Genomic DNA, 56,317 nt, shown 5'->3' with positions numbered 1-56,317 from the left:
CACCGAGATCTCGTCGCGGATGCCTTCCAGCACCTCGCGCACGCTGCGGCCATCGCCGTGGCTGGCGTGCAGCTCGAAGTCGAACAGCGAGAACTCCAGCTGGCGCAGCATCATCAGGCCGGACTGGAAGTTCTTGGCCGCCAGCATCTTGTCCAGCAACTCCTGGGGCAGCGGCTCGCCGGTCTCGTAGTGACCGGAGATCAGCGCCAGGCCCTCGGGCTCCCAGCACCAGTTCTCCATGAACTGGCTGGGCAGCTCCACCGCATCCCAGGCCACGCCGTTGATGCCGGAGACGCTGGCGTGCTCGACACGGGTCAGCAGGTGGTGCAGGCCGTGGCCGAATTCGTGGAAGAGGGTGGTCACCTCGTCATGGGTCAGCAGCGCCGGCTTGCCGGGGCTGGCTGGGGTGAAGTTGCACACCAGGTAGGCCACCGGATCGATCAGCCGGCCCTGGGCATCGCGGCGCTTGTCGCGGGCACCGTCCATCCAGGCGCCACCGCGCTTGTTGGCGCGGGCATAGAGATCGAAATAGAAGCGACCGATGGAAGTGCCGTTTTCCTTGATCTCGAACAGGCGCACGTCCGGGTGCCACTTCTCGAAGTCGCGCAACTCGGCGATCTCGATGCCATAGAGCTTCTGCACGGTGGCGAACAGGCCGGACAGCACCTTGTCCACCGGGAACCAGGCACGGACCTCTTCCTGGGACAGCGAATAGCGCTGCTGGCGCAGCTTCTCGGCAAAGTAGCCGGTGTCCCAGCTCTGCAGGTCCTGCACGCCCTGTTCGGCGGCGAAGGCGCGTAGCTCGTCCAGGTCGCGCTGGGCGAAGGGCTTGGAACGCACGGCGAGGTCGCGCAGGAAACCCAGCACCTGGTCGCTGCTCTCGGCCATCTTGGTGGCCAGCGACAGCTCGGCGTAGTTGGCGTAGCCCAGCAGGCGCGCCAGCTCCTGACGCAGGTCGAGCAATTCTTCCATCACCGGGCCGTTGTCGAACTGGCCGGCGTTGGGGCCCTGTTCGGAGGCACGGGTGGCATAGGCGGCATAGACCTCTTCGCGCAGGGCGCGATCGTCGGCGTAGGTCATCACCGCGTAGTAGCTGGGGAATTCCAGAGTCACCAGCCAGCCGTCCAACTCCTTGGCCTGGGCGGCGGCGGCGAGTTGCGCCTTGGCCGACTCGGGCAGGCCGGCGAGGGCGGCTTCGTCGGTGAGGTGCTTGGTCCAGGCTTGCGTCGCGTCGAGCAGCTGGTTGGAGAACTTGCTGCCCAGCTCGGACTTGCGCGCCTGGATGGCGGCATAGCGCTGCTGCTCGGCCGGCGGCAGATCGATGCCGGACAGGCGGAAGTCGCGCAGCGCATGTTCCAGGGTGGTCTTCTGGCCAACGTCGAAGCCCTTGGCTTCCTCGCTTTCGGCCAGGCGGCTGTAGGCCTGGAAGAGGTCCTTGTTCTGGCCGATCTCGGTGGAATAGGCCGACAGCTTGGGCAGGCAGGCCTCGTAGGCGGCGCGCAGCTCGGCGCTGTTGCACACGGCATTGAGGTGGCCGATGGGGCTCCAGGCCTGGCCCAGGCGATCATTCAGCTCGTCCATCGCCAGCACCAGGCCGGCCCAGGTGGGGTGCTCCTTCTGGGTCTCCAGCAGTTTGGCCAGGGCGGCACGGTTCTCGGCCAGGATGGTGTCGATGGCCGGCTCGACGTGCTCGGGCTTGATGGCGGAAAAGGGCGGCAGGTCGTAGGACTGAAGCAGCGGATTGCTGGCGCTCACGGCGTTCCCCTCGGGGCGATGGCTTTGACAGGTATATATGGAGCCCATCCTAATAGGTCTCAAGACCCTTCCGACGAGAAAAGGTATCTATCGTGACCATAAGGACCTTCCAGGGTAAGACCCCGCAACTGGGCGAACGCGTCTTCGTCGACGCCACCGCCGTGGTGATCGGCGAGGTCGAGCTCGGCGCGGACAGCTCGGTATGGCCGCTGACGGTGATCCGCGGCGACATGCATCTCATCCGCATCGGCGCCCGCACCAGCATCCAGGACGGCAGCGTGCTGCACATCACCCACGCCGGACCCTTCAATCCGGAGGGCTATCCCTTGCTGATCGGCAGCGACGTCACCGTCGGCCACCAGGTGACCCTGCACGGCTGCACGATTGGCGACCGGGTACTGGTGGGCATGGGCAGCATCGTCATGGATGGCGCGGTGGTGGAAGACGAGGTGGTGATCGGCGCCGGCAGCCTGGTCCCGCCGGGCAAGCGGCTGGAAGGCGGCCACCTCTACGTCGGCCGCCCGGTCAAGCAGATCCGCCCGCTGGAGGAAAAGGAACGCGCCTTCTTCAGCTACAGCGCCGGCAACTACGTGAAGCTCAAGGACCAGCACCGGGCCGAGGGGTATGGGGAGGAGGGGGCGTAACAGGCGCCTATTGCCGTACCCATTGGGCTTCGGCGAGGGAGCTGCCTCAACCCAACCTACAACGCGGCTCCCGTAGGTTGGCGCTGAGCGCAGCGAAGCCCAACAGCATCGCGGACCTAGCGCCGTAGCGTGGAAAACGGTGCAGCCTTTTCCACGGGTGACCTCGTTGCGCAGGGCACGCCCTCACCCCAACCCTCTCCCAAGGGGAGAGGGGGCTAGCAGAGCAGGTAGCCATCTCCCGAGCCGTAGCCTGGAAAACGGCGCAGCCTTTTCCACGCGTGACTTCGTTGCGCGGCGCGCGCCCTCACCCCAACCTTCTCCTAAGGGGAGAGAGGCTATCCGAGCGGATGGTCACTTCCCGCATCTCCGACCCGATCGCGATCAACTGTTATACCCAGCACATGGCGCGATAGCGCCGTACTACGCGGCCTCCGTAGGTTGGCGCTGAGCGCAGCGAAGCCCAACAGCGTTGCGGACCTAGCCCAGCTGCCGGCGCAATTCCGCCAGCACCGGCGCGCTGTCCGGACGGACGCCGCGCCAGAGTTCGAAGGCCTCGGCGGCCTGTTCCACCAGCATCCCCAGGCCGTCGAGGCTGTGGAAGGCACCCTCGTCCAGGGCCCAGCGATTGAAGGGGGTGAGGTCCTTGCCGTACATCATGTCGTAGGTCACCGTCTGGGGACCGATCACCGCCTCCGACAGCGGCGGGCGACTGCCGCCGAGGCTGGCGGAGGTACCGTTGATGATGACGTCGAAGGACTCGCGCAGGGTGGAGAAAGCCGCCACCTCGATGGTGCCCAGCTCGGCGAATTCCCGCGCCAGTTGCAGCGCCTTGAGTTCGGTCCGGTTGGCCAGCACCAGCTGGCCCGGGTTGCAGGCCAGCAGCGGCTCCAGGACGCCACGCACCGCACCGCCGGCGCCCAGCACCAGGACGCGCCGGCCGGTCAGCTGCAGGCCGGCGTTGACGGTGAGATCCCGCACCAGGCCGGCGCCGTCGGTGTTGTCGCCAAGCAGGCGGCCGTTGGCCTGGCGCTTCAGGGTATTCACCGCCCCGGCACGACGCGCGCGGGGGGTGAGTTCGTCGCATAGCTGGTAGGCCTCTTCCTTGAAGGGCACCGTGACGTTGGCGCCCAGCCCGCTCTGGAAGAAGCTGCGTGCGCTTTCGCTGAAGCCGTCCAGCGGTGCCAGCAGCGGTCCGTAGTGCAGTCGCTGGCCGGTCTGGTCGGCGAACAGGCTGTGGATCAGCGGCGACTTGCTGTGGGCGATGGGGTTGCCGAAGACGGCATAGCGATCCATGGGGCTATCCTGCGGACGAGGGTTCGAGCGCGAGCCAGTCGCGGTCGGTGAGGAAGAAATCGGTCAGCCGCGCCTCGGGCGAGCCCGGTTCGGGTTTCCAGTCGTAGCCCCAGCGCACCTGCGGCGGCAGCGACATGAGGATGGACTCGGTACGCCCGCCGGATTGCAGACCGAACAGGGTACCGCGGTCGTAGACCAGGTTGAATTCCGCGTAGCGGCCCCGGCGATAGGCCTGGAATTCCCGTTCGGCTTCACGGTACGGCTGGTCACGGCGGCGCTGGACGATGGGCAGGTAGGCGTCGACGAAGGCATCGCCGATGGCGCGCTGGAAGGCGAAGCAGGTGTCGAAGTCCCAGTCGTTCAGGTCGTCGAAGAACAGCCCGCCGATGCCGCGCGGCTCGCCGCGGTGCTTGAGGTGGAAATAGCGGTCGCACCAGGCCTTGTAGCGCGGATAGACGTCGGCGCCGAAGGGCGCACAGGCGTCATGGCAGACCTGGTGCCAGTGCACGCAGTCGGCCTCGTTGCCGTAATAGGGGGTCAGGTCCAGGCCGCCGCCGAACCACCAGACCGGCGCCTCGCCGGGCTTCTCGGCGAGGAAGAAGCGCACGTTGGCGTGGGCGGTGGGGATGTGCGGATTGCGCGGGTGCATGACCAGCGAGACGCCCATGGCCTCGAAGCTGCGCCCGGCCAGCTCCGGCCGGTGGGCACTGGCGGAGGGCGGCAGGCTGTCGCCGTGGACGTGGGAGAAATTCACGCCGCCCTTTTCCAGCACGGCGCCCTCGGCGATCACCCGGGTACGGCCACCGCCGCCGGTCGGCCGGGTCCAGGCGTCTTCGACGAAGTGCGCGGCGCCATCCTCGGCTTCCAGTGCGGCGCAGATGCGCTCCTGCAGAGCGAGCAGATAGGCCTTGACGGCCTCCAGGGAGGGATTCATCGCAAGGATTTCCACAACAGGCGGGGAGGGTGGAGAGCATAACACCCGCATCCGACCGGTTGACGCGGCCCGCGGTTGCGGCTTGGATGGAGGATCACGCCAACCAGGAAACCGAAAACATGGCCCAGCGCATCCAGTTCAGCCGCACCGGTGGTCCCGACGTACTCGAGCTCGTGGATTTCGAACCCGCCGCGCCCGGTCCCGACGAGGTGCGGGTGCGCAACCGGGCCATCGGCCTCAATTTCATCGAGACCTACTACCGCAGCGGCCTCTATCCGCCGCCGTCGCTGCCGTCGGGCCTGGGCACCGAAGGCGCCGGGGTGGTGGAGGCGGTGGGTAGCGCCGTGCAGCGCTTCAAGGCGGGCGACCGGGTGGCCTACGCCACCGGCCCGCTGGGCGCCTATGGCGAGGTCCATGTCCTGCCCGAGCGCCACCTGGTGCACCTGCCGGAGACGATTTCCTTCGAACAGGGCGCCGCGGTCATGCTCAAGGGGCTGACCGTGCAATACCTGTTGCGCCAGACCTATCCACTGCAGGCCGGCGATACCGTGCTGTTCCATGCCGCGGCCGGGGGTGTCGGTTCCCTGGCCTGCCAGTGGGCCAAGGCCCTGGGCGTGCGCCTGATCGGCACCGCCGGCTCGCCGGAAAAGCTGGAGAAGGCCAAGGCGCTGGGCGCCTGGGCGGTGATCGACTACCGCCAGGAAGACGTCCCGGCACGGGTGCGTGAGCTGACCGACGGCGCCAAGGTACCGGTGGTCTACGACGGCGTCGGCAAGGACACCTGGGAGATGTCGCTGGACTGCCTGGCCCCGCGCGGCCTGCTGGTCAGCTTCGGCAATGCCTCCGGCGCGGTCACCGGGGTCAACCTGGGCATCCTCTCGCAGAAGGGCTCGCTCTACGTGACCCGTCCGACCCTGGCCACCTACGCCGCCTCGCCCGAGGCCCTGCAGGACATGGCCGACCAGTTGTTCGAGCTGATCACCGACGGCCGCATCCAGGTGGACATCGGCCGGCGCTATCCGCTGGCCGAGGTGCAGGACGCGCATCGGGCACTGTCGGGTCGCGAGACCAGCGGCTCGACGATCCTGCTGCCCTGAGGGGCGGCGTCTGGCCCGCTGCCTCGGCGAAATCGTGACGGCCATTAAGTTTCCTCAAGCAAGGCGGCACGACGAGGGTAAACGCCGGTCTATCTCGGACAGCCGAGGCCTTATGGGCCCGGCGTCCTTCCAAGAATCGGCCGGATCGCTGCCCTCGCCATGCCTATTTCCAGCCCCCTCGCCAGCCTGCTCGACACCGCCACCCACACGGCGCTGATCACCCTGACCGCCGAGGGGCGGATCGGGCAGTGGTGTCCGGCCGTCGCGCGGCTGCTCGGCTGGACGCCGCAGGACAAGCTCGGCGAATCCATCGTCGGCCTGCTGGTACCCGAACCTCCCGCCGACCAGTGGCTGGCCGCGCTGGAGCGCTGTCAGACCCAGGGCTTGCGGCACCGCGATGGTCAGCTGGTGCGCCTCGACCTGCACCTGGTTCCCTTGCGCCGCGGCGAGGTCGCGGTGGGCTGGTTGTTGCACGTCTGGCAGGCGCCCGCGACCCGGACGCGCTTCGCCGCCCGGCGCAGCGCCGAGCGGGACCTGCCCCAGCGCCTGCAGGCGCTGGGCGAATGGTCGCGCCGGCTGAGCGGCACGACCGACCTCGGCGCCTTGCGCCTGTGCGCCACCCAGGCCCTGCGCGACCTCGCCAACGATCCCCAGGCGCGGGTGCTGGGGGCTACCGACGGCGGCGATCCGGCCGCCGCTGCGTCCCTCATCCCCCTCGGCCCGCCGGCCCAGCCACTGGGCTATCTGCAGCTGAGCGCGCCGGCTGGCGATGCCGACACCCGCCTGCTACTGGAGCCCTTGGCCCTGCTGCTCGGCACGCTGCTGGAGCGCCAGCGCCAGCGCGATCAGCTGCAGCACCTCGAACAGCGCCTGTCGCTGGAACAGGGCCTGCTGGCCAGCGTGCTGCAACAGGCGCCGCTGGGAATCTCCATCACCGAAGCGGGCAGCGAGAAGGCGGTGATGCTCAATGACCGCGTCGACGTCCTGCTGGGCAAGTGCCCGGAAGGGGAGACCCTGGACGAGCGCTACCAGGCCATCGGCGCCCTGCACGCCAATGGCCAGCCCTATGCGGTGGACGACTATCCCACGGTCCGGGTGCTGCGCAGTGGCCAGGCGGTGCCTCCCGAGCTGATGCGCTACCGTCGTCCCGACGGCAGCATCCGGCTGCTGGAGGTGTCCAGCGCGCCGGTGCGCTCCGCCCGGGGCGAGGTCATCGCCTCGGTCACCCTGTTCGACGACGTCCAGCAACGGGTGGACGCCGAGAATGCCCTGCGCGAGCACAGCGCACGCCTGGCCAGCCTGATCAACCAGGCCGCCGTCGGTATCTGCCAGACCGACGCCTGCGGCCGTATCCTGCTCGCCAACCGCCGCTATTGCGAATTGCTCGGCCGCAACGAGGTCGGGGTGCTGGAGCAGAGTCTGCAGGCCCAGACCCATGCCGACGACCGGGCGGCGCTGGAACGCAGCCTGGCGACCCTGCGCGACCGGGGTGACAGCTTCAAGCTGGACCAGCGCTTCCTGCGGCCCGACGGTTCGGTGGTCTGGGTCAGCCTGCACGGGTCACCGCTGCAATCGGAACTCGGCCAGGAGCTGTCGGTGAGCCTGGTGGTGGTCGACCTCACCCAGCGCAAGCAGGCCGAGGCGGCGCTGCACCTGTCCAACCAGCGTTTTCGCAACGCCGTGGAAGCGGTCCAGGGGGTGGTCTGGACCACCAACGCCCAGGGCCATCTGCTGGGCGAACAGCCCGCCTGGAGTGCCCTCACCGGCCAGAGCTGCGCCCAATACCAGCGGGAGGGCTGGGCCGACGCCCTGCATCCCGAGGATGCGTCGCGCTCCCTGCGCCGCTGGCGCCTGGCCGTGCAGCAGCAGGTGAATTTCCACGACGAACATCGGCTGCGCTGCCGCGACGGCCAGTGGCGCACCTTCAGCGTGCGGGCCCTGCCGATCCGCGAGAACGGCGTGGTCTGCGAATGGGTCGGGGTCCACACCGACGTCAGCGAGATCCGCATGGCCGAGCATCGCCTGCGGCGGCTGGCCGAGCTGCTCGAACAGCGCGTGCACGAACGCACCGTCGAGCGCGACCGCATGTGGCGGGTGGCCGACGACCTGCTCGGGGTGATCCAGGGCCAGCGCTGGCTCAGCCGCAACCCGGCCTGGAGCCGCACCCTGGGCTGGGACGACGAGGAATTGCGCCATCAGCCGCCCACCTCGCTGGAACACCCCGAGGATCTCCCGGTATTTCCCCGCCTGGCCGCGCTGCGCCATGGTGAGGTTATCAGCGACCTGCCCGGGCGCCTGCGTACCCGCAGCGGCCAGTGGCGCCACATGATGTGGAAGGCCACCGCCGATCACGATGGCCGCATCTATGTGTTCGGCCGCGACATCACCGTCGAGCACGAGGCCGCCCTCGCCCTGCAAAACGCCGAAGCGGCGCTGCGCCAGGCGCAGAAGATGGAAGCCATCGGCCATCTCACCGGCGGCATCGCCCATGACTTCAACAATCTGCTCACCGGTATCAGCGGCTCGCTGGAATTGCTCCGCCGGCGCCTGGACCAGGGTCGCCATGACAACCTGCAACGCTACCTGGATACCGCCGAGCAGTCCGCCACCCGCGCCGCCGCCCTGACCCATCGGCTGCTGGCCTTCGCCCGCCGGCAGACCCTTGACCCGCGCCCGGTGGACGTGAACGAGTTGATCCTGTCGCTGGAAGAACTGTTCCAGCGCACCCTCGGCGAGCGGATCACCCTGCGCAGTCGTCTCGGCCCCCAGCTACCCCCGGCCCGTACCGACACCAACCAGCTGGAGAACGCCCTGCTGAACCTGGTGATCAACGCCCGCGACGCCATGCCCGACGGCGGCCGCCTGACCCTGGAAACCGGTCTCGATCGCCTCACCGACCTGGCCGCCGAACACGAATTGCCACCCGGCGACTACGTCCGCCTGACCATCGCCGATACCGGCAGCGGCATGCCGGCCGAGGTAGTGGATCGCGCCTTCGATCCCTTCTTCACCACCAAGCCCATCGGCCAGGGCACCGGCCTGGGCCTGTCGATGCTCTATGGCTTCATCAAGCAGTCGGGTGGCCATGTCACCCTGGAAAGCGCACCGGGCACGGGGACGAGGGTCAGCCTGTGGCTACCCTGCGCCCAGCCCGAATCGCCCGCCACGGCCACGGCGCCTCAGGCGGCCATCGCCCAGAGCCGCGGCGAACGGCTGCTGCTGGTGGAAGACGATGTCTCGGTACGGCTGCTGCTGCGCGAGATGCTCACCGAGCTGGGCTATCGCGTGCGCACCGCCGCCAGCGCCTCGGCGGCGCTGACCCTGGTCGAAGGCGACCTGCCCTGTGATCTGCTGATCACCGACCTCGGCCTGCCGGATCTCGATGGCGCCGAGCTGGCGGAGCGCCTGCGCGAGCGCTGGCCGGGGCTGCCGGTGCTGTTCGTCAGCGGCCACGCCGAGCGCCCGACCCCTAACGGCGAGCCCTCGCTGGCCAAGCCGTTCCAGATCGATGCGCTGGCGCGGCTACTGCGCCAGTTGCTGGACTGAGATCAGGGACGAAACACCTTGCCGGTCACCAGGTCGCGGATCACGCTGGGATTCTTGCGCCCGCCCAGTTCGCCCGTGAGGATGCCGTCCAGGCCGCCCGGGAAGTATTGCTGGACCCTCAGCCGTGTCCGCGCGGCCGGCCGGCCGGCCGGGTTGGCCGAGGTGGAGATCAGCGGGCCGGTGAGGGCGCAGAGCTCACCCACCAGCGGATGCTCGGACACCCGCAGCGCTACGGTGGCGTGGGCGCCGGTGACCCAGCCGGGCAGGCGGTTGTGGTGGGGTACCAGCCAGGTATTCGGGCCTGGCCAGGTGCTGGCCAGCTTGGCCAGGGCCTCTTCCGGCAGGTCGTGGAGCAGGAAGTCGAACTGGCGGATGTTGTCGGCGACCAGGATCAGGCCCTTTTCCATCGGCCGCCGCTTGAGCGTCAGCAGGCGATAGACCGCGGCCTGGTCCCAGGGATCGCAGCCCAGGCCCCAGACGGCCTCGGTGGGATAGGCCAGCACGCCCCCCTCGCGTACGATCCGCGCCGCCTGTCGCACCTGCCAGCTGTTGTGCATCGCCTTGCCTCCGGTAAATCCCTGAAGTCTACCCGAGCCGGTGGCCGATGCCAGTCGTCCACTCCTACCCGAGACGACTCCAGCTGCCCTGCCGCGCGGCCACCCGGCCCTCCAGCTCCAGGTCGGTCAGGCGCGCCAGCACCTCGGGCAGCGGCTGGCCGCTGAGCTGGGCCAATTCCTCGCTGTTGAGCGGACCGGCAGCCAGATGCCGCAGCAAGGGATCGTCTTCCCCGGGAGCGAAGGCGGGCGGCGCCGGCAGGCTACGCCAGCCCTGCAGGGCTTCGAGGATGTGCTCCACGCTCTCCACCAGCTGGGCGCCCTCACGGATCAGCTGGTGACAGCCCCGGGCGCCCGGATGATGGATGGAGCCGGGGAGGGCGAACACCTCGCGACCCTGCTCGGCGGCCAGCCGGGCGGTGATCAGCGAGCCGCTGGACGGGCTGGCCTCCACCACCAGGGTACCCAGGCTGAGGCCGCTGATGATCCGGTTGCGCCGCGGGAAGTTGGCCGCCTGGGGCGTGCAGTCCAGCGGCAACTCGGAGACCAGCGCCCCGCCTTCCGCGAGCAGGCGCCGGGCCAGGCCCAGGTGGCGCCGGGGATAGAGGTGCAGCAAGCCGGTGCCCAGCACGGCGACCGTGCCGCAGCCGGCATCCAGCGCGCCCTGGTGCGCCGCGCCATCGATACCCAGCGCCAGGCCGCTGGTCACGCAGAAACCGGCCGCCGCCAGGCTGTGGGCGAAGCGCCGGGCATTGTCCAGGCCCTGGGCGCTGGCCTGGCGGCTGCCGACCAGGGCCAGCTGGGGCCGCTCGAGCAACTCGGCCCGGCCTTCGACGAAGAGCAGCGGGGGCGGATCGGCGATCTCGGCCAGCAGGGCCGGATAGCGGTCGTCACCCAGGCAGAGCAGGTAGCGCTCGGGCCCATCCAGCCAGGCCAGGGCCCGGGCAGCGCGCTCGCGGGTCTCGGCGCTGCGCCGGGCATCGGCGGCCACCGCCGGCAGTCGCAGCGCGCGCCAGGCGGACGCGGGCGCACTCAGCGCCGCGGCGGCGCTGCCAAAGGCATCCAGCAACAGGCGCTGGCGTTGGCCGCCGATTTCCGGCAGGGCATGCAGGCGGAGCCGAGCTTCCTGCTCGGCGGGAGAGAGGCTGGCCATGACGATCGTCCTTGCGCGTGGCCGGTCGCCATCCTGGCGACCTGGGAGGGGAGGTTAGGGGTTGCGCACCTTGTCCATGATCGCCAGCTGGCGGGTAGCGGTCAGGATCAGGCCGTAGCTGATCTTGTCGTAGGTGCGAAAGACCATCAGCAGCCCGGCGCGCTCGTCGGGGATCTTCACCAGCTCGCCGGTGATGCGATCGCGCACCGTCTCGCCGGTCTTGTACACCGCCAGCACATTGCCTTCGGTCAGGCCGTCGCGGGCGCCCTTGTTGAGGGTGACCACGTCGAACTGGCCAACCTGGGTGATACCCCGGGGCACGTCGAGGATCAGGCCGTTGAGGTCCCGGGCCGGCGCGCTGGGCATGAAGGTGGAATTCACCAGCCGCTCCTCGGTGGGGAACAGCCGGTCGCCCAGGCGGACCTCCTGGGTGGTGCGGGTCAGGCGCAGGGTAGCGATGTCGCCTTCCTGGGCGACCAGGTCGGCGCTGCCGATGAAGTCGCCATTGATGCCGAGGAAGGCGCCGGTCTTGGGATCGACGTAGGTCTTGCCCTGACGATAGATCCCGAAGGCCGAGACGCCCGGCTGCAGCTTGCCGCGCACATAGATGCGATCGCCGGCGCCGCTCACCACGCGCTCGGCGTTGCCGGCCACCACATAGGGCGCCGCCTGGAACTGTTCGGCCGAATCGATGGCGCGGTTCTGCAGCAGGAAGCTGTTGACCGCCTCCAGCGGAATGGCCGGGATGGCCTCGGCGATGGGCGTGCTGCGCACCGTGGGCGACAGCTTGACCGTGCCGCGCGAGGCGCCGCGGTTGAGCTGCAGCCGCGGCCGGCCATCGACGTAGCTCAGCACCAGGGTGTCGCCGGGATAGATGAGGTGGGGATTCTTGATCTGCGGATTGGCCTGCCAGATCTCCGGCCATTCCCAGGGCTTGCTGAGGAATTTGGCGGAGATGTCCCAGAGGGTATCGCCGCGGACCACCGTGTAGCTTTCCGGGTGATCCTGGCGCAGGGTGACCGCCGCGTACGCCGACTGCAGGGCGCCCGCTGCGACCAGCAGCAGGGCGAACAAAGATTTCCTCATGCGCCGAATCCCTTTACACTCTTAGCCTTGAAGAACCGTCTTCACGCGAACGTCGGGGGAGTCGCCCCAAGTCGTGCCCTGATCGCCACGTTCGTCGGCACCAGGCAGCGCAGGCGCTCATCCCCGTCGACCGACCTCATCCACCCTCCGGAGCTGCTCCGCGTCGGGTGGATACAACGCTGCGGCATCTTAGCAGCGCCCCTTGACTGTATTCCACAAGTGCCCTCAACGCCATGGCGATCCTAGACATCCTCGAATTTCCCGATCCCCGCCTGCGCACCGTCGCCAAGCCCATCGACACGGTCGACGACGCCCTGCGCCAGACCATCGACGACATGTTCGAGACCATGTACGAGGCGCCCGGCATCGGCCTGGCGGCCACCCAGGTCAATGTCCACCGGCGCCTGGTGGTGATCGACGTCAGTGAAGACAAGAGCGAGCCGCTGGTCTTCATCAACCCGGAAGCCGAGCCGCTCACCCAGGAATTGGGCGAGTACCAGGAAGGCTGCCTGTCGATCCCCGGCTTCTACGAGAAGGTCTGCCGCCCCGAGCGGGTCCGGGTGAAAGCCCTGGATCGCGACGGCCAGCCCTTCGAACTGGAGTGCGACGGCCTGCTGGCGGTGTGCATCCAGCACGAGATCGATCACCTCGACGGCAAGCTGTTCGTCGACTATCTGTCGCCGCTCAAGCGCGATCGCATCAAGAAGAAACTCGAAAAGCAGCAGCGCCACAAGGCCTGATCGCCCTGGCGGACGGCATGACCGGCGTCCGCCGCTCGCCCTTTCCGCCAGGTCCGCCATGTCCAGATCCCTTCGCCTCGTCTTCGCCGGAACCCCGGAATTCGCCGCCGTGCACCTGCAGGCGCTGATCAGCGCCGGCTATCCCATCGCCGCCGTCTATACCCAGCCGGATCGCCCCGCCGGGCGTGGCCAGAAGCTGGCCATGAGTCCGGTCAAGCAGCTGGCGCTGGCCCATGGCATCCCCGTCGAACAGCCGCCGACCCTGCGCGATCCCGCGGCCCAGGCCACCCTGGCGGCGCTGGAGCCCGACCTGCTGGTGGTCGTCGCCTACGGGCTGATCCTGCCCCAGGCGGTGCTGGACATCCCGCGCCTGGGTTGCATCAACAGCCACGCCTCGCTGCTGCCGCGCTGGCGCGGCGCGGCGCCCATCCAGCGCGCCCTGGAGGCCGGCGATGCCGAATCCGGGGTCACCGTGATGCGCATGGAAGCCGGCCTGGATACCGGGCCGATGCTGAGCAAGGTGACGACGGCGCTCGGCGCCGAGGACACCGGCGGCAGCCTGCACGACCGCCTGGCCGCGCTGGGCGCCGCCGCGGTCGTCGAGGCCCTGCCTGGTCTGGCCGATGGCAGCCTGGTGGGCGAAGTCCAGGACGATGACCTGGCCACCTACGCCCACAAGCTGAACAAGGACGAGGCCCGGCTGGACTGGGAACGTCCCGCCGTGGAGCTGGAGCGGCGCATCCGCGCCTTCGATCCCTGGCCGTTGTGCCACACCGCCCTGGCCGGCGAACCGCTCAAGGTCTGGGCCGCCGAACTGGCCGACGGGCAGGGCATCCCGGGCATGGTGCTGGATGCCGATCGCTCCGGCCTGCTGGTGGCCTGCGGCGAGGGCGCGCTGCGCCTGACCCGGCTGCAGCTGCCGGGTGGCAAGCCGCTGGGCTTCGCCGATCTCTACAACGCCCGCCGCGAGCGCTTCAACCCTGGCCAGGTGTTGGGCCTATGAATCCCCGGCTGGCGGCAACCCGCGCCCTGGCGGCGGTACTCGCCGGCCGCGCTTCCCTGGGCAGCAGCCTGCCCGAGCAACTGGCCAAGGTGGAGCCGCGCGACCGCGCCCTGGCCCAGGACCTGGCCTTCGGTACCGCGCGCTGGCAACCGCGGCTGTCGCTGCTGGCGGACAAGCTGCTGCAGAAGCCCTTCAAGGCCGGCGACCGGGATCTCGAAGCCCTGCTGCTGATCGGTCTCTACCAGCTGTTCTACACCCGCATCCCGGCCCATGCCGCCATCGGCGAAACGGTGGACTGCGTCGACAAGCTGAAGAAATCCTCGGCCAAGGGCCTGCTCAACGCCGTGCTGCGCCGCGCCCAGCGTGAATACGACAGCCTGCTGCCGGCCCTGGAACATGACCCGGCGGCGCGCCTGGCCCACCCGCGCTGGCTGCAGAAGGCGCTCAAGGCCCGCTGGCCGGAACACTGGGAAGCCATCGCCAGCGCCAACAACCTGCACCCGCCGCTGATCCTCCGGGTCAATCGGCGCCAGGGTAGTCGCGACGCCTACCTGGCCGACCTGGCCGCCGCCGGCATCGCGGCGGTGCCCTGTACCTTCAGCGCCGACGGCATCCGCCTGTTGCAGCCCCAGGACGTCACCGCCCTGCCGGGCTTCGCCACGGGGCGCCTGAGCGTGCAGGACGAAGCCGCCCAACTGGCCGCCGAGCTGCTGGAGCTGGCGCCCGGGCAACGGGTGCTGGATGCCTGTGCGGCGCCCGGCGGCAAGACCTGTCACCTGCTGGAACGGGAACCGGGCCTGGCCAAGGTGGTGGCGCTGGACGCCGACGCCGGCCGGCTGCAGCGGGTCGAGCAGAATCTCGCCCGCCTGGGTCTTGCGGCCCGTACCCTGGCCGCCGATGGCCGCGCCGTGGCCGACTGGTGGGACGGCACGCCCTTCCAGCGCATCCTGCTCGACGCCCCCTGCAGCGCCACCGGGGTGATCCGTCGCCATCCGGACATCAAGCTGACCCGCCAGGCCGCCGACATCCCGCCCCTGGTGCAGCTACAGGGCGAATTGCTCGACGCCCTCTGGCCGACGCTGGAAGTAGGCGGCATCCTGCTCTACGCCACCTGCTCGGTACTGCCGGAAGAGAACAGCGACAACCTGGCCGCCTTCCTCGCCCGCACGCCGGGTGCCCGCGAACTGGACATCCCCGCGCCCTGGGGAATCGCCCAGCCCCATGGCCGCCAGTTGCTGCCCCAGGCGGAAGGCCACGACGGCTTCTATTACGGCAAGCTGATCAAGATCGCTAAGTAGGAGGCCTCGCCATGCTCGAATCCCTCGAGAAGCTGCTCGCCCGCGGCCAGGACAACGCCCTGCTGAGATTCGGCCTGGGCAAGGGCTACCTGGACGCCGGCGAGCCAGCGCGCGCCGTCGAGCACCTGGCGCGCTGCGTGGAATTCGATCCGGCCTATTCGGCGGCCTGGAAGCTGTTGGGCAAGGCCCATGAAGGCAGTGGCGACCTGGCCAGCGCCGCGGCGGCCTGGACGCAAGGCCTGCAGGCCGCGCAAGCCAAGGGCGACAAGCAGGCGGAAAAGGAGATGACGGTGTTCCTCAAGCGGCTGGCGCGCCGCGCTCAGTCGTGATCGCGCAGGAACTTAAGGCCGGCGCCCTCGCCATCGGTACGCATGACCTCCATGTTCACCTTGGGCGCCTCCATCGGCAGGTCGAGCACCTGGCCGATCACCCGGGTGCCGCGCGGTAGCCGGCTCAACTCGGGATGCACCACATAGACGCCGCCGTCGGAGAGATCGCGCGTCTCGCCGACGATCTCGCCCTCCGGATAGGAGATCCACAGCCGGCACTTGAGCGGGGTACGGGTATGGTGGCGCTGATCGCGCGAATTCATCGCCTGACTCCCTGGATAGGCGCTCCTTGCAGTCCCCGCAGCTTCCGGCAAAGCCGGGCGCCTGTCAGCCGCGCGCCGACCGAACGGTCTAGGGAATCAGCCGAGCGATCCGGCGCGCACGGCCTTGCGCAGCCGGTCTGCCCGGGCAGGCCCCGGGCGCGGCTGGGCGTCTAGTACCACTTTTCCTCGCCTTCCGGGCGATTCTTGAATCTCTTCATGCTCCACATGTACTGGGTCGGATAGCGCCGTACATAGCCGGCCAGCACCTCGCTCATGGCCGCCACCGAGACCTCCGGGTCCGGGTCGTACATGGCCGGCGGCGCGGCTTCCAGGATCACCTTGTAGCCGCTGCCGTCCTCCAGGCGCACCGCATGGAAGAACACTCCCCGGGCCTTGCCGCGGGCCAGCAGCGAGGGGACGAACTTGCTGGTCAGGGCGGTGGTACCGAGGAAGGGCACGAACAGCCCGGCGCTGCGGCTCGGCTCGGGATCGGCGGGAATGCCCACCGCGCCGCCACGACGGACTTCCTTGATCACGCTGATGATGCCTTCCGGGGTGGACGGTGCCACCCGGTTGCCCAGCTGCACCCGCTGGCGCTTGAGCAAGTCATCCACCGCCTTCAGCTTGGGCGGCCGGTAGAAGATGATCGGCTTGGCATGGGAGCAGTAGAAGTGATTGAGCAACTCCCAGTTGCCGAGATGGCTGGTGATGCCCACCACGCCATCGCCGGAGGCCAGGGCTTCCTGCAAGACGTCCATGCCCTCCACCTCGCGCACCAGGCGCAGCGAGCGCTGCGGCGACCAGATCCAGGCGCAGGCGCTTTCGGTCAGGGTCTTGCCGATACCGCGCAGGCACTCGCGCGACAGCCGCTCCAGGCCGGCGGCATCGAGTTCGGGAAAACAGTGGGCGAGATTGATGCGGGTGACGGTGCTGGCGCGGGTCGGCAGCTTCCACATGCACCAGCCAATGAAGCCACCCAGGCGCTGCACCAGCGGCCAGGGCAGCAGGGCGAAAAGGCGCAGGAAGGCGATCATCAGCGCGCCTTTGAATCTTTCCAAAAGAGGGCTCCTGTCTGAATGCGCCGACAGTTTACCGTCTACGAGCCCCGGAAACGTTAAGAAAGCGTAAGGTTCAGCTTAACCGGCTGCTATACATTCAGGGATTCATGCAGCCCTGCCGACGGACGGGCCAGGTCGGCGTACCGGTCGCAGTCGAGGGTGTGGTCCATCACCAGTCCCATGGCCTGCATGAAGGCATAGCAGATGGTCGGGCCGACGAAGGTGAAGCCCGCCTTCTTGAGCGCCTTGCTCATGGCCTCGGCCTCCGGCGTGATCGCCGGGACGTCGCTGCGATCACGGAAGGCATTGATGCGCGGCGTGCCACCGACGAAGGACCACAGCCAGCCGGAGGGATCTTCGAGCCGGAGCCAGGCCTGGGCATTCTGCCGGGCGGCGCGCAGCTTGGCGCCATTACGGATGATGCCCGGGTCCTGCATGAGATCTTCGATCTCCGCCTCGGTGAGCTGGGCCAGGCGCCGGGGATCGAAGCCATGCAGCACCTCGCGATAGCGTTCGCGCTTCTTGAGGATGGTGATCCACGACAGGCCCGCCTGGAAGCCTTCCAGCAGCAGGAATTCGAAGAGCACCGCCGGATCGCGCTGGGGCACGCCCCATTCGCGGTCGTGATAGTCGATGTACAGCGGATCGGCGGTGCACCAGTAGCAACGCGGCATGGCGAAGACTCGGTCGAGAAGGAAAGGCCTCACCTTAGCGCAACTGGCGGGCGGAGGAGAGGCGTCCACCGGCCTCATCGGCGGCCACTCCTACAGCGGGTGAGGCTTTTGTAGGAGCGGCCGCCTCGGCGGACCGCCCTGGCCGCGATTGAGCGCGATAAGGACAGACCCTAGGTTGGGTCGAGACGGCGCTATCGTCGAAGCCCGACATCGCCGGCGCCCCGAGACACTGTTGGGCTTCGCTACGCTCAACCCAACCTACGCGGGCCCAGAGTTGCGATAACGGAAGCAAGCACTTTCCCGCCGGGCAGCCCTAAGCCCCCATGCGGTCACCACCGGCTTTCGGCTATACTCCCCGGCTTTTCGTCGCAGCCGAACGGGTATTTTTCGTGAGCCAGTCCAAGCCCACCGTGCGCACCTTCCAAGACTTGATCCTGGCCTTGCAGCAATACTGGGCCGAGCAGGGCTGCGTGGTACTCCAGCCCTATGATATGGAAGTCGGCGCCGGTACCTTCCACACCGCCACCTTCCTGCGCGCCATCGGTCCCGAGACCTGGAACGCCGCCTACGTGCAGCCCAGCCGCCGCCCCACCGACGGCCGCTACGGCGAGAACCCCAATCGCCTGCAGCACTACTACCAGTTCCAGGTGGTGTTGAAGCCCAACCCGGACAACTTCCAGGAGCTCTACCTGGGCTCCCTGGCGGCCATCGGCCTGGATCCGCTGGTGCACGACGTGCGCTTCGTCGAGGACAACTGGGAATCGCCGACCCTGGGCGCCTGGGGCCTGGGCTGGGAAGTCTGGCTCAACGGCATGGAAGTCACCCAGTTCACCTACTTCCAGCAGGCCGGCGGCCTCGAGTGCTACCCGGTGACCGGCGAGATCACCTATGGCCTGGAACGCCTGGCCATGTACCTGCAGGGCGTGGACTCGGTCTACGGCCTGATCTGGGCCGACGGCCCCTTCGGCACCGTGACCTACGGCGACGTCTTCCACCAGAACGAGGTGGAGCAGAGCACCTACAACTTCGAGCACGCCAACGTGCCCAAGCTGTTCGAGCTGTTCGACTTCTACGAATCCGAGGCCAATCGCCTGATCGCCCTGGACCTGCCGCTGCCCACCTACGAGATGGTGCTCAAGGCCTCCCACACCTTCAACCTGCTGGACGCCCGCCGCGCCATCTCGGTGACCGAGCGCCAGCGCTACATCCTGCGCGTACGCACCCTGGCGCGTAGCGTCGCCCAGGGCTACTTCAAGGCCCGGGCCCGCCTGGGCTTCCCGCTGGCCACCCCCGCGCTGCGTGACGAGGCCCTGGGTCGCGACGATGTCCAGGCGCTGCTCAAGGAGGGCGAATGATGAGCGATTCCCTGGATTTCCTGGTCGAGCTGGGTACCGAAGAACTGCCCCCCAAGGCGCTCAAGACCCTGGGCGATAGCTTCCTCGCCGGCATCGAGAAGGGCCTCAAGCAGGCCGGCCTCGGCTATGCCAGTGCCCGCGCCTATGCCGCGCCGCGCCGCCTGGCGGTGCTGGTCGAAGCCCTGCAGACCCAGCAGCCCGAGCGTAGCGTCAACCTGGACGGCCCGCCGGTGCAGGCCGCCTTTGGTGCCGACGGCCAGCCGACCCAGGCGGCCCTGGGCTTCGCCCGCAAATGCGGCGTCGACATCAGCGCCATCGACCGCAGCGGTCCCAAGCTGAGATTCTCCCAGAGCATCCCCGGTCAGCCGGCGGCCAGCCTGCTGCCTGGCATCGTCGAAGCCTCCCTGGCCGAGTTGCCGATTCCCAAGCGCATGCGCTGGGCCGCCCGCCGCGAGGAATTCGTCCGCCCGACCCAGTGGCTGGTGATGCTGCTGGGTGACGAGGTCATCGACTGCGAGATCCTCACCCGCCGCGCCGGCCGTGAGTCCCGCGGCCACCGCTTCCATCATCCCGCTACCGTGCGCATCAGCGCCCCGGCCCACTACGCCGCCGACCTGCGCGCCGCCCATGTGCTGGCCGACTTCGCCGAGCGCCGCCAGCTCATCGAATCCCGCGTGGCCGAACTGGCCGCGGCGGAGCAGGGCAGCGCGGTGGTACCGCCGGCCCTGCTGGACGAGGTGACCGCCCTGGTGGAATGGCCGGTGCCCCTGGTCTGCGCCTTCGAGGAACGCTTCCTCGAGGTGCCCCAGGAAGCCCTCATCACCACCATGCAGGACAACCAGAAGTACTTCTGCCTGCTGGATGCCCAGGGCAAGCTGCTGCCGCGCTTCATCACCGTGGCCAACCTGGAGAGCAAGGATCCGGCGCAGATCGTCAGCGGCAACGAGAAGGTGGTCCGCCCGCGTCTCACCGACGCCGAGTTCTTCTTCAAGCAGGACCAGAAGCATCCGCTGGAAAGCTTCAACGAGCGCCTGAAGAACGTGGTGTTCCAGGCGCAGCTCGGTACCGTCTACGACAAGGCCCAGCGCGTCGCCGCCCTGGCCGCCTTCATCGCCGAGCGCATCGGCGGTGACGCCGAGCGCGCCCACCGCGCCGGCGTCCTCGCCAAGTGCGACCTGGCCACCGAGATGGTCGGCGAATTCCCCGAGATGCAGGGTATCGCCGGCTACTACTACGCCAAGAAGGGCGGCGAAGCCGAGGACGTGGCCCTGGCGCTCAACGAGCAGTACATGCCGCGCGGCGCCGGCGCCGAACTGCCGCAGACCCTGACCGGGGCCGCCGTGGCCCTGGCCGACAAGCTCGACACCCTGGTCGGCATCTTCGGCATCGGCATGCTGCCCACCGGCAGCAAGGACCCCTTCGCCCTGCGCCGCCAGGCCTTGGGCGTGCTGCGCATCCTCATCGAGAAGGGCCTGGAGCTGGACCTGCCGGCCGCCGTGGCCTTCGCCATCGCCGGCTACGGCGAGCGGGTCAAGGCCGCTGGGCTACAGGAACAGGTACTGGACTTCGTCTTCGATCGCCTGCGGGCGCGTTACGAAGACGAAGGTATCGACACCGCCGCCTACCTGGCCGTGCGTGCCCTGCGTCCGGCCTCGGCACTGGACTTCGACCAGCGCGTCCAGGCCGTGCAGGCCTTCCGCCGCCTGCCCGAGGCCGAAGCCCTGGCCGCCGCCAACAAGCGCGTTTCCAACCTGCTCGGCAAGTTCGAGGGCCAGGTCGCCACCCAGGCCAATGCCGCGCTGTTCGAGACCGACGCCGAGCGCACCCTGGCCGCGGCCATCGCCGACGCCGAGCGCGATGCCGCGCCCCTGGCCGCCGCCCGCCGTTATCGCGAAGCCCTGGAGCGCCTGGCCAGCCTGCGCGCACCGGTGGATGCCTTCTTCGACGAGGTCTTGGTCAACGCCGAAGACGAACGCGTCCGCGCCAATCGCTATGCACTGCTCGCCCACCTGCGGGGCCTGTTCCTCGGCATCGCCGATATCTCGGTGCTGGGCTAGGGCATGAAGCTGATCGTGCTGGACCGCGACGGTGTCATCAACGTCGATTCCGATGACTACGTGCGCAGCGCCGAGCAGTGGCAACCGCTGCCCGGCAGCCTCGCCGCCATCGCCCGGCTGAAGCGGGCCGGCTGGCAGGTGGCCGTGGCCACCAACCAGTCCGGCCTGGCCCGCGGTTACTTCACGGCAGACGACCTGGCCGCCATGCACGAGAAGCTGCAACGCCTGCTGGCGGAGGAGGGCGGTCAGGTCGATCTGATCCTGCACTGCCCCCATGGCCCGGAAGCGGCCTGCGCCTGCCGCAAGCCGCTGCCCGGTCTGTTCCGCGCCATCGCCGCTCAGTACGGTCGCAGCGAGCTCACCGGCGTCCCCGTGGTCGGCGACAGCCTGCGCGACCTGGAAGCTGGCCTGGCCCTCGGCTGCACACCCTATCTGGTGCGTACCGGCAAGGGCGAACGTACCCTGGCCAAGCCCTTGCCATCCGGCACCCAGGTCTTCGCCGACCTGGCCGCGGTGGTCGATCACCTGCTCGAGGAAGCGCCCTGATGCGGCTCTTGCGTACCCTGTTGTTCTACCTGCTGCTGGGTACCAGCGGCATCCTCTGGTCCTGCGTCAGCCTGCTGATCGCGCCCTTCCTGGCCTATCGCGCCCGCTATCGGCTGGTGGTCAAGGCCTGGACCGGCTTCGCCGTCTGGCTGGCCAAGGTCGTCTGCGGCATCCGCTACGAGATCGACGGCCTGGAGAACGTCCCGGCGCAACCCTGCGTGATCGTGGCCAACCACCAGAGCACCTGGGAAACCTTTTTCCTCTCCGCCCAGTTCGAGCCCACCTCCCAGGTGATCAAGCGCGAATTGCTGCGGATCCCCTTCTTTGGCTGGGCCTTCTCGCTGCTCAAGCCCATCGCCATCGACCGTGACAACGGCAAGCTCGCCCTGCAGCAGCTCACCGAGCAGGGCGGCCGCTACCTGGCCCAGGGTTGCTGGGTGCTGATATTCCCCCAGGGCACCCGCATCGATTATGGCCAGATGGGCAAGTTCTCCCGCGGCGGCGCCGCCCTGGCCTGCAGCCTGAACGTGCCCATCCTGCCCATCGCCCACGATGCCGGCGCCTATTGGCCCAATCGCTCCTGGATCAAGTCGCCGGGCACCATCAAGGTCAGCATCGGTCCGCTGCTGCATCCCCAGGGCCAGGATCCGCGCGCCATCGTCGATCTCAACAACCGCTGCTTCGCCTTCATCGAGCAGGCCCTCGCGCCCAAGCCCGACGCCCACTCTAGCCAGCGCTGCGTGGCCTGACCGCCAGGCCGCAAGGGCCTGGCGTTTCCTCCGGTTTTCCTCCGATTTTCCACAGACTTATCCACAGGCTCTCGCACGGCTTTGTCCTGCGTCGCTCTTGGACCTCTTGCGCCAATACCGGGAATTCCACAAGTACCGACAAGCTTATTCCCAGGCTTATCCACAGGCCCTTTCGTTATACCCTGTGCCTCTATGCCGCATGGCACGGCCTCTTTGCACACTTTTATGGCATCGCCGAAAAGACGCTTAGCGAAACTATCCACAAAACCTTCAGCTATAAGATGAATGGCAAGGCACGCAGGGGAACGAAACGGCGATGCCATCTGGCCAGAATGTTTTCCACAAAAAAGCCCCGCAGCGCGGGGCTTGTGCATAACAACGCTCGATCAGACGTCGAGGTTGGAAACGGCCAGGGCGTTGCTTTCGATGAAGTCGCGACGCGGCTCCACCTGATCGCCCATCAGGGTATTGAAGATCTGGTCGGCGGCGATGGCGTCCTCGATGGTCACCTTGAGCATGCGACGCACGTTCGGATCCATGGTGGTTTCCCACAGCTGATCCGGATTCATCTCGCCCAGGCCCTTATAGCGCTGGATGTTGAATCTCTTGCTGGTCTCGTTCATCAGCCATTCCCAGGCTTCCTTGAAGGTGCTGACCGGACGCCGGCGTTCGCCGCGCTTGGCGTAGGCGCCTTCTTCCAGCAGGTTGTCCAGCTGGGCGGCCAGCTCGGTCACCAGACGGTAATCGTTACTGCCGAAGAAGTCCCGGTTGAAGGTGACGTAGCTGGACAGGCCATGGGCACGGGTCTCGACTTCCGGCAGCCACAGGCTGCGCTCACGATCCTCACGCAGGCTGATGGTGTAGGTGGTGCCATTGCGCTCGGCGGCCTTCAGGCGCGTCTCGAAGCCGGCCAGCCACTGGCGCATGGCGGCTTCGTCGCCCAGCTGCTCCAGACCCACGCGGGGCAGGTACAGCAGGTGCTCGCTGATGTCGGCCGGGTAGAGGCGCGACAGGCGCTTGAAGGTCTTCATCACCTGGCGGTAGTTGTTCACCAGCTTCTCGAGTTCCACGCCGGACAGGCCCGGGGCGTTCTCGTTGACGTGCAGGCTGGCTTCCTCGAGGGCGGTCTGGGTCAGGTATTCCTCCATCGCCTCGTCGTCCTTGATGTACTGCTCCTGCTTGCCCCGCTTCACCTTGTACAGCGGCGGCTGGGCGATGTAGATGTAGCCGCGCTCGATCAGCAGCGGCATCTGGCGGAAGAAGAAGGTCAGCAGCAGGGTACGGATGTGCGAACCGTCCACATCGGCATCGGTCATGATGATGATGTTGTGGTAGCGCAGCTTGTCGATGTTGAATTCTTCGCGACCGATGCCACATCCCAGTGCGGTGATCAGGGTGCCCACTTCCTGGGAGGAGAGCATCTTGTCGAAGCGCGCCTTCTCCACGTTGAGGATCTTGCCCTTGAGCGGCAGGATCGCCTGGGTACGCCGGTTGCGGCCCTGCTTGGCCGAACCACCGGCGGAGTCACCCTCCACGATGTAGAGTTCGGAGAGCGCCGGATCCTTCTCCTGGCAGTCCGCCAGCTTGCCCGGCAGGCCGGCGATGTCCAGGGCGCCCTTGCGGCGGGTCATTTCCCGCGCCTTGCGCGCCGCTTCCCGGGCCCGCGCGGCGTCGATCATCTTGCCGACCACCGCCTTGGCTTCGTTGGGGTTCTCCAGCAGGAAGTCGGAGAAGTGCTTGCCCATCTCCTGCTCCACCGCGGTCTTCACCTCGGAGGAGACCAGCTTGTCCTTGGTCTGGGAGGAGAACTTGGGATCCGGCACCTTGACCGAGATGATGGCGGTCAGGCCTTCCCGGGCATCGTCGCCGGTGGTGGCGATCTTGAATTTCTTCGCCAGGCCCTCGGCCTCGATGTAGCTGTTCAGGTTACGCGTCAGCGCCGAGCGAAAGCCCGCCAGGTGAGTACCACCGTCGCGCTGCGGAATGTTGTTGGTGAAGCAGAGGATGTTCTCGTTGAAGCTGTCGTTCCACTGCAGGGCCACTTCCACGCCGACGCCATCGTCTTCGCGCTGCACCTGGAAGTGGAACACCTGGTTCACCGCGCTCTTGTTGGTGTTCAGGTAGTCGACGAAGGCACGCAGGCCGCCTTCGTACTTGAACAGCTCTTCCTTGCCGGTGCGCTCGTCGCGCAGGACGATGCCGACGCCGGAGTTGAGGAAGGACAGCTCGCGGATGCGCTTGGCCAGGATGTCCCAGCTGAACTGGATGTTGTTGAAGGTCGCGGCCGACGGCTTGAAGTGAACCTGGGTACCGGTGCTGTCGGTCTCGCCGATCACCGCCAGGGGCGCCTGGGGTACCCCGTGCACATAGACCTGCTCCCACACCTGGCCAGCGCGGCGAATGGTCAGCCGCAGCTCCTCGGACAGGGCGTTCACCACCGAGACGCCCACGCCGTGCAGGCCGCCGGACACCTTGTAGGTGTTGTCGTCGAACTTACCGCCGGCGTGCAGCACGGTCATGATGACCTCGGCCGCCGAGACGCCTTCTTCCTTGTGGATGTCCACCGGGATGCCGCGGCCGTTGTCGCGCACGGTGATGGACTCGTCCATGTGGATGGTGATGCTGATTTCGCTGCAGAAGCCGGCCAGGGCCTCGTCGATGGAGTTGTCCACCACCTCGAAGACCATGTGGTGCAGGCCGGTGCCGTCATCGGTGTCGCCGATGTACATGCCGGGGCGCTTGCGCACGGCATCCAGTCCCTTCAGCACCTTGATGCTGGAAGAGTCGTAGGTATTGGTCTCGCTCATGCTTGGCTCCCGCTAGTGTGGGTCTGCTTGATATGGCCGTGTTCCACGTGAAACACGCTGACCTCTGTCTCCGGCCGCCAGGCGGCCTGTAGCGTCTCGCGCTCGACACAGGTGATGAAGACTTGGCACTCCAGTGCCTCCAGCAGCCGGCACAAGGCCAGCCGGTGTCCCTCGTCCAGTTCCGAGGGCAGGTCGTCGATGAGATAGACGCACTGGCCCCGCTTGACCTGATTGACCAGCCGCCCCTGGGCGATGCGCAGGGCGCACACCACCAGCTTCTGCTGGCCGCGCGACAGGATGTCCGCCGCATTGTGATTGCCGATGCGAATCCGCAGATCGGCCCGCTGCGGCCCGGCCTGGGTGTGCCCCAGCTGCAGGTCCCGCGGCAGACTGTCCGCCAGCACCTCGCGCAGATCGCGCTCGCGATCCCAGCCGCGGTAGTAACTCAGGGTCAGGCCGTCCAGCTGGATCAACTCGGCCAGCACGGCGGTGAATTCCGGCTTCAGGCGCTGGATATAGGCCTGGCGAAAGCCATCGATCTCGCCGCTGGCCAGGGCCAGTTCCTGATCCCAGGCGGCCTGCGCCGCAGGGTCGATTTTACCACGTCTGAGCCAGTGATTCCGCTGTCTGAGCGCCTTTTGCAGGCGTTGCCACACCGGCAGGAAACGCTGTTCTTCGTGGAACACACCCCAGTCGAGAAATTGCCGTCTGATCTTCGGGCTACCCTCGAGCAGCCGGAAGCCATCGGGGTTGATCAGCTGCAGCGGCAGCACCTCGGCCAGTTGCGTCGCGCTGCGGGCATTCTCGCCGTTGATGCGGATCTGGTAATCGCCGCCACGCTCGCGCTGGATGCCCAGGTTGCAGTCCTGGCCGCCGGGCAGCCGTACCTGGCCGAACACCGTGCAACTGGCCTGTTCGTGCTGGATGACCGGCGCCAGCTTGGTACTGCGAAAGGAGCGCGCCAGGCCCAGCAGGTGGATGGCCTCCAGCAGGCTGGTCTTGCCGCTGCCGTTGGCCCCGTGCAGCAGGTTGACCCGCGGCGAGGGTTGAAGCGCGACCGCCTGCAGATTGCGCAGGCGGTCGGCGTTGAAGCGGATCAGCGTCATCGAGCGGCGATCAGAGGCGCATCGGCATCACGACATAGGAGGAATCATCGTTGCCCGCCTCCTGCAACAGTGCACTGCTGCTGGAATCGGACAGGGTGATGCGTACCTGGTCGGTGGTCATCACGCCGAGCACGTCGAGCAGGTAGCTGACGTTGAAGCCGATCTCCAGGCTGCCGCCGTCGTAGTCGACCTGCAGCTCTTCCTCAGCCTCTTCCTGCTCCGGGTTGTTGGCCTGGATCTTCATGAAGCCATTTTCCAGCTGCAGGCGGATACCGCGGTATTTCTCGTTGGAGAGGATGGCGGTACGGCTGAAGGCCTCGCGCAGGTGCTGGCGCTCGCCGAGGACCAGCTTGTCGCCATGGCGTGGCAGCACCCGCTCGTAGTCGGGGAACTTGCCGTCCACCAGCTTGGAGGTGAAGGTGAAGTCACCGGTGGTGGCGCGGATGTGGTGCTGGCCGAGGACCACGTTTACCGGCTCTTCCGGCTCGGTGAGCAAGCGCGACAATTCCAGGATGCCCTTGCGCGGCACGATGACCTGGTGCTTCTCGGCCTGGTCGACCTCGGCCTCGAGCATGCACATGGCCAGCCGGTGACCGTCGGTGGCCACGGCGCGCAGGCGCCCGGTACTGGCTTCCAGCAGCATGCCATTGAGGTAGTAGCGCACGTCCTGCTGGGCCATGGCGAAACCGGTACGTTCGATCAGGCGGCGCAGGCGGCCCTGGGGAATGCTGAACTTCAGCGAGCCCGGGCCTTCCTCCACGGTAGGGAAGTCGTTGGCCGGCAGGGTGGACAGGGTGAAGCGGCTGCGGCCGGAGCGGATCAGCAGCTTCTGCTCCTCGGTGCGGATGTCGATCAGCGCATCGGGCTGCAGGCTCTTGCAGATGTCCATCAGCTTGCGCGCCGGCACGGTGATCTCGCCGGCTTCGGCGGCTTCTTCCAGCTCGACCCGGCCAACCAGCTCGACTTCCAGGTCGGTACCGGTGAGCGACAGCCGCTGGCCTTCCACGACCAGGAGTACGTTGGACAGCACCGGCAGCGTTTGCCGACGTTCCACGACACCGGCCACCAGCTGCAGCGGTTTCAACAGGGCTTCGCGTTGAATGGTGAAATGCATGGTCAGGTCCTTGCCAGGGCCGCGTCCGTCAGGTGGTCAGGGTACGCAGCAGGTTCTTGTAATCCTCGCGAATATCCGCGTCGGATTCCCGAAGTTCGGCGATCTTGCGACAGGCATGCAACACCGTCGTGTGATCGCGTCCGCCAAAGGCGTCGCCGATTTCCGGCAGGCTGTGGTTGGTCAGTTCCTTGGACAGCGCCATGGCGACCTGCCGCGGCCGGGCCACCGAACGCGAGCGGCGTTTGGACAGCAGATCGGCGATCTTGATCTTGTAGTACTCGGCCGCGGTGCGCTGGATATTGTCGATGCTGACCAGCTTGTCCTGAAGCGCCAGCAGATCCTTGAGCGATTCGCGGATCAGTTCGATGGTGATGTCGCGACCCATGAAGTGGGCGTGGGCGATCACCCGCTTGAGGGCGCCTTCCAGCTCGCGCACGTTGGAGCGGATGCGCTGGGCGATGAAGAAGGCGGCGTCATGGGGCAGGTCGACCTTGGCCTGGTCGGCCTTCTTCATCAGGATCGCCACCCGCGTTTCCAGCTCCGGCGGCTCCACCGCCACGGTGAGACCCCAGCCGAAGCGCGACTTGAGTCGCTCTTCCAGGCCATCGATCTCCTTGGGATAACGGTCGCTGGTGAGAATCACCTGTTGTCCACCTTCGAGCAGGGCGTTGAAGGTGTGGAAAAACTCTTCCTGCGAACGCTCCTTGCGGGCGAAGAACTGGATGTCGTCGATCAGCAGCGCATCCACCGAACGGTAGAAGCGCTTGAATTCGTTGATGGCGTTGAGCTGCAGCGCCTTGACCATGTCGGCGACGAAGCGCTCCGAATGCAGATAGACGATCTTGGCATTCGGATTGCGCTTGAGCAGGTGGTTACCCACCGCATGCATCAGGTGGGTCTTACCCAGGCCGACGCCGCCATAAAGGAAGAGCGGGTTGTAGCCGTGCTTGGGGTTGTCCGCCACCTGCCAGGCCGCGGCGCGGGCCAGCTGGTTGGACTTGCCCTCGACGAAGTTCTCGAAGGTGAAGGTGCGGTTGAGGTAGCTGGTGTGCTTGAGCGCGCCCTCCACCTGCACGGTGCGTTCGGTCCTGACCGCCGGCTCGTCGGCCTCGGCCAGCTCCGCCGTGACGTCTTCCAGGGCGACGCCCGCGGTGACGATGTCCGACTGGATGGGTTGCGGCGCCTGCACGGGCGGCGGCAACGGCGTGCCCTGGCTGCTCGGCGTCTGGGCCGGGCGCGGCTTGTTGCTGCGCTTGCTGCCGATCAACAAGGACAGCACCGGCGCGATGCCGTCGTCGGCATGCTCCTCGAGCAACTCGAGGATTCGGCCCAGGTACTTCTCGTTGACCCAGTCGAGCACGAAGCGGTTGGGCGCGAACACCCGCAGCTCATCCCCTTCCGCTTCCACCTGCAGTGGCCGGATCCAGGTATTGAATTGTTGCGAAGGCAGTTCGTCGCGCAGCACATCCACGCAACGTTGCCAGAGTTCGACCGACACAGCGTCTCCCAAGAACTGGAGCGGCCCGGACGGGCCATGAGCAAACGCCCATTGTATCCCTCCCCACCCGGGTTATCCACATGGTCGCGCAGTTTCCCGGCAAGCAGCCCGTTCGACGAAGAAGCCCGACCGCGCTACCGCCAGCTCTGTGGATAACGCCATCTGACCTCTCTGGACATCTCAGGGCTTTTTGCTGTGGATAATCCTGCTGTGCGTAACAGTCGCTGTTATCCACAGGCTCTGACCAGGCTAGCCACCCTGATCCCACCTGTTGAAAACAACCTTTCCATCCTCGCTCGGACCAGGCCTGCCCTAGGCTATCGCGATCTATCCACAGAAACCGGCTTCACCATACATATTCACTTCAACAGTCTTTTAAAACCTTCTGACCTGTTGATTTTATTTGCCGGGTCGTCGATCAGCGGGTGTTGGTTGGAAATTGACCTGTCCCCGGGCTTTCTCTAGAATCCCCGGTCTCTTTGCGCGGGGCACTCATGCCTTGCCGCTTTCACCTAGGTAAAAGTCCATGAAACGCACCTTCCAACCCAGCACCCTGAAGCGCGCCCGTGTCCACGGTTTCCGTGCTCGTATGGCAACCAAGAACGGCCGTCAGGTTCTGTCCCGTCGCCGTGCCAAAGGCCGCAAGCGTCTGGCGATCTGATTGCCCGGTCAGGTGGTGAGTCAGGGTTTCGGTCGGGACAGGCGCTTACTGAGCTCCCAACAGTTCCAAGCGGTCTTTGACTCTCCCACCCACAAGGCGTCCGGCAAGCACCTGCTGCTGCTCGCCCATGCCAATGGGCTCGACCATTCCCGCCTGGGGCTGGTCATCGGCAAGAAAAGCGTCAAGCTTTCCGTCGAGCGCAACCGCATTAAGCGGGTGATCCGCGATTCCTTCCGTCTGAATCAGGACCGCCTGGGCAGTTTCGATCTGGTCTTCGTCGCCCGAAAGGGGCTCGGCGAAGTCGACAATCCCGAATTGCACGATCAACTGCTGCAACTCTGGAAACGCCTCAATCGCCAGGCGACCAAGGCCGTTGCCCACTCAACCGACAGTCCCGACGGTGCTCATGCGTAAACCGGCCCTGCTGCTGATTCGCTTCTACCGTTTTGCCATCAGCCCCATGATGGCCAGTCACTGTCGTTTCTATCCGACCTGTTCCGGTTACGCCCTCGAAGCCATCGAGCGCCACGGGCTGTTGCGTGGTGGCTGGCTGACCACACAGCGACTGTGCCGGTGCCACCCGTGGCACCCAGGCGGATACGATCCCGTTCCTCCCGCAAAGAACCCAGCCCCGACCTCTTCGATGGCCGAGTAAACATGGATATCAAGCGCCCGCTACTCATTGCCGCCTTGGCGATCGTGTCCTACACCCTGGTTTTCCAGTGGAACAAGGATTACGGCCAGGGTGAATTGCCCACGGCCAAGACGCAGACCAGCGTCCTGCCCGGCGATACCCCCAACGTGCCCACCGACGTACCGGCGGATGCCAAGGCCGCCGCCCCGGTGGATAACACGGCCGCCCAGCCGAGTACCGCGCTCATCAAGGTACGCACCGATGTCCTCGACCTGGCGATCGATCCGCGCGGCGGCGACATCGTCCAGCTCGGACTGGTGCAGTACCCCCAGCGCCAGGACCATCCCGACGTTCCCTTCATGCTGTTCGACAACGGCAACGAGCGTCTCTACCTGGCCCAGAGCGGCCTGACCGGTGCCAACGGTCCCGACGCCAACAGCGCCGGTCGCCCGCTGTACAGCTCGGCCCAGTCCAGCTACGTGCTCGCCGATGGCCAGCCGCAGCTGGTGGTGGATCTCAAGTACCAGGCCAACGGCGTCGACTACACCAAGAGATTCACCTTCCACCGGGGCCTGAAGGTCGACTGCTCGGACGCCGAGAAGGCGCAGAAGAAGATCACCTGCATCAACCCGGACGCCTACCAGATCCAGGTCAGCTACCTGATCGACAACCACAGCGCCAGCGCCTGGAACGGCGTGCTCTATGCCCAGCTGAAGCGGGACAAGAGCGGCGATCCTTCGGCCACCACCGCCACCGGCGTGTCCACCTACCTGGGCGCCGCGGTCGGTACCCCGGCCGAGCCCTACCGCAAGGTGTCCATGGGCGACATGGACAAGAACCGCCTGCAGGAATCCGTGCAGGGCGGCTGGGTCGGTTGGCTGCAGCACTACTTCGTCACCGCCTGGGTGCCGAACAAGGACGAGCAGCACCAGATCACCACCCGTAAGGATGCTCAGGGCAACTACATCGTCGGCTTCACCGGTCCGCAGCTGAGCGTGCCGGCCGGTGGCAAGGCTGAGACCTCCCTGACCCTCTACGCCGGCCCGAAGATCCAGGAGCACCTCAAGACCCTGTCCCACGGCCTGGAACTGACCGTCGACTACGGCTTCCTGTGGTTCATCGCCCAGCCGATCTTCTGGCTGCTGCAGCACATCCACAGCATCCTGGGTAACTGGGGCTGGTCGATCATCGTCCTGACCATCATCATCAAGATGCTGTTCTTCCCGCTGTCCGCCGCCAGCTACCGTTCCATGGCGCGCATGCGTGCCGTTGGTCCGCGACTGCAGGCGCTGAAGGAACAGCATGGCGACGATCGCCAGAAGATGTCCCAGGCGATGATGGAGCTGTACCGCAAGGAGAAGATCAATCCGCTGGGTGGCTGCCTGCCCATCGTGGTGCAGATGCCGGTGTTCCTGGCGCTGTACTGGGTGCTGCTGGAAAGCGTCGAGATGCGCCAGTCGCCCTGGATGTTCTGGATCACCGACCTCTCGGCCAAGGATCCCTTCTTCATCCTGCCGATCATCATGGGCGGCACCATGCTGGTCCAGCAGATGCTCAACCCCGCACCGCCGGATCCCATGCAGGCCAAGGTGATGAGGATGATGCCCATCGTCTTCACCTTCTTCTTCCTGTGGTTCCCGGCCGGCCTGGTGCTGTACTGGATCGTCAACAACTGCCTGTCGATCCTGCAGCAGTGGTACATTACCCGGAAGATCGAGGCGGCCAGCAAGAAGGCCTGACCTCGCTCACGTTATCCACACGACGCCCCTTGATTGGGGCGTCGTGCTTTCTGGAGGATCGTCATGTCCCTGCCTTCCGACAGCATCGCCGCCATCGCTACCGCCACCGGCCGCGGCGGGGTCGGCATCGTCCGCGTCTCCGGGCCGCTGGCGGCGCCCCTGGCGCGGGTGATCTGCGGCCGCGAACTGCCACCGCGGCATGCGCACTACGGCAACTTCCTCGCCGCCGACGGCAGCGTGCTGGATGCCGGCATCGCCCTGTTCTTTCCCGGGCCGAATTCCTTCACCGGCGAAGACGTGCTGGAGCTGCAGGGCCATGGTGGCCCGGTGATCCTCGACCTGCTCCTGCGGCGCACCCTGGAGGAGGGCGCGCGCCTCGCCCGCCCGGGTGAATTCAGCGAGCGCGCCTTCCTCAACGACAAGCTCGACCTGGCCCAGGCCGAGGCCATCGCCGACCTCATCGAAGCGAGCACCGAACAGGCGGCGCGCAATGCCCTGCGCTCGCTGCAGGGCGAGTTCTCGCGCCGGGTGGAAAGCCTGGTCGAGCAGCTCATCCGCCTGCGGATCTACGTCGAGGCCGCCATCGACTTTCCAGAAGAGGAGATCGACTTCCTCGCCGACGGCCGGGTGCAGGGGCTGCTGGAGGGCGTCCAGGCCGAACTGCAGGAGGTCCAGCGCGAGGCCAATCGCGGCGCCCTGCTGCGTGACGGCATGACGGTGGTGATCGCCGGCCGGCCCAACGCCGGCAAGTCCAGCCTGCTCAATGCCCTGGCCGGACGCGAGGCCGCCATCGTCACCGACATCGCCGGGACCACCCGCGATGTGCTGCGCGAACATATCCACCTCGATGGCATGCCGCTGCATGTGGTCGATACCGCCGGCCTGAGAGACACCGACGACCGGGTGGAGCAGATCGGCGTCCAGCGCGCCCTGGACGCCATCGCCGGCGCTGACCGGGTGCTGCTGGTGGTGGACGCCAGCGCCCCGGAGGCCCGAGATCCCCAGGCGCTCTGGCCGGAGCTGCTCAGCGCCCGGCCGCCGCAGGACAAGCTGACGGTGATCCGCAACAAGGCCGACCTCACCGGCGAGGCCACCGGCCTGCTGGCCACCCACGGGCCGGTCGAGATCTCCCTGAGCGCCACCGATGGCCAGGGCGTCGAGGCGCTGCGCGAGCACCTCAAGGCCTGCATGGGCTTCGAGCAGACCACCGAAGGCGGCTTCAGCGCCCGGCGCCGCCACCTGGATGCCCTGCAACGCGCCGCCAGCGCCCTGGAACACGGCCATCGGCAACTCACCCTGGCCGGCTCCGGCGAGCTGCTGGCCGAGGACCTGCGCCAGGCGCAACAGGTGCTCGGTGAGATCACCGGGGCTTTCAGCTCCGACGACCTGCTCGGCCGCATCTTCTCCAGCTTCTGCATCGGCAAGTAGCCCCGCCGGTTGCGGCAGGCCTGTGCAACGCAGGCCTGTACTGTCCTCATCCCACCCTTCCAGAGCTCTGTTGATAACCCTGCCTGAGGTCTGCCCATAAATCGGTGCACGACCGGTTCATGACTGCCGCTGTGGATAAGCAGCCAAAGGCTCCACAGGATGCTGAGAGCTTGTGTTCATCCACAGCACACGACATCCACCAGGTTCAGGTTGTCCCCAGGCCAGAGCTGCCAAGGGCTGCAAAGGCTTATCCACAGCGAAGGGCCTGCATATACACAAGCTCTATATCAGTCCTTTTAAACATTTCTTCCCTATTGTTTATATCGAGCGTCTCCGCTGCCGACTGGTCATTTTTTGGCCAGGGCCTCTTCTGCAAGCGGGATCCAAGGCTTATACTTACCGGCTTTCCTTTGAATTCCTGCCAACAGGCACGAGGTGCGTGGTGGACTTTCCTTCCCGTTTCGACGTCATCGTGATCGGCGGCGGCCATGCCGGTACCGAAGCGGCCCTGGCGGCCGCCCGCATGGGTGTGCGCACCCTGCTGCTCACGCATAATGTGGAAACTCTCGGCCAGATGAGCTGCAACCCCGCCATCGGCGGCATCGGCAAGAGCCATCTGGTCAAGGAGATCGATGCCCTGGGTGGCGCCATGGCTGCGGCCACGGATCTCGCCGGCATCCAGTTCCGCATTCTCAACAGCCGCAAGGGACCAGCGGTCCGCGCCACTCGCGCCCAGGCCGATCGCGTGCTGTACAAGGCGGCCATCCGCTACGCCCTGGAAAACCAGCCGAACCTGTGGATATTCCAGCAGGCCTGCGACGACCTCATCGTCGAGGGCGACCGCGTCGCCGGCGTGATCACCCAGATGGGTCTGAAATTCCACGCCGACAACGTGGTGCTGACCGCCGGGACCTTCCTCGGTGGTCTTATCCACATCGGCCTGCAGAACCACAGCGGTGGACGAGCCGGAGATCCGCCGGCCATCGCCCTGGCGCAGCGCCTGCGTGAATTGCCGTTACGGGTGTCCCGCCTGAAGACCGGCACGCCGCCGCGCATCGATGGCCGCTCGGTGGATTTCTCGGTGATGACCGAGCAACCCGGCGATACCCCGCTGCCGGTGATGTCCTTCCTCGGCAATCGCGAGCAGCATCCCGCGCAGGTCAGTTGCTGGATCACCCACACCAACGCCCGCACCCACGACATCATCCGCGCCAACCTGGATCGTTCGCCCATGTACTCGGGCGTGATCGAAGGGGTAGGGCCGCGCTACTGTCCGTCCATCGAAGACAAGATCCATCGCTTCGCCGACAAGGACAGCCACCAGGTCTTCCTCGAACCCGAGGGCCTGACCACCCACGAGCTCTATCCCAACGGGATCTCCACCTCGCTGCCCTTCGACGTGCAGCTCGAGGTGGTGCGCTCCATGCGCGGCCTGGAGAACGCCCACATCCTGCGACCCGGCTACGCCATCGAATACGATTTCTTCGATCCGCGGGATCTCAAGTACAGCCTGGAAACCAAGGTCATCGCCGGATTGTTCTTCGCCGGCCAGATCAACGGCACCACCGGCTACGAAGAAGCCGGCGCCCAGGGCCTGCTCGCCGGTGCCAATGCCGCGCTGCGCGCCCAGGACCGCGAGGCCTGGTACCCGCGTCGCGACGAGGCTTACCTCGGCGTGCTGGTGGACGACCTCATCACCCTGGGCACCCAGGAGCCCTACCGGATGTTCACCTCTCGCGCCGAATACCGGCTGATCCTGCGCGAGGACAACGCCGACCTGCGCCTGACCGAGAAGGGCCGCGAGCTGGGCCTGGTGGACGACCAGCGCTGGGCGCTGTTCGAAGCCAAACGGGAAGGCATCGCCCTGGAAGAGCAGCGCCTCAAGGCGACCTGGATCCGTCCGGGCACCCCCCAGGGCACCGCGGTCGCCGAGCGCTTCGGCACGTCGCTGAACCACGAATACAACCTGCAGAACCTGCTGGCGCGGCCGGAGATCGACTATGCCGGGCTGATGGCCGCGGTGGGCGAGACACCGGCCGAGACCCAGGTCGCCGAGCAGATCGAGATCAAGACCAAGTACGCCGGCTACATCGATCGCCAGCAGGACGAGATCCAGCGGCTGCGCGCCAGCGACGCCGTGGCGCTGCCGGCCGAACTCGACTACGCCACCATCTCCGGGCTGTCCAAGGAGATCCAGCACAAGCTGAGCCAGGCCCGTCCCGAGACGCTGGGCCAGGCCTCGCGCATTCCCGGGGTCACCCCGGCGGCGGTCTCGCTGCTGCTGATCCACCTGAAGAAGCGCAGCGCCGGCCGCAGCCTGGAGCACAGCGCCTGATGGCCAGCGCGATCCAAGCCAAGGAACTGCGCCAGGGCGCCGAGACCCTCGGGGTGGCGCTGTCCGCCGCCGTGGAAGAGCGTCTGCTGGGCTACCTCGACCTGCTGGTCAAGTGGAACAAGGCCTACAACCTCACTGCGGTGCGCGATCCGGGCGAGATGGTCTCGCGACACCTGCTGGACAGCCTCAGCATCGTCCCCTACGTCACTAGCGGGCACTGGCTGGACGTGGGCAGCGGCGGCGGCATGCCGGGCATTCCCTTGGCGATCCTGTTTCCCGACTCGCGCTTCACCCTGCTCGACAGCAACGGCAAGAAGACGCGCTTCCTGACCCAGGCCAGGATCGAGCTGGGCCTGGCCAACCTCGAGGTGGTCCACGCCCGGGTCGAGGCCTTCCAGCCGGCCACGCCCTTCACCGGCATCGTCTCGCGGGCGTTCAGCGCCATCGACGACTTCGCCACCTGGACGCGGCACCTGGGCGACGACCAAACACAGTGGCTGGCGATGAAGGGGCTGCACCCCGACGACGAGCTGGCCAAGCTACCAGCGGATTTCCGGGTTGCGGCGGCGCACGTCCTCGCGGTTCCCGGTTGCCAAGGCCAGCGGCACTTGCTGATACTGCGCCGCACGATTGGAGAGGGGTAAGGCGGTACATGGCCAAGGTTTACGCGATAGCCAACCAGAAGGGCGGGGTGGGCAAGACCACGACGTGCATCAATCTCGCCGCTTCCCTGGCCGCCACCAACCGGCGCAAGGTGCTGCTGATCGACCTCGATCCCCAGGGTAACGCCACCATGGGCAGCGGGGTGGACAAGCACGCCCTGGAGCATTCGGTGCTCGACGTTCTCACCGGGGCCTGTGGCCTGCTGGACGCCATGCACTTCTCCGAGCACGGCGGCTACCAGCTGCTGCCTTCGAACCGCGACGTCACCGCCGCGGAAGTCGAGCTGCTGGAACTGCCCGGGCGCGAGAGTCGCCTGCGCGACGCCCTGGCGCCGGTGCGGGACAACTACGACTACGTGCTGATCGACTGTCCGCCGTCGCTGTCCATGCTGACCATCAACGGCCTGGTCTCCGCCGATGGCGTGATCATCCCCATGCAGTGCGAGTACTTCGCCCTGGAAGGCCTGACCGATCTGATCGGCAGCATCCAGCACATCGCCCAGCGGCTCAATCCGCAGCTGAAGATCGAGGGCCTGCTGCGCACCATGTTCGATCCGCGCATCGGCCTGGCCAACGACGTCGCCGCCCAGCTCAAGCAGCACTTCGGCGACCAGCTGTACGAAACCATCATTCCGCGCAACGTCCGTCTGGCCGAGGCGCCCAGCTACGGGATGCCCGCCCTGGTCTACGACAGGAGTTCGAAGGGGGCCGCGGCCTACCTGGAGCTGGCCAGCGAGCTGGTCAAACGTCAGCGCAAGGCGGCTCGCACCGCCAAGACTGCCTAAGGAATCCCCATGGCTGTGAAGAAACGAGGACTGGGCCGCGGCCTCGATGCCCTGCTCGGCGGTGCCAGCGTCAAGGTCCTGCAGGAGCAGGCCGCCGCCACGCCGGTCAGCGAGCTGCAATCGCTGCCGGTGGACATCATCCAGCGCGGCAAGTACCAGCCGCGTCGGCACATGGATCCGGCCGCCCTGGAAGAGCTGGCCAACTCCATCCGCGTCCAGGGGCTGATGCAGCCCATCGTGGTGCGCGCCATCGGCGAGGGTCGCTACGAGATCATTGCCGGCGAGCGCCGCTGGCGTGCCAGCCAGCAGGCGGGGCTGGACCGCATCCCCGCCCTGGTCCGCGACGTGCCCGACCAGGTCGCCATCGCCCTGGCGCTGATCGAGAACATCCAGCGGCAGAACCTGAACCCGCTGGAAGAGGCCATGGCCCTGCAACGGCTGCAGGACGAATTCGAGCTGACCCAGGCCCAGGTGGCCGAGGCCGTCGGCAAGTCGCGCTCGGGCGTGACCAACCTGCTGCGCCTGCTGGCCCTGGCCGAAGAGGCCAAGGAGCTGCTGGCCAAGGGCGAGCTGGAAATGGGCCATGCCCGGGCGTTGCTCGGCCTGCCCAAGGCCCGCCAGGCCGAAGGGGCGCGGCACGTTGTCGCACGGGGCCTGACGGTCCGCCAGACCGAGGCCCTGGTCCGCCAGTGGCTCAGCGGAGCGGAACCGGGCGAGAAGGCCGCGGTGGTGGATCCCGACATCATCCGGCTGGAGCAGCGTCTGGCCGAACGTTTGGGCGCCAACGTGCAGATCCGCCATGGCGAGAAGGGCAAGGGGCAATTGGTGATCCGCTATACCTCTTTGGACGAACTTCAAGGCGTACTGGCGCACATTCGCTGACACAAATGCCTGCAAGGCTGGGCGGCAATCTGTCCGGGGTGGCTTGAACCCCTCCGGACGCGCCCCTATACTTTGCCCGCTTTTTGTCGGCACAAAGCATGCCAGTGAAAACAACTATTAAGCCGACACCAGAGGACTTCGAGCCGATGGAGCGCCGCACGCCCAAACGCCTGCCCTTCCATCACCAGCCTGCCTTTCGCCTGCTGCTCGTCCAACTGGCCGTCGCGTCGTGTGCCGCCGTTGTCTTGTCTTGCTTCGTCGGTAAGGTCGCCGGGTACTCCGGATTGTTGGGCGGGCTGATTGCCTGGCTGCCCAATCTGTATTTTTCGTTCAAGGCGTTCCGCTACCGCGGCGCCCATGCCGCCCAAGCCATCGTCCGTTCTTTCTACGCGGGCGAGGCGGGCAAACTGATTCTCACGGCAGTGCTCTTTGCACTGACGTTTGCCGGGGTAAAACCGCTTTCGGCTCCTGCACTGTTCGGCGTCTACCTGTTGACGCTGATGGTCAATGCCGGCGCGCCCCTGCTACTGAAAAAACCGACTAGACCTTAAGGCATTCGAGGCACACATGGCAGCAGACTCCGCTTCGGGCTACATCCAGCACCACCTGCAGAACCTGACCTACGGTATGCACCCGGTGAACGGCTGGAGCTTCGCCCACACCCCCGCTGAAGCTAAGGAAATGGGCTTCTGGGCCTTCCACCTGGATACCCTCGGCTGGTCGGTCGTGCTGGGTCTGATCTTCCTGGTGCTGTTCCGCAGCGTCGCCAAGAAGGCCACCAGCGGCCAGCCCGGCGGCCTGCAGAACTTCGTCGAGGTGCTGGTCGAGTTCGTCGATGGCAGCGTCCGTGACACCTTCCATGGCAAGAATGCCCTGATCGCGCCCCTGGCCCTGACCATCTTCGTCTGGATCTTCCTGATGAACCTGATGGACCTGGTGCCGGTAGACTGGCTGCCGTCCGTGGCCGGCATGCTGTTCGGCGAGCACACCTACTTCCGCGTGGTGCCGACCACCGACCCGAACGCCACCCTGGGCATGGCCCTGTCGGTGTTCGCCCTGCTGATCTTCTACAGCATCAAGATGAAGGGTATCGGCGGCTTCTTCGGCGAGCTGACCCTGCACCCCTTCAGCAGCAAGAACCTGCTGCTGCAGATCATCCTGATCCCGATCAACTTCCTGCTCGAATTCGTCACCCTGATCGCCAAGCCGATCTCGCTGGCGCTGCGACTGTTCGGCAACATGTATGCTGGCGAGCTGATCTTCATCCTCATCGCCATCATGTTCGCCAATGGCGTGGCACTGGGTGGCCTGGGCATCGTGCTGCAGTGGGCGTGGGCGGTGTTCCACATCCTCATCATCACCCTGCAGGCGTTCATCTTCATGATGCTGACCATCGTCTACCTGTCGATGGCGCACGAAGAAAGTCACTAAGGAATGGCCCCCGGGCGCTGCTGACGGCGCCCGGAGGCGGTTCTGCCGTGAGTCCCGGCGGGCCCTGTCCGCCGGGTAACTTGGGAAAACTTTTTCGCTTCAACCTTAACCAAGACGACTAAAAAAGTCGGGAGGAAAGATGGAAACTGTAGTTGGTTTGACCGCGATCGCCGTTGCTCTGCTGATTGGCCTGGGCGCTCTGGGTACCGCCATTGGCTTCGGTCTGCTGGGTGGCAAGTTCCTCGAAGGCGCCGCTCGTCAGCCGGAAATGGTTCCGATGCTGCAAGTCAAGATGTTCATCGTCGCCGGTCTGCTCGACGCCGTGACCATGATCGGTGTTGGTATCGCCCTGTTCTTCACCTTCGCTAACCCCTTCGTTGGTCAGATCGCCGGCTGATCACCCTCGCGGGTGTAGGCAGGACTGATGGACAACGAACGAGCGAGGTGTTGGCGTGAACATTAATGCAACCCTGATAGGCCAGTCCGTTGCCTTCTTCATCTTCGTGCTCTTCTGCATGAAGTACGTGTGGCCGCCGATCATCTCGGCGCTGCGTGAGCGTGAGAAGAAGATTGCCGATGGCCTTGACGCTGCCAACCGCGCGGCTCGTGATCTGGAAGTGGCACAGCAGCAAGCCAACCAGAAAGTGAACGAAGCCAAGGGCCAGGCAGCCGAGATCATCGAGCAAGCCAACAAGCGTGCCGCTCAGATCGTCGAGGACGCACAGGCCAAGGCCCGTGCCGAAGGCGACCGGATCAAGGCGCAGGCTCAGGCGGAAATCGAGCAGGAAATCAACAGCGCGAAGGACGCCCTGCGTGCTCGCGTCGGCGTGCTGGCCGTGGCCGGCGCCGAGAAGATCCTCGGATCAACCGTTGATGCCAATGCTCATGCCCAGTTGGTCGACCGACTGGCAGCGGAAATCTAAGCGAGGCCACCAATGGCAGAACTGAACACGCTGGCCCGGCCCTATGCCAAGGCGGCTTTCGAGTTCGCACAGTCCCAGCAGCAGCTGACCCAATGGTCGGCCGCGCTAGGGCTGCTCGCCGCGGTATCCCAAGATGGGACCGTGCGCCAGCTGCTTCAGCAGCCGCAGTTGACTGCGGACGCCAAGGCCGGATTGCTCATCGACGTATGTGGCGATCAGCTGGATGCACAGTCCCAGAACTTCGTTCGGACCGTGGCAGAAAACAACCGGATCGACCTGTTCCCGGCCATCGCCGAGATCTACGAGGCGTACAAGGCCGAGCAGGAAAAATCCATCGAGGCGGAAGTCACCAGTGCTTTCGCCCTGAGCGACGAACAGCAAGACAAACTCGCCAAGGCTCTCAGCGCAAGGCTAGGTCGACAAGTGCGACTAAATGCATCCGAGGATGCGAGCCTGATCGGTGGTGTGGTTATCCGCGCCGGCGACTTGGTAATCGATGGCTCCGTTCGCGGCAAGCTCGCGCAACTGGCCGAAGCGTTGAAACCTTGAGTTTGAAGGGGCAGTAGCATGCAGCAACTCAATCCTTCCGAAATTAGTGAAATCATCAAGGGTCGCATCGAGAAACTCGACGTGACCTCGCAAGCCCGCAACGAAGGCACCATCGTCAGCGTCTCCGACGGTATCGTGCGGATCTTCGGTCTGGCCGACGTCATGTACGGCGAAATGATCGAATTCCCCGGCGGCATCTACGGCATGGCACTGAACCTGGAGCAGGACTCCGTCGGCGCCGTGGTCCTGGGTAGCTACCTGGGTCTGGCCGAAGGCATGAGCGCAAAGTGCACCGGCCGCATCCTGGAAGTCCCGGTCGGTCCGGAACTGCTGGGTCGCGTCGTCGACGCCCTGGGCAACCCCATCGATGGCAAAGGTCCGCTGAACGCCAGCGCCTCCGACGCCGTCGAGAAGGTCGCGCCGGGCGTGATCTGGCGTCAGTCGGTCGACCAGCCGGTGCAGACCGGCTACAAGGCCGTCGATGCCATGATCCCGGTTGGCCGCGGTCAGCGCGAGCTGATCATCGGTGACCGTCAGATCGGCAAGACCGCCATGGCGATCGATGCCATCATCAACCAGAAGAACAGCGGCATCCGCTGCGTCTACGTCGCCATCGGTCAGAAGCAGTCGACCATCGCCAACGTGGTGCGCAAGCTGGAAGAGAACGGCGCCCTGCACAACACCATCGTGGTGGCGGCCAGCGCGTCCGAATCGGCAGCCCTGCAGTTCCTGGCGCCCTACTCGGGTTGCACCATGGGCGAATACTTCCGCGACCGCGGTGAAGACGCCCTGATCGTCTATGACGATCTGTCCAAGCAAGCCGTGGCCTATCGCCAGATCTCCCTGCTGCTGCGTCGTCCGCCGGGCCGTGAAGCCTATCCCGGCGACGTGTTCTATCTCCACAGCCGTCTGCTCGAGCGCGCCTCCCGCGTCTCTGCCGACTACGTCGAGAAGTTCACCAACGGCGCCGTGACCGGCAAGACCGGCTCGCTGACCGCTCTGCCGATCATCGAGACCCAGGCCGGCGACGTGTCCGCCTTCGTTCCGACCAACGTGATCTCCATCACCGACGGCCAGATCTTCCTGGAAGCCGGCCTGTTCAACTCTGGCATCCGCCCGGCGGTCAACGCCGGTGTCTCGGTATCCCGTGTGGGTGGTGCGGCCCAGACCAAGATCATCAAGAAGCTGTCCGGCGGTATCCGTACCGCGCTGGCCCAGTACCGTGAACTGGCGGCCTTCGCCCAGTTCGCCTCGGACCTGGACGAAGCCACCCGCAAGCAGCTCGAGCATGGTCAGCGCGTCACCGAGCTGATGAAGCAGAAGCAGTACGCGCCCATGTCCATCGCCGAGATGTCCCTGAGCCTGTACGCCGCCGAGCGTGGTTTCCTGAGCGACGTGTCCCTGGACAAGATCGGTAGCTTCGAGCAGGCCCTGATCGCCTACTTCAACCGCGATCACGCCGACCTGATGGCCAAGATCAACGTGAAGGGCGACTTCAACGACGAGATCGACGCCGGCATCAAGGCGGGAATCGAGAAGTTCAAGGCCACGCAAACCTGGTAAGCCGCGACGGGGGCGCCAGCCCCCGTTTGCCAACCCGATAGGTGTCACATGGCAGGCGCAAAAGAGATTCGCGGCAAGATCGCGAGCATCAAAAGCACACAGAAGATCACCAGCGCCATGGAAAAGGTTGCGGTCAGCAAGATGCGTAAGGCTCAGGCCCGCATGGCTGCCAGCAAGCCTTATGCCGAGCGCATCCGCGCTGTGATCGGCCACCTGGCCAACGCCAACCCCGAGTACCGCCATGCCTTCATGGTGGAACGCGAGGTCAAGCGCGTCGGTTACATCGTGGTCAGCTCCGATCGGGGTCTGGCCGGTGGTCTGAACACCAACCTGTTCAAGGCTCTGGTCCGCGACATGAGCGACCAGCGCGGCAGGGGCGTGGAAATCGATCTGGCGGTGATCGGGGCCAAGGGTGCCTCCTTCTTCCGCAGCTTCGGCGGCAACGTGGTCGCGGCCATCAGCCACCTCGGCGAAGCGCCGGCGATCGGCGATCTGATCGGCAGCATCAAGGTGATGCTGGATGCCTACCTGGACGGCCGTATCGACCGTCTGTATGTGGTGTCCAACGTCTTCGTCAACACCATGACCCAGAAGCCGACCATCCAGCAGCTGGTACCCCTGGTGCCGACCGAGGGCGGTGAGCTGCAGGGCAAGCACTGGGACTACCTCTACGAGCCCGACGCCAAGACCCTGCTCGACGGTCTGCTGGTGCGCTACGTGGAATCCCAGGTGTACCAGGCCGTGGTCGAGAACGCTGCCAGCGAACAGGCCGCGCGGATGATCGCGATGAAGAACGCCACGGACAACGCCGGCGATCTCATCAAGGAGCTGCAGCTGGTCTACAACAAGGCTCGCCAGGCTGCGATCACCCAAGAAATTTCGGAAATCGTCGGCGGCGCCGCCGCGGTCTGACGGACAGCTTAAACATTCGAGGAACGCGAAATGAGTAGCGGACGTATCGTACAAATCATCGGCGCCGTGATCGACGTGGAATTCCCGCGCGACGCGGTACCGCGCGTCTTTGACGCCCTCAAGGTGCAGGGTGCCGAAACCACCCTGGAAGTCCAGCAGCAGCTGGGCGACGGCGTGGTCCGTACCATCGCCATGGGTAGCACCGAAGGCCTCAAGCGTGGCCTGGACGTGGGCAACACCGGCGAGGCCATCAAGGTCCCGGTCGGCGTCAAGACCCTCGGCCGCATCATGGACGTGCTGGGCAACCCCATCGACGAAGCCGGCCCCATCGGCGAGGAAGAGCGCTGGGAAATCCACCGCAAGGCCCCGTCCTATGCTGAGCAGGCGGGCGGTAACGACCTGCTGGAAACCGGCATCAAGGTCATCGACCTGGTCTGCCCCTTCGCCAAGGGCGGCAAGGTCGGCCTGTTCGGCGGCGCCGGCGTGGGCAAGACCGTCAACATGATGGAACTCATCCGTAACATCGCCATCGAGCACAGCGGTTATTCCGTGTTCGCCGGCGTGGGCGAGCGTACCCGTGAAGGGAACGACTTCTACCACGAGATGAAGGACTCCAACGTTCTGGACAAGGTCGCCCTGGTCTATGGCCAGATGAACGAGCCGCCGGGCAACCGTCTGCGCGTGGCCCTGACCGGCCTGACCATGGCCGAGAAATTCCGTGACGAAGGCCGTGACGTCCTGCTGTTCGTCGACAACATCTACCGCTACACCCTGGCCGGTACCGAAGTGTCCGCGCTGCTGGGTCGTATGCCGTCCGCGGTGGGCTACCAGCCGACCCTGGCCGAGGAGATGGGTGTCCTGCAGGAGCGCATCACCTCCACCAAGCTGGGTTCGATCACCTCCGTCCAGGCCGTCTACGTGCCTGCGGATGACTTGACCGACCCGTCCCCGGCGACCACCTTCGCCCACCTGGACGCCACCGTGGTTCTGTCCCGTGACATCGCCTCCCTGGGTATCTACCCGGCGGTCGATCCCCTGGACTCCACCTCGCGCCAGCTGGACCCGAACGTGATCGGCCAGGAGCACTACGACACCGCTCGCGGCGTCCAGTACGTGCTGCAGCGCTACAAGGAGCTGAAGGACATCATCGCGATCCTGGGCATGGACGAACTGTCCGAGTCCGACAAGCAGCTGGTATCCCGCGCCCGTAAGATCCAGCGCTTCCTGTCCCAGCCGTTCTTCGTGGCCGAAGTCTTCACCGGTTCGCCCGGCAAGTACGTGTCCCTCAAGGACACCATCGCCGGCTTCTCCGGGATCCTGCGCGGCGACTACGATCACCTGCCCGAGCAGGCGTTCTACATGGTCGGCGGCATCGACGAAGCCATCGAGAAAGCCAAGAAACTGTAACTGCCGCGCCCGGCGACGGGCGCTCTTAGAGGCACGCTATGGCCAAGACAGTCCAATGCGACATCGTCAGCGCGGAAGGGGAAATCTTCTCCGGCGCGGTGGAGATGATCATCGCCCACGGCCACCTGGGTGATCTGGGTATCGCCCCGGGCCATGCGCCGCTGCTCACCGACCTGAAGCCGGGCCCCATCCGCCTGGTCAAGGCCGGGGGCGCCGAGGAGGTGTTCTACATCTCCGGCGGTTTCCTGGAAGTGCAGCCGAATGTCGTCGAAGTGCTGGCCGATACCGCCAGCCGCGCCGCCGACATCGACGAGGCTGCCGCTCTGGAAGCCAAGCAGCGCGCCGAGGCAGCACTGAGCGACAAGGGCACGGAGTTCGACTACACCGCTGCCGCCACTCAGCTCGCCGAAGCCGCCGCCCAGCTGCGCACCATCCAGCAGCTCAAGCGGCAGGCCAAGCGCTAAGCGCAAGGTCAGGCTGTAACGACAAGGGTAGCTTCGGCTACCCTTTTCTTTTGTCGCCCGAAAAGTGGCGCGAGAAATTCCGCGTGGTCGGCGCTCACGGGGCCCTGTCGCCCTCGGCCGCCGGTCCGTCTCTTCCTCCTGTCTCCGAGGTTCCGATGTCTCTGGAAATCGTCATCCTGGCCGCTGGCCAGGGCACCCGCATGAGATCCGCTCTGCCCAAGGTGCTGCATCCGGTAGCCGGTCGCAGCATGCTGGGGCATGTCCTCGACCGCGCCCGTGAACTGCAGCCGGCCGGCATCCACGTCGTCATCGGCCATGGCGCCGACCAGGTTCGCCAGCAGCTGGCGGCGGACGACGTGAGCTTCGTCCTCCAGGCCGAACAGCTCGGCACCGGCCATGCGGTGGCCCAGGCGGCGCCGGCGCTGAAGGCGGAGCGGGTGCTGATCCTCTATGGCGATGTGCCGCTGATCCAGACCGAGACCCTGCAGCGCCTGCTGCAGCAGGTGGATGACCAGCACCTGGCGCTGCTGACGGTGGAGCTGGACGATCCCACCGGCTATGGCCGCATCCTCCGTGACGGCGAGGGCCGGGTGACCGCCATCGTCGAACACAAGGACGCCAGCGCCGCCCAGCGCGCCATCCGCGAAGGCAACACCGGTATCCTCGCCGTCCCCGGCCAGCGCCTGGCCGACTGGCTGGGCCGGCTGTCCAATAGCAATGCCCAGGGCGAGTACTACCTGACCGACGTCATCGCCCTGGCGGTAGCGGACGGCCTGACCGTCGCCACCAGCCAGCCGGCGGATGCCATGGAAGTCCAGGGTGCCAACGATCGCCGGCAACTGGCGCAGCTGGAGCGTCACAACCAATTGCGCGCTGCCGAGCGCCTGATGCTGCAGGGCGTGACCCTGCTGGACCCGTTGCGCTTCGACCAGCGTGGCCAGGTCGAGGCCGGGCGGGATGTCTCCATCGACATCAATGTCATCCTCGAAGGCCGGGTGGTCCTGGAAGATGGCGTGGTGATCGGCCCGAATTGCGTGATCAAGGACAGCGTCCTCAAGCGCGGTGCCCTCATCAAGGCCAACAGCCATCTGGACGGCGCCGTTGTCGGGGAGGGCGCCGACGTCGGTCCCTTCGCCCGGCTGCGCCCTGGCAGCGAACTGGGCAGCAAGGCCCATGTGGGCAACTTCGTCGAGTTGAAGAACGCCCACCTGCAGGACGGCGCCAAGGCCGGCCATCTCACCTACCTGGGCGATGCACTCATAGGGGCGGGCAGCAACATAGGCGCGGGGACCATCACCTGCAACTATGACGGAGCCAACAAGTTTCGAACCGAAATCGGCGCGGACGTCTTCGTCGGCTCCAACAGCTCCCTGGTGGCCCCGGTCACCCTGGGTGACGGCGCGACTACGGCGGCAGGCTCGGTCATTACGGCGGACGTGCCGGCCGATACCCTGGCGCTGGGCCGTGCTCGTCAGGTCAACAAGGCGGGGTGGCAGCGACCGAAGAAGGCGCCCAAGGCTTGACGAAAGTCCGCGATTAGGTTTTGATTCGATCCATTATCTTTCGAATCGAAATTTATGACCCGTCGCAATACCGCTCAGCGTCGCCACGCCATCCTCGCCCAGCTCCAGCAGCAAGGCGAGGTGAGCGTTGACGAACTGGCCCGCCAGCTGGAGACCTCGGAGGTCACCATCCGCAAGGACCTGGCCACGCTCGAGCGCAATGGCCTGCTGCTGCGTCGCTATGGCGGCGCGGTGGCCATGCCCCAGGAGTTGTTGGCGGAGGCACCGCCCCAGGCCTCGCCCTTCAAGCAGGCCATCGCCCGGGCCGCGGCCCAGCGCCTACGCGAACATGCGCGGATCATCGTCGACTGTGGCAGCACCACGGCGGCGCTGATTCCCCAGCTCGACCGCCGCCCCGGCTTGGTGGTGATGACCAATTCGCTGCAGGTGGCCACGGCCCTGCGTGAGCTGGAACAGGAGCCCATGCTGCTGATGACCGGCGGGACCTGGGATCCGCATTCGGAATCCTTCCAGGGCCAGGTCGCCGAGCAGGTGCTGCGTTCCTACGACTTCGATCAGCTGTTCATCGGCGCCGATGGCCTCGACCCCGAACGCGGTACCACCACCTTCAACGAACACCTGTCGCTCTCGCGCGTGATGGCCGAGGTCGCGCGCGAGGTGGTGGTCATGGCCGAAGCGGACAAATTGGGCAGGCGGATTCCGAATCTGGAACTACCGTGGGAAAGGGTAGACGTCCTCATCACCGATGAACGCCTGGCGCCCGCGGCGGCACTGGCAATTGAAAGACACGGTGTGCAGGTGGTCCGCGCCGCTGTGGACAACTAGACAATCAGGTCATCCACAGCTGGCGCTGAAGCGTCGCTGTGGATAATGCAGGCAACGGGAGGTAAGCATGTGTGGAATTGTCGGCGCCATTGCCGAGCGTAACATCACCGCCATTCTGGTCGAGGGTCTCAAGCGCCTGGAATACCGTGGCTACGACAGCGCCGGGCTGGCGCTGCTGGACGCCCAGGGCGAGCTGCAGCGACTGCGCCGCATCGGCAAGGTCAGCGAGCTGGAGGCGGGGCTGCTCGCCGATCCGCTGGCCGGTCGCCTGGGCATCGCCCATACCCGCTGGGCTACCCATGGCGCGCCCACCGAGGCCAATGCCCACCCGCATTTCTCCCAGGGTGACGTGGCGGTGGTGCACAACGGCATCATCGAGAACCACGAAGCCTTACGCGCCCAGCTCAAGGCCCAGGGCTACGTCTTCACCTCCCAGACCGATACCGAGGTCATCGTCCACCTGTTGCATCTCAAGCTGCAGGACAGCGGCGATCTGACCACGGCGCTCAAGGCGGCGGTCAAGGAACTACACGGTGCCTACGGCCTGGCCGCCATCTGGCGCCAGCAGCCGGATCGCCTGGTGGCGACCCGCAGCGGCAGTCCCCTGGTCATCGGCCTGGGCCTGGGCGAAAACTACCTGGCCTCCGACCAGTTGGCCTTGCGCCAGGTGACGGATCGCTTCGTCTACCTGGAGGAGGGCGACGTCGCCGAGATCCGCCTGGATCAGGTCAGCCTGTGGGACGTCGATGGCCAACCGGTACAGCGGGAAACGGTGCAGTACCACGAGGGCAGCGAGGCCGCCGACAAGGGCGCCTATCGCCACTTCATGCTCAAGGAAATCCATGAGCAGCCCAGCGTGGTCCAGCGCACCCTGGAAGGCCGCCTGGGCGATGGCCAGGTCTTGCCCGAGGCCTTCGGTCCGTCCGCAACCGAGTTGTTCGCCAAGGTCCGCCAGGTGCAGATCGTCGCCTGCGGTACCAGCTTCCATGCCGGCTCGGTGGCCCGCTACTGGATCGAGGAGTACGTGGGGATTCCGTGCCAGGTGGAAGTGGCCAGCGAATTCCGCTACCGCCGCGTCGCCGTCAGCCCGGACACCCTGTTCGTCACCATCTCCCAGTCCGGCGAAACGGCCGACACCCTGGCCGCCCTGCGCATGGCCAAGCAGTCCGGCTACCTGAGCAGCCTGGCGATCTGCAACGTGGCGACCAGCTCCCTGGTGCGCGAATCCCAGCTGAGCTTCCTGACCCAGGCCGGTCCCGAGATCGGCGTGGCCTCCACCAAGGCCTTCACCACCCAGCTGGTGTCGCTGTTGCTGCTGACCCTGAGCCTGGGGCGCTGCCAGCAGCGCCTGGCTGCCGGTATCGAAGCCGAACTGGTCGCCGAGTTACGCCGTCTGCCGGCACGACTCGATGAAGCCCTGGCCATGGACAAGACCGTGGAGAAGCTGGCGGAGTCCTTCGCCGAGAAGCACCACACCCTGTTCCTCGGGCGCGGCGAGCAATACCCGGTGGCCATGGAGGGCGCGCTCAAGCTCAAGGAGATCTCCTACATCCACGCCGAGGCCTATCCGGCGGGCGAGCTCAAGCATGGGCCCCTGGCCCTGGTGGATGCCGACATGCCGGTGGTGACGGTGGCGCCCAACAACGAGTTGCTGGAGAAGCTCAAGTCCAACCTGCAGGAGGTACGGGCGCGGGGTGGCCAGCTGATTGTCTTCGCCGACGAGCGTGCCGGCTTCGAGCAAGGCGAAGGCACCCGCATCGTGTCCATGCCGCACATCCACGACGCCCTGTCGCCGATCCTCTACACCATCCCCTTGCAGCTGCTGTCCTACCATGTGGCCGTGTTCAAGGGCACCGATGTGGACCAGCCGCGCAACCTGGCGAAATCGGTGACCGTGGAATAAGCCAAGGTTCCACGTGGAACGCTCGGAGCGCCGAGCCGTTGCAGCGGCCAGGTAGCCTCGGCTACCGTCTTCTGCATGGCGTTCCGGCGCTCCGAGCTCAAGGCACTGGTTGGGGTGCACGTCGGAGCCCGCGCTAGGCATCCCGGCCTGAGCGCAGGCTACCCCCGGTGATTCAAGGAAAGTTGTCCAGGCGAGGTGCAAGGATGTCGCTCCACGATTGGCTAGGTTTCGTCGCAGTCGCCCTGCTGGTTACCCTCACCCGCAGCAGCGCCTTCGACAGGCTCGACCCGCCGGCCAGGCGTGCGCTGTCCAATCGCAGACTGCTGTTCAACGGGGTCCTGGTGGCGCTGACCAACCCCAAGGCGATCCTGTTCTTCGCCGCCTTCCTGCCGCAGTTCATCCGCCCGGACAGCGACTCGCACGCCCAGCTGGGTCTTCTCGTGCTGACCTTCGCGGCCTGCTCGCTGCTTTCCCATGGCTGCTACGTGACCCTGGCGCGGGTGCTCCGGCGCCAGCTCGTCGCGCCGCATCGTGCCCGCCTGCTGAACCGGCTGTTCGGCGCGTCCTTCGTGGCCTTGGGGGCGAGTCTGTTCACCGTTCAGGCCAAGGTAGCCTGAGTGGCGCACGACGCTCTCGCCGGCGCCGGGTGGTGGAATTCGTCAGGGTACCCGCCAACTGCCCCGGTTCTGCTGGACACAGGCGACGGCGAGGAAACGCCCGTCGCCGGGTTCGCCGTAGTAGTGGATGTCCTGCCGATAGGGTACACCGGGGCTGCGGGCGCCCTGGCAGATGCCGATCTCGCCCACCGGGCACCGCTCGACGAAACGGACCTCGGTCTGCTGACCCTTGAGCTGGGGCTGGCAGAAGCCCTCGTGGAACAACTGGGCGGGGATGTCGATATTGCTCTGGCAGACCTGCACGTCCACACTGCCTTGGCGACTGCGGATCACGCAGGCATCGGCGAGCGCCAGTGACGGCAACAGGGCCAGGGTCATCAACAGTCGCCACATTCCAGCCAATCTCCCAGACGAAACCGCCACTCTAGCATTCGACCTTTCGCCATGCGCCTAGCCGATATCAAGACCCATGTGATCGCCGGTCCCCTGGGTGCCGGCAAGACGACCCTGATCCGCCAGCTGTTCGCCCAGCGTCCGGGTGACGAGCGCTGGGCCATCCTGGTCAACGAATTCGGCCAGATCGGTCTCGATGCGGCGCTCATGACCACCGCCGACGACGGCCTGGCCATCGCCGAGGTACCGGGTGGCTGCCTGTGCTGTGTGCAGGGCGTGCCCCTGCAGGTGGCCCTGACCCGCCTGCTGCGGCGGGCGCGGCCACAGCGGCTGTTCATCGAACCCTCCGGCCTGGGGCATCCGGCCAGTCTCTATCGCCAGCTCCAGGCGCCGCCCTGGGCCGGGGTACTGACCCTACAGCCGCTGGTCTGGGTGGTGGATGCCCGGCAACTGGTCGATGGCCCGCCCCTGGTGGCGGCCCAGCAACAGGCCCTGGAGCTGGCCGGTCTGGTGGTGCTCAACAAGAGCGAGCACCTGGAGCGCACGAATCCGCCCCCGCTGCTGCGCGACCGGCCGCTGTACTGGACCTCGGCGGGCCGGATCGCCCTGGAGGACCTGCCACGGACGACGACCGCCATCTCGGCAAGCGGCGAGCTACCCGAGCCGGAGGGCGCCGCGCCACCCCAGGCACTGCTGCTGCCCGGTCGACCGCTGAGATTCAGCCATACCCAGGAGGGGCAGCATGCTCTCGGCTGGCGCTGGCACCCGAGCCACAGCTTCGCCGGTCCGACGCTGCTGGCCCTGCTGGCGGATCTTCCGGGTCTGTTGCGGCTAAAGGCCTGCCTGCAGCTGGAAGACGGCTGGCAGGCCTACAACGGCGTGGCCCGGGAAGGACACTGGGAGCCGACCCCCTGGCGACGGGACAATCGGCTGGAGTTGATCCTGGCGGAAATGCCAGACCTAGAGGCCCTTGAAAAGGGGATACGCGGGACCATTCGCGACATTTGAGGTTGCCAAATTCGTTCAGTTAATGATAATGATTATTAAATTGACTTCCTCTGCGTATCGTTCCCATGGCTCTGACGCCCCTTGCCCGACCTGAACCGACCGTAGTCGCCGAGCGCTCCGACGGCGAACACGTCGAATCCATCCAAGGACCCAACAGGGCCGCCATGGTGGGCGATGTGGAACCGGTCGCCGGGGTCAACGCAAACCGTGGCGAGTCTTCCGCCACCATCCTGTCGTTCCGGATGCCGGAGCGAAACGAAGAGATCCTCACCCCGGCGCTCACCTCGGTAGGAGCCGCCGAGCCGGGTGAACAGCCACCGCGCGGCCGTGGCTGGGGCGCTGCCTCGGCCCTGTCGCTGATCATGCATGCCAGCATGGCCGCGGCGCTGTTCCTGGTGGTTCAGACGCCACCCGAGCTGAAGATCGCCAAGGGTGACGAGCCCATGCAGGTTAGCTTCATCCAGCTGCCCAAGCCGGTACCGGAGCCACCCGCGCCCACACCGGCACCGCCCGCGCCTCCGCCGCCGCAACCCGAACCGCCACCGCCGGAGCCGCCCAAGCCCGTGGAGCCGCCGAAACCGGTGGAGCCGCCGAAACCGGTGGAGCCGCCCAAGCCGGTGGTGGAAAAGCCCAAACCCAAGCCGAAGCCCAAGCCGGTCGAGCACAGCCAGCAGAAGCCCCTGCCGAAGAAGGTCGAGCCCACGCCTGAGCCGGTCGCCGAGGCGGCACCGACGCCGGCACCCGCGCCGGCTACCACGGCCGCACCCAGTCAGCCGACGCCGGCGGCCGCGCCTCCCGGTCCGCCGAAGACCGCAGGCCTGCCAACCGGCAGCATCGATGACGCCGACATCCGGCCGATCAAGATGACGGCGCCGGAGTATCCGGAAATCCTGCGTCGCCGTGGGGTAGGGGGTGAGGTGCGGGTGATGTTCACTGTGACCGCCGACGGGCGCCTCGCCGATATCCAGGTGCTGGAGGCCTCGAACAAGCAACTGGAACGCGCCGTACTCGACGTGCTTGGCGAATGGCGCTTCGCGCCGCGGGTGTCTGGCGGCCAGATCGTGCCGCGCAAGGCCACCAAGACCTTCAACTTCAAGATCCAGCGCCGCTAGGCCGCGGCGCCTCCGGGCTCCGCCTCGGTCTCGCCGGGCCGCTCCAGGCCTAGGTAGCGGAACATGCCATGGGCGATTTCCCGTTCGCCCATGATCACTTCGTCGACGCCATGACCTTCCAGATGCCGGATCTCGTCGTCGTGGTGGGCACGGGCGAGGATGTGCAGGTCGGGTGCCAGCTCCCGGGCCCGGCGGGCGATTTCCGCCGCTTCGAAGCCATTGGGTATCGCCAGCAGCAGGGCCCGCGCTTCCGCGAGTTTCGCCCGGGCCAGCACCTTGTCCTGGGTCGCGTTGCCCAGGATGGCCTTGAAGCCTTGCTGCCTTAGCGCCGTGACATGGTCGGGCTCGTCGGCGATCACGATCAGGGGCGGACCCTCGCCGCTCAGACGGTCGCAGATGTAGCGTCCCACCCGGCCATAGCCCACCAGCACCAGATGCCCCCGGTGCGGCACGGGATCGGGCTCGTCGTCGTCCAGTTCCGGGGCATGCTTGCCCTTCGTGTTGATCAGGCGCCGGCCTTCCCGGCGCTCCATCCAGGGCTGCAGCAGATCGATGCCGTGGAACAGCAGCGGATTGAGGATGATGGAAATGATGGCGGCGGCCAGGATCAGGTCGTGGGCGCCTTGGTCGAGCAGCTTCAGCGACAGCCCGAGGCTGGCGAGGATGAAGGAGAATTCACCGATCTGCGCCAGGCTGGCGGCGATGGTCAGGGCCACGCTGAGCGGACGGCGATAGGCCAGGACGATGAGCGTCGCGGCGATGGATTTGCCGAAGACGATGACCGCCACCGTCGCCAGTACCGCCCAGGGTCGTTCCAGCAGGATTTCCGGATCGAACAGGCAGCCCACCGAAAAGAAGAACAGCACGGCGAAGGCTTCGCGCAGGGGCAGCGAGTTTTCCGCGGCATCGTGGCTGAGCTCCGATTCGTTGAGCACCACGCCGGCGAAGAAGGCACCCAGGGCGAAGGAGACGCCGAACAGCGATGCCGAGCCATAGGCGATACCCATGGCGATGGCCAGGGTCGCCAGGGTGAAGAGTTCGCGCGAGCCGGTGCGCACCACGCGCGCCAGCAGCCAGGGGATGAACCGCCGGCCCACCAGCAGCATCAGGGTGATGAAGGCGCCGACCTTGAGCGCGGTGAGGCCCAATTCCAGACCCAGGCTCTGGCCGGGCTCCTCGCCGCCATCGCCGCCCAGGGGTCCTGCCAGGGCCGGCAGGACCACCAGGGCCAGCACCATCAGCAGGTCTTCGACGATCAGCCAGCCCACGGCGATGCGCCCGCGGCGGCTTTCCACCATCTGGCGCTCTTCCAGCGCCCGCAGCAGCACCACGGTACTGGCCACCGACAGGGACAGGCCGAACACCAGGCCGCTCCCCAGCCCCCAGCCGAGGACATGGCTCACGCCCATGCCCATGAGGGTGGCCACGGCGATCTGGACGATGGCCCCGGGGATGGCGATGCGTTTGACCGCCAGCAGGTCCTTGATGGAGAAATGCAGGCCGACGCCGAACATCAGCAGGATGACGCCAATCTCGGTCAGTTCCCTGGACAGTTCGGGGTCGGCGACGAAGCCGGGCGTGTAGGGGCCGGCAACGACTCCGGCGAGCAGGTAGCCGGCGATCGGTGGCAGCCGCAGGCGGGTGGCCAGGGTGCCGAAGACGAACGCCAGGACCAGGCCGATCGCCAGGGTTGATATCAGGGGGGTGTCATGGGACATGCTGGCTCCAGGGATGTGGCTTGCCAGATCCTGGAGCCGCTGCCGTCGGACGACGGCGACCTAGCCGGCAAAACTCAAAAGGTTTCCTTGAGTGCCTGATAGCGCTCTTGAAGTTCCCGACGGATCTGCCGGCGCTGCTGGGCCTGCACGCAGCGGCGCTTCTCGTCCGCGGTCACCGGTTCGAGCTGGGGCACGGGGCAGGATTTGCCGTTCTCGTCCACCGCCACCATGGTGAAGAAGCAGCTGTTGGTGTGGCGCACCGAACGCTGCTGGATGTTCTCGGTAATGACCTTGACGCCGATTTCCATCGAGGTGGTCCCGGTGTAGTTCACCGAGGCCAGGAAGGTCACCAGTTCACCGACGTGCACCGGTTCGCGAAAGATCACCTGATCCACCGACAGGGTAACCACATAGCGCCCGGCATAGCGGCTGGCACAGGCATAGGCCACTTCGTCGAGATGCTTGAGCAGGGCTCCGCCATGGACATTGCCGGAGAAATTGGCCAGGTCCGGCGTCATCAGGATGGTCATGCTCAACTGGTGGTTGCCGGCTTCCATGGATGAATCCTCGAGGATAAAAGCGGTAGACGGCGCGCTGGCACCGTCTGTCACAGCGGGATCAGCGGCCGGCGGACAGGCCGAAGTCGATCGGCAGGTCGGCACCCGAGATGGCGGCAGCCTGGGGTTGGCAAAGAAAATAGACGAACTCGGCCACTTCCTCGGGTTGGATGAAGCGCGCGGTATCGCCCTGGGGATAGCGGTTGAGCAGGTTGCGCCGGTAGCCGGCGGGATCGCCGCTGCCATAGTGCGCCGCCTGGAAATCCAGCATGGGGGTATCGATGTCGCCCGGCGACACGGCGTTGACCCGCACGCCGTCCCGGGCGAGTTCCACCGCCAGGTTCTGGCTGAAGAAGCGCACCGCGGCCTTGGCCGCGCCATAGGCCGCTGCGCCGGCGATGGGCTGGCGGCCGGCCCCGCTGGCGACGTTGATGATGACGCCGCGGTTTTCCTTGAGGAAGGGAATGGCGGCCGAGCACATGAAGAAGGTGGCCTTGAGGTTGACCGCCATCACCAGGTCGTAATCCTCCTCGCTGAAGGTCTCCACCTCACCCTCGCGCCAGATGCCGGCGGCGTTGATCAGGGCGTCCAGCCGTCCGGTACGGGCGAGCACCTTGCTGACCAGCGAGCGACAGCCCTCGGCGCTGGAAATGTCGGCGGTCACGCTGGAATCCAGGCCCACGATACCGTTGAGTCCGTGCAGGCCTTCGGCATCGCGGTCGGCCGCGGCGACCCGCCAGCGGCTCTGGGCGAAGCGTTGCGCCAGGGCGCGGCCGAGGCCACCCGCGGCACCGGTGATCAGGACGACGGGAGTGCTCATGGGGCATCCTCCAGAGTGATGGCCTTATCCAGACCCAGGCCAGGCGGGGTCGTTCAGTGGCGCCCGGTCAGCTTTCCAGCCAGACGTCGCGCGCCCAGATCCACACCGAATCCCAGGATTCGTCGGTCAGGTCGCCATCTTCCCACAACAGGACCTCGCCTTCCTGGCTGACGCAGTAGTAGCCGTCATCGCTGGCGCAGAGGGGAATGTACTCGCGCGGCAGGCCTTCGTCCCAGGCGGTGGCGGCGACTTCCGGCAGATAGGTATGGGACTGGGGATCGGTGACCGTCACCGGCTCGATGCGGCCGTACACCACATCGCTGACGGTCAGCAGGAATTCACGGAATTCCGGCGGCAGGCTGATGAGCAGTTCTTCCTCGATCTCGACCAGCAGGTCTTCGTCGGGCAGCTCCAGGGGCACGGGAACGGTTTCGTTTTCTTCACGCAGGCGTTCGATGACGTCTTCCATAGCAGGCCTCTCTCGAGATGCGCACCGGATGGGAAAAGAGGCGCGCAAGGTTAGCAGTTCAGTCCGGGATAACGGCAGCTTCCGCGCGGACTTGATAGCGGTTTCGAGAGATGGTCGGCATCGGCCCGAGACGAAAAAGCCCGGCTTAGAGCCGGGCTTTCGAGGGGCACGCCCGCATCAGGCGTTCTGGCGGATACCGGCCAGCAGCCAGGGCTGGTTCTCGCCCGCCATGCGCTCCATGCGCCAGCTTTCGCTGAACGGCTGGCCCTGGTCGAAGCGCGATTCCTTGGATACACCGCTGAAGGTAATGGTGGCGATGGTCTTGCCTTGCAGGTCCT

The 56,317-nt window shown here is 66.3% G+C and carries 53 protein-coding genes and 1 pseudogene (2 of these 54 only partly in view); 35 read left to right on the top strand and 19 right to left on the bottom strand.

What is annotated here, in order from left to right; all coding sequences use genetic code 11:
* Positions 1 to 1,803 carry the 5' portion of an oligopeptidase A gene (gene prlC / locus FSV73_RS12905; protein ID WP_186309223.1) on the bottom strand. It extends 294 nt beyond the left edge of the window, so only the first 1,803 of its 2,097 coding nucleotides appear in the window; the start codon lies at positions 1,801 to 1,803; its stop codon lies off the left edge, out of view.
* 44 nt (positions 1,804 to 1,847) lie between these two features.
* Here prlC and FSV73_RS12900 point away from each other — a divergent pair, with 44 nt between their 5' ends.
* Entirely contained in the window at positions 1,848 to 2,399 is a 552-nt protein-coding gene (locus FSV73_RS12900) for a gamma carbonic anhydrase family protein (RefSeq protein WP_145008258.1), read from the top strand.
* 477 nt (positions 2,400 to 2,876) lie between these two features.
* On the opposite strand, the gene aroE is transcribed toward FSV73_RS12900, so the two are convergent.
* Both aroE and hemF read right to left on the bottom strand, forming a co-directional pair.
* Positions 2,877 to 3,692: a shikimate dehydrogenase gene (aroE, locus tag FSV73_RS12895; protein ID WP_145008257.1), complete on the bottom strand. Its 816-nt coding sequence runs from the start codon at positions 3,690 to 3,692 to the stop codon at positions 2,877 to 2,879.
* Between the two features lie 4 nt (positions 3,693 to 3,696).
* The gene (hemF, locus tag FSV73_RS12890) at positions 3,697 to 4,626 is read right to left on the bottom strand and encodes an oxygen-dependent coproporphyrinogen oxidase (RefSeq protein WP_145008256.1); all 930 of its coding nucleotides are present in this window, start codon (positions 4,624 to 4,626) and stop codon (positions 3,697 to 3,699) included.
* Between the two features lie 119 nt (positions 4,627 to 4,745).
* Between hemF and FSV73_RS12885 the strand changes: the two genes are divergently transcribed.
* Both FSV73_RS12885 and FSV73_RS12880 read left to right on the top strand, forming a co-directional pair.
* On the top strand, positions 4,746 to 5,723 hold the full coding sequence (locus FSV73_RS12885) for an NADPH:quinone reductase (RefSeq protein ID WP_145008255.1): 978 nt from the start codon (positions 4,746 to 4,748) through the stop codon (positions 5,721 to 5,723).
* A gap of 159 nt (positions 5,724 to 5,882) precedes the next feature.
* Positions 5,883 to 9,269, top strand: coding sequence for a PAS domain S-box protein (locus tag FSV73_RS12880; protein WP_145008254.1), 3,387 nt, complete (start codon positions 5,883 to 5,885; stop codon positions 9,267 to 9,269).
* Between the two features lie 2 nt (positions 9,270 to 9,271).
* On the opposite strand, the gene FSV73_RS12875 is transcribed toward FSV73_RS12880, so the two are convergent.
* From FSV73_RS12875 to FSV73_RS12865, 3 genes are all read right to left on the bottom strand, one after another.
* Positions 9,272 to 9,826 (bottom strand): L-threonylcarbamoyladenylate synthase, encoded by a 555-nt coding sequence (locus tag FSV73_RS12875; protein WP_145008253.1) that lies wholly within the window; start codon positions 9,824 to 9,826, stop codon positions 9,272 to 9,274.
* A 64-nt stretch (positions 9,827 to 9,890) separates the two neighbouring features.
* Positions 9,891 to 10,976 (bottom strand): DNA-processing protein DprA, encoded by a 1,086-nt coding sequence (dprA, locus tag FSV73_RS12870; RefSeq protein ID WP_145008252.1) that lies wholly within the window; start codon positions 10,974 to 10,976, stop codon positions 9,891 to 9,893.
* 54 nt (positions 10,977 to 11,030) lie between these two features.
* Positions 11,031 to 12,062: a LysM peptidoglycan-binding domain-containing protein gene (locus FSV73_RS12865; RefSeq protein WP_145008251.1), complete on the bottom strand. Its 1,032-nt coding sequence runs from the start codon at positions 12,060 to 12,062 to the stop codon at positions 11,031 to 11,033.
* Between the two features lie 233 nt (positions 12,063 to 12,295).
* Here FSV73_RS12865 and def point away from each other — a divergent pair, with 233 nt between their 5' ends.
* Genes def through FSV73_RS12845 form a run of 4 tightly spaced genes read left to right on the top strand, consistent with a single transcriptional unit; the run spans position 12,296 to position 15,432 of the window.
* Entirely contained in the window at positions 12,296 to 12,802 is a 507-nt protein-coding gene (def, locus tag FSV73_RS12860; RefSeq protein ID WP_145008250.1) for a peptide deformylase, read from the top strand.
* 58 nt (positions 12,803 to 12,860) lie between these two features.
* Entirely contained in the window at positions 12,861 to 13,805 is a 945-nt protein-coding gene (gene fmt, locus FSV73_RS12855; protein WP_145008249.1) for a methionyl-tRNA formyltransferase, read from the top strand.
* Positions 13,802 to 15,103 carry a 16S rRNA (cytosine(967)-C(5))-methyltransferase RsmB gene (rsmB, locus tag FSV73_RS12850; protein WP_145008248.1) on the top strand — a complete coding sequence of 434 codons (1,302 nt, stop codon included), beginning with the start codon at positions 13,802 to 13,804 and terminating at the stop codon, positions 15,101 to 15,103. The genes fmt and rsmB overlap by 4 nt, the downstream gene beginning before the upstream one ends.
* Before the next feature lie 11 nt (positions 15,104 to 15,114).
* Complete coding sequence (locus FSV73_RS12845) at positions 15,115 to 15,432, top strand: tetratricopeptide repeat protein (RefSeq protein ID WP_145008247.1); 318 nt, start codon at positions 15,115 to 15,117, stop codon at positions 15,430 to 15,432.
* On the opposite strand, the gene FSV73_RS12840 is transcribed toward FSV73_RS12845, so the two are convergent.
* The 3 genes from FSV73_RS12840 to FSV73_RS12830 all read right to left on the bottom strand — a co-directional run bounded on the left by FSV73_RS12840 (position 15,423) and on the right by FSV73_RS12830 (position 17,427).
* On the bottom strand, positions 15,423 to 15,695 hold the full coding sequence (locus FSV73_RS12840) for a PilZ domain-containing protein (protein WP_145008246.1): 273 nt from the start codon (positions 15,693 to 15,695) through the stop codon (positions 15,423 to 15,425). The genes FSV73_RS12845 and FSV73_RS12840 overlap by 10 nt on opposite strands.
* A gap of 170 nt (positions 15,696 to 15,865) precedes the next feature.
* Complete coding sequence (locus FSV73_RS12835; protein WP_145008245.1) at positions 15,866 to 16,753, bottom strand: lysophospholipid acyltransferase; 888 nt, start codon at positions 16,751 to 16,753, stop codon at positions 15,866 to 15,868.
* 89 nt (positions 16,754 to 16,842) lie between these two features.
* Positions 16,843 to 17,427, bottom strand: coding sequence for a DNA-3-methyladenine glycosylase I (locus FSV73_RS12830; RefSeq protein WP_145008244.1), 585 nt, complete (start codon positions 17,425 to 17,427; stop codon positions 16,843 to 16,845).
* A 389-nt stretch (positions 17,428 to 17,816) separates the two neighbouring features.
* Between FSV73_RS12830 and glyQ the strand changes: the two genes are divergently transcribed.
* From glyQ to FSV73_RS12810, 4 genes are read left to right on the top strand one after another with little or no spacing between them, the layout of a single operon-like run.
* Positions 17,817 to 18,782 carry a glycine--tRNA ligase subunit alpha gene (glyQ, locus tag FSV73_RS12825; protein WP_145008243.1) on the top strand — a complete coding sequence of 322 codons (966 nt, stop codon included), beginning with the start codon at positions 17,817 to 17,819 and terminating at the stop codon, positions 18,780 to 18,782.
* A complete protein-coding gene (glyS, locus tag FSV73_RS12820) occupies positions 18,782 to 20,839 on the top strand; it encodes a glycine--tRNA ligase subunit beta (protein ID WP_145008242.1) in 2,058 nt (685 codons plus the stop codon). Before glyQ ends, glyS begins: the two co-directional genes overlap by 1 nt.
* 3 nt (positions 20,840 to 20,842) lie before the next feature.
* A complete protein-coding gene (gene gmhB / locus FSV73_RS12815) occupies positions 20,843 to 21,385 on the top strand; it encodes a D-glycero-beta-D-manno-heptose 1,7-bisphosphate 7-phosphatase (RefSeq protein ID WP_145008241.1) in 543 nt (180 codons plus the stop codon).
* The gene (locus FSV73_RS12810) at positions 21,385 to 22,134 is read left to right on the top strand and encodes a lysophospholipid acyltransferase family protein (protein ID WP_145008240.1); all 750 of its coding nucleotides are present in this window, start codon (positions 21,385 to 21,387) and stop codon (positions 22,132 to 22,134) included. The genes gmhB and FSV73_RS12810 overlap by 1 nt, the downstream gene beginning before the upstream one ends.
* Before the next feature lie 386 nt (positions 22,135 to 22,520).
* Here the strand turns inward: FSV73_RS12810 and gyrB are convergent, their stop codons facing one another.
* Genes gyrB through dnaA form a run of 4 tightly spaced genes read right to left on the bottom strand, consistent with a single transcriptional unit; the run spans position 22,521 to position 28,659 of the window.
* On the bottom strand, positions 22,521 to 24,941 hold the full coding sequence (gyrB, locus tag FSV73_RS12805; protein ID WP_145008239.1) for a DNA topoisomerase (ATP-hydrolyzing) subunit B: 2,421 nt from the start codon (positions 24,939 to 24,941) through the stop codon (positions 22,521 to 22,523).
* Positions 24,938 to 26,047, bottom strand: coding sequence for a DNA replication/repair protein RecF (recF, locus tag FSV73_RS12800; RefSeq protein WP_145008238.1), 1,110 nt, complete (start codon positions 26,045 to 26,047; stop codon positions 24,938 to 24,940). The genes gyrB and recF overlap by 4 nt, the downstream gene beginning before the upstream one ends.
* Positions 26,048 to 26,057: 10 nt before the next feature.
* The gene (gene dnaN / locus FSV73_RS12795; protein ID WP_145008237.1) at positions 26,058 to 27,161 is read right to left on the bottom strand and encodes a DNA polymerase III subunit beta; all 1,104 of its coding nucleotides are present in this window, start codon (positions 27,159 to 27,161) and stop codon (positions 26,058 to 26,060) included.
* 28 nt (positions 27,162 to 27,189) lie between these two features.
* A complete protein-coding gene (dnaA, locus tag FSV73_RS12790) occupies positions 27,190 to 28,659 on the bottom strand; it encodes a chromosomal replication initiator protein DnaA (protein WP_145008236.1) in 1,470 nt (489 codons plus the stop codon).
* Between the two features lie 526 nt (positions 28,660 to 29,185).
* Between dnaA and rpmH the strand changes: the two genes are divergently transcribed.
* From rpmH to FSV73_RS12680, 22 genes and pseudogenes are all read left to right on the top strand, one after another.
* Positions 29,186 to 29,320, top strand: a complete 135-nt coding sequence (gene rpmH / locus FSV73_RS12785; RefSeq protein ID WP_007160134.1) for a 50S ribosomal protein L34 — start codon at positions 29,186 to 29,188, stop codon at positions 29,318 to 29,320.
* Positions 29,321 to 29,332: 12 nt separating this feature from the next.
* A complete protein-coding gene (gene rnpA, locus FSV73_RS12780) occupies positions 29,333 to 29,734 on the top strand; it encodes a ribonuclease P protein component (protein ID WP_145008414.1) in 402 nt (133 codons plus the stop codon).
* A complete protein-coding gene (gene yidD / locus FSV73_RS12775; RefSeq protein ID WP_145008235.1) occupies positions 29,727 to 29,975 on the top strand; it encodes a membrane protein insertion efficiency factor YidD in 249 nt (82 codons plus the stop codon). Before rnpA ends, yidD begins: the two co-directional genes overlap by 8 nt.
* Positions 29,976 to 29,977: 2 nt before the next feature.
* Positions 29,978 to 31,693 carry a membrane protein insertase YidC gene (yidC, locus tag FSV73_RS12770; protein ID WP_145008234.1) on the top strand — a complete coding sequence of 572 codons (1,716 nt, stop codon included), beginning with the start codon at positions 29,978 to 29,980 and terminating at the stop codon, positions 31,691 to 31,693.
* A 63-nt stretch (positions 31,694 to 31,756) separates the two neighbouring features.
* On the top strand, positions 31,757 to 33,121 hold the full coding sequence (gene mnmE, locus FSV73_RS12765; protein WP_145008233.1) for a tRNA uridine-5-carboxymethylaminomethyl(34) synthesis GTPase MnmE: 1,365 nt from the start codon (positions 31,757 to 31,759) through the stop codon (positions 33,119 to 33,121).
* A gap of 442 nt (positions 33,122 to 33,563) precedes the next feature.
* Positions 33,564 to 35,456 carry a tRNA uridine-5-carboxymethylaminomethyl(34) synthesis enzyme MnmG gene (gene mnmG / locus FSV73_RS12760; RefSeq protein WP_145008232.1) on the top strand — a complete coding sequence of 631 codons (1,893 nt, stop codon included), beginning with the start codon at positions 33,564 to 33,566 and terminating at the stop codon, positions 35,454 to 35,456.
* The gene (gene rsmG / locus FSV73_RS12755) at positions 35,456 to 36,100 is read left to right on the top strand and encodes a 16S rRNA (guanine(527)-N(7))-methyltransferase RsmG (RefSeq protein ID WP_145008231.1); all 645 of its coding nucleotides are present in this window, start codon (positions 35,456 to 35,458) and stop codon (positions 36,098 to 36,100) included. Before mnmG ends, rsmG begins: the two co-directional genes overlap by 1 nt.
* An 8-nt stretch (positions 36,101 to 36,108) precedes the next feature.
* Positions 36,109 to 36,903 carry a ParA family protein gene (locus FSV73_RS12750; protein WP_145008230.1) on the top strand — a complete coding sequence of 265 codons (795 nt, stop codon included), beginning with the start codon at positions 36,109 to 36,111 and terminating at the stop codon, positions 36,901 to 36,903.
* A gap of 9 nt (positions 36,904 to 36,912) precedes the next feature.
* On the top strand, positions 36,913 to 37,785 hold the full coding sequence (locus tag FSV73_RS12745; RefSeq protein ID WP_145008229.1) for a ParB/RepB/Spo0J family partition protein: 873 nt from the start codon (positions 36,913 to 36,915) through the stop codon (positions 37,783 to 37,785).
* A gap of 146 nt (positions 37,786 to 37,931) precedes the next feature.
* On the top strand, positions 37,932 to 38,336 hold the full coding sequence (locus FSV73_RS12740; RefSeq protein WP_145008413.1) for a F0F1 ATP synthase subunit I: 405 nt from the start codon (positions 37,932 to 37,934) through the stop codon (positions 38,334 to 38,336).
* Positions 38,337 to 38,352: 16 nt separating this feature from the next.
* Positions 38,353 to 39,216: a F0F1 ATP synthase subunit A gene (atpB, locus tag FSV73_RS12735; protein ID WP_145008228.1), complete on the top strand. Its 864-nt coding sequence runs from the start codon at positions 38,353 to 38,355 to the stop codon at positions 39,214 to 39,216.
* A 139-nt stretch (positions 39,217 to 39,355) separates the two neighbouring features.
* Positions 39,356 to 39,613 carry a F0F1 ATP synthase subunit C gene (atpE, locus tag FSV73_RS12730; protein WP_003097235.1) on the top strand — a complete coding sequence of 86 codons (258 nt, stop codon included), beginning with the start codon at positions 39,356 to 39,358 and terminating at the stop codon, positions 39,611 to 39,613.
* Positions 39,614 to 39,668: 55 nt separating this feature from the next.
* Positions 39,669 to 40,139, top strand: a complete 471-nt coding sequence (locus tag FSV73_RS12725) for a F0F1 ATP synthase subunit B (protein ID WP_058761368.1) — start codon at positions 39,669 to 39,671, stop codon at positions 40,137 to 40,139.
* 12 nt (positions 40,140 to 40,151) lie between these two features.
* A complete protein-coding gene (locus tag FSV73_RS12720) occupies positions 40,152 to 40,688 on the top strand; it encodes a F0F1 ATP synthase subunit delta (RefSeq protein WP_007160121.1) in 537 nt (178 codons plus the stop codon).
* 18 nt (positions 40,689 to 40,706) lie between these two features.
* Positions 40,707 to 42,251: a F0F1 ATP synthase subunit alpha gene (gene atpA / locus FSV73_RS12715; protein ID WP_145008227.1), complete on the top strand. Its 1,545-nt coding sequence runs from the start codon at positions 40,707 to 40,709 to the stop codon at positions 42,249 to 42,251.
* 48 nt (positions 42,252 to 42,299) lie between these two features.
* On the top strand, positions 42,300 to 43,163 hold the full coding sequence (gene atpG / locus FSV73_RS12710) for a F0F1 ATP synthase subunit gamma (RefSeq protein ID WP_145008226.1): 864 nt from the start codon (positions 42,300 to 42,302) through the stop codon (positions 43,161 to 43,163).
* 30 nt (positions 43,164 to 43,193) lie between these two features.
* Positions 43,194 to 44,570, top strand: a complete 1,377-nt coding sequence (gene atpD, locus FSV73_RS12705; RefSeq protein ID WP_145008225.1) for a F0F1 ATP synthase subunit beta — start codon at positions 43,194 to 43,196, stop codon at positions 44,568 to 44,570.
* 38 nt (positions 44,571 to 44,608) lie between these two features.
* The gene (locus FSV73_RS12700; RefSeq protein WP_058761372.1) at positions 44,609 to 45,034 is read left to right on the top strand and encodes a F0F1 ATP synthase subunit epsilon; all 426 of its coding nucleotides are present in this window, start codon (positions 44,609 to 44,611) and stop codon (positions 45,032 to 45,034) included.
* Between the two features lie 155 nt (positions 45,035 to 45,189).
* A complete protein-coding gene (gene glmU, locus FSV73_RS12695) occupies positions 45,190 to 46,557 on the top strand; it encodes a bifunctional UDP-N-acetylglucosamine diphosphorylase/glucosamine-1-phosphate N-acetyltransferase GlmU (protein WP_145008224.1) in 1,368 nt (455 codons plus the stop codon).
* A gap of 45 nt (positions 46,558 to 46,602) precedes the next feature.
* A pseudogene (locus FSV73_RS12690) lies at positions 46,603 to 47,382 on the top strand (DeoR/GlpR family DNA-binding transcription regulator); the annotation flags it as partial.
* Positions 47,383 to 47,449: 67 nt separating this feature from the next.
* Complete coding sequence (gene glmS / locus FSV73_RS12685) at positions 47,450 to 49,285, top strand: glutamine--fructose-6-phosphate transaminase (isomerizing) (RefSeq protein ID WP_145008222.1); 1,836 nt, start codon at positions 47,450 to 47,452, stop codon at positions 49,283 to 49,285.
* A gap of 203 nt (positions 49,286 to 49,488) precedes the next feature.
* Complete coding sequence (locus FSV73_RS12680) at positions 49,489 to 49,902, top strand: LysE family translocator (RefSeq protein ID WP_145008221.1); 414 nt, start codon at positions 49,489 to 49,491, stop codon at positions 49,900 to 49,902.
* 42 nt (positions 49,903 to 49,944) lie between these two features.
* Here the strand turns inward: FSV73_RS12680 and FSV73_RS12675 are convergent, their stop codons facing one another.
* On the bottom strand, positions 49,945 to 50,295 hold the full coding sequence (locus FSV73_RS12675; RefSeq protein WP_145008220.1) for an NADH:ubiquinone oxidoreductase: 351 nt from the start codon (positions 50,293 to 50,295) through the stop codon (positions 49,945 to 49,947).
* A gap of 51 nt (positions 50,296 to 50,346) precedes the next feature.
* Here FSV73_RS12675 and FSV73_RS12670 point away from each other — a divergent pair, with 51 nt between their 5' ends.
* The gene (locus tag FSV73_RS12670; protein WP_145008219.1) at positions 50,347 to 51,303 is read left to right on the top strand and encodes a CobW family GTP-binding protein; all 957 of its coding nucleotides are present in this window, start codon (positions 50,347 to 50,349) and stop codon (positions 51,301 to 51,303) included.
* A gap of 65 nt (positions 51,304 to 51,368) precedes the next feature.
* Positions 51,369 to 52,415: an energy transducer TonB gene (locus FSV73_RS12665; RefSeq protein WP_260856069.1), complete on the top strand. Its 1,047-nt coding sequence runs from the start codon at positions 51,369 to 51,371 to the stop codon at positions 52,413 to 52,415.
* Here FSV73_RS12665 and ybaL read toward each other — a convergent pair.
* The 5 genes from ybaL to FSV73_RS12640 form a co-directional block, all read right to left on the bottom strand.
* Positions 52,412 to 54,133: a YbaL family putative K(+) efflux transporter gene (gene ybaL, locus FSV73_RS12660; protein WP_145008218.1), complete on the bottom strand. Its 1,722-nt coding sequence runs from the start codon at positions 54,131 to 54,133 to the stop codon at positions 52,412 to 52,414. The two genes, FSV73_RS12665 and ybaL, sit on opposite strands and share 4 nt — an antisense overlap.
* A 74-nt stretch (positions 54,134 to 54,207) precedes the next feature.
* Positions 54,208 to 54,690, bottom strand: a complete 483-nt coding sequence (locus FSV73_RS12655) for an acyl-CoA thioesterase (protein ID WP_007160109.1) — start codon at positions 54,688 to 54,690, stop codon at positions 54,208 to 54,210.
* Positions 54,691 to 54,751: 61 nt separating this feature from the next.
* Entirely contained in the window at positions 54,752 to 55,510 is a 759-nt protein-coding gene (locus FSV73_RS12650) for an SDR family NAD(P)-dependent oxidoreductase (protein ID WP_145008217.1), read from the bottom strand.
* 67 nt (positions 55,511 to 55,577) lie between these two features.
* Positions 55,578 to 55,979 carry an SMI1/KNR4 family protein gene (locus FSV73_RS12645; RefSeq protein WP_145008216.1) on the bottom strand — a complete coding sequence of 134 codons (402 nt, stop codon included), beginning with the start codon at positions 55,977 to 55,979 and terminating at the stop codon, positions 55,578 to 55,580.
* A gap of 177 nt (positions 55,980 to 56,156) precedes the next feature.
* A protein-coding gene (locus FSV73_RS12640; protein WP_145008215.1) for a Tim44 domain-containing protein crosses the window boundary here: on the bottom strand, positions 56,157 to 56,317 show its final stretch. The gene runs 697 nt beyond the window's last position; 161 of the gene's 858 nt are visible here — the last part of the coding sequence; its start codon lies beyond the right edge, outside the window; it ends in the stop codon at positions 56,157 to 56,159.

The sequence above is a fragment of the Pseudomonas oryzihabitans genome (assembly GCF_007665395.1).
GTDB classification, from domain to species: Bacteria; Pseudomonadota; Gammaproteobacteria; order Pseudomonadales; family Pseudomonadaceae; genus Chryseomonas; species Chryseomonas psychrotolerans_C.
This window is presented reverse-complemented; position numbering and strand designations above follow the sequence as displayed.

Coding starts and splice junctions, on each gene's coding strand:
- atpA (WP_145008227.1), top strand. CDS start 40,707: ATGCAGCAACTCAATCCTTCCGAAATTAGTGAAATCATCAAGGGTCGC.
- gmhB (WP_145008241.1), top strand. CDS start 20,843: ATGAAGCTGATCGTGCTGGACCGCGACGGTGTCATCAACGTCGATTCC.
- FSV73_RS12840 (WP_145008246.1), bottom strand. CDS start 15,695: ATGAATTCGCGCGATCAGCGCCACCATACCCGTACCCCGCTCAAGTGC.
- FSV73_RS12880 (WP_145008254.1), top strand. CDS start 5,883: ATGCCTATTTCCAGCCCCCTCGCCAGCCTGCTCGACACCGCCACCCAC.
- rsmG (WP_145008231.1), top strand. CDS start 35,456: ATGGCCAGCGCGATCCAAGCCAAGGAACTGCGCCAGGGCGCCGAGACC.
- FSV73_RS12740 (WP_145008413.1), top strand. CDS start 37,932: ATGGAGCGCCGCACGCCCAAACGCCTGCCCTTCCATCACCAGCCTGCC.
- yidC (WP_145008234.1), top strand. CDS start 29,978: ATGGATATCAAGCGCCCGCTACTCATTGCCGCCTTGGCGATCGTGTCC.
- FSV73_RS12830 (WP_145008244.1), bottom strand. CDS start 17,427: ATGCCGCGTTGCTACTGGTGCACCGCCGATCCGCTGTACATCGACTAT.
- FSV73_RS12865 (WP_145008251.1), bottom strand. CDS start 12,062: ATGAGGAAATCTTTGTTCGCCCTGCTGCTGGTCGCAGCGGGCGCCCTG.
- FSV73_RS12680 (WP_145008221.1), top strand. CDS start 49,489: ATGTCGCTCCACGATTGGCTAGGTTTCGTCGCAGTCGCCCTGCTGGTT.
- mnmE (WP_145008233.1), top strand. CDS start 31,757: ATGTCCCTGCCTTCCGACAGCATCGCCGCCATCGCTACCGCCACCGGC.
- dnaN (WP_145008237.1), bottom strand. CDS start 27,161: ATGCATTTCACCATTCAACGCGAAGCCCTGTTGAAACCGCTGCAGCTG.
- glyS (WP_145008242.1), top strand. CDS start 18,782: ATGAGCGATTCCCTGGATTTCCTGGTCGAGCTGGGTACCGAAGAACTG.
- FSV73_RS12670 (WP_145008219.1), top strand. CDS start 50,347: ATGCGCCTAGCCGATATCAAGACCCATGTGATCGCCGGTCCCCTGGGT.
- glmS (WP_145008222.1), top strand. CDS start 47,450: ATGTGTGGAATTGTCGGCGCCATTGCCGAGCGTAACATCACCGCCATT.
- atpE (WP_003097235.1), top strand. CDS start 39,356: ATGGAAACTGTAGTTGGTTTGACCGCGATCGCCGTTGCTCTGCTGATT.
- FSV73_RS12720 (WP_007160121.1), top strand. CDS start 40,152: ATGGCAGAACTGAACACGCTGGCCCGGCCCTATGCCAAGGCGGCTTTC.
- FSV73_RS12665 (WP_260856069.1), top strand. CDS start 51,369: ATGGCTCTGACGCCCCTTGCCCGACCTGAACCGACCGTAGTCGCCGAG.
- glmU (WP_145008224.1), top strand. CDS start 45,190: ATGTCTCTGGAAATCGTCATCCTGGCCGCTGGCCAGGGCACCCGCATG.
- rsmB (WP_145008248.1), top strand. CDS start 13,802: ATGAATCCCCGGCTGGCGGCAACCCGCGCCCTGGCGGCGGTACTCGCC.
- recF (WP_145008238.1), bottom strand. CDS start 26,047: ATGACGCTGATCCGCTTCAACGCCGACCGCCTGCGCAATCTGCAGGCG.
- atpB (WP_145008228.1), top strand. CDS start 38,353: ATGGCAGCAGACTCCGCTTCGGGCTACATCCAGCACCACCTGCAGAAC.
- FSV73_RS12650 (WP_145008217.1), bottom strand. CDS start 55,510: ATGAGCACTCCCGTCGTCCTGATCACCGGTGCCGCGGGTGGCCTCGGC.
- yidD (WP_145008235.1), top strand. CDS start 29,727: ATGCGTAAACCGGCCCTGCTGCTGATTCGCTTCTACCGTTTTGCCATC.
- FSV73_RS12675 (WP_145008220.1), bottom strand. CDS start 50,295: ATGTGGCGACTGTTGATGACCCTGGCCCTGTTGCCGTCACTGGCGCTC.
- gyrB (WP_145008239.1), bottom strand. CDS start 24,941: ATGAGCGAGACCAATACCTACGACTCTTCCAGCATCAAGGTGCTGAAG.
- FSV73_RS12810 (WP_145008240.1), top strand. CDS start 21,385: ATGCGGCTCTTGCGTACCCTGTTGTTCTACCTGCTGCTGGGTACCAGC.
- FSV73_RS12875 (WP_145008253.1), bottom strand. CDS start 9,826: ATGCACAACAGCTGGCAGGTGCGACAGGCGGCGCGGATCGTACGCGAG.
- FSV73_RS12845 (WP_145008247.1), top strand. CDS start 15,115: ATGCTCGAATCCCTCGAGAAGCTGCTCGCCCGCGGCCAGGACAACGCC.
- hemF (WP_145008256.1), bottom strand. CDS start 4,626: ATGAATCCCTCCCTGGAGGCCGTCAAGGCCTATCTGCTCGCTCTGCAG.
- ybaL (WP_145008218.1), bottom strand. CDS start 54,133: ATGTCCCATGACACCCCCCTGATATCAACCCTGGCGATCGGCCTGGTC.
- FSV73_RS12645 (WP_145008216.1), bottom strand. CDS start 55,979: ATGGAAGACGTCATCGAACGCCTGCGTGAAGAAAACGAAACCGTTCCC.
- fmt (WP_145008249.1), top strand. CDS start 12,861: ATGTCCAGATCCCTTCGCCTCGTCTTCGCCGGAACCCCGGAATTCGCC.
- rpmH (WP_007160134.1), top strand. CDS start 29,186: ATGAAACGCACCTTCCAACCCAGCACCCTGAAGCGCGCCCGTGTCCAC.
- dprA (WP_145008252.1), bottom strand. CDS start 10,976: ATGGCCAGCCTCTCTCCCGCCGAGCAGGAAGCTCGGCTCCGCCTGCAT.
- aroE (WP_145008257.1), bottom strand. CDS start 3,692: ATGGATCGCTATGCCGTCTTCGGCAACCCCATCGCCCACAGCAAGTCG.
- atpD (WP_145008225.1), top strand. CDS start 43,194: ATGAGTAGCGGACGTATCGTACAAATCATCGGCGCCGTGATCGACGTG.
- FSV73_RS12745 (WP_145008229.1), top strand. CDS start 36,913: ATGGCTGTGAAGAAACGAGGACTGGGCCGCGGCCTCGATGCCCTGCTC.
- FSV73_RS12655 (WP_007160109.1), bottom strand. CDS start 54,690: ATGGAAGCCGGCAACCACCAGTTGAGCATGACCATCCTGATGACGCCG.
- def (WP_145008250.1), top strand. CDS start 12,296: ATGGCGATCCTAGACATCCTCGAATTTCCCGATCCCCGCCTGCGCACC.
- FSV73_RS12750 (WP_145008230.1), top strand. CDS start 36,109: ATGGCCAAGGTTTACGCGATAGCCAACCAGAAGGGCGGGGTGGGCAAG.
- atpG (WP_145008226.1), top strand. CDS start 42,300: ATGGCAGGCGCAAAAGAGATTCGCGGCAAGATCGCGAGCATCAAAAGC.
- FSV73_RS12885 (WP_145008255.1), top strand. CDS start 4,746: ATGGCCCAGCGCATCCAGTTCAGCCGCACCGGTGGTCCCGACGTACTC.
- FSV73_RS12700 (WP_058761372.1), top strand. CDS start 44,609: ATGGCCAAGACAGTCCAATGCGACATCGTCAGCGCGGAAGGGGAAATC.